Origin of the sequence: Escherichia fergusonii ATCC 35469, assembly GCF_000026225.1 — a bacterium.
Taxonomy (GTDB): domain Bacteria; phylum Pseudomonadota; class Gammaproteobacteria; order Enterobacterales; family Enterobacteriaceae; genus Escherichia; species Escherichia fergusonii.
Genome location: NC_011740.1, coordinates 4,321,177 through 4,377,231 on the forward strand (window position 1 = coordinate 4,321,177; position 56,055 = coordinate 4,377,231).

Below are 56,055 nucleotides of genomic sequence, written 5' to 3' on the forward strand. Positions count from 1 at the left end.
GGCCTGCAAATATGCATCCAGCTGTTGGCTCTCTTTTTCTGCCAGCTCTGAGCGCAAGCGCGCTAATTCTTGCCTGTTATTGGCAGACAGCTGTGCCAGTTCCAGTTCATCAACGAGCGCCTTCAGTCGCGCAGAGTCAGACTGCAAAGCAAAATTTTGCGCCTGATTAAGCGGGGTATTGCCGGTAAGCGTTCCAAGGCGGCGCTCGATTTCATTCAACTGGCGGCGGGCGTCAGTTTGCTGTTGCGGCAGTTGATTCAGCGAATCGGCAATCTCGCGGGCGCGCTCTTGCTCTTGCTGGGCCTGACGGCTCTTATCCAGTAACTGACTGCTGACCTGGAGAATTTCTTGATTCAGCGCGTCGGTAGACATTCCAGGCGATACGCTGCGCGGCTCGTCACGCATGTTGTTTAATTGCGCGCGCAGAGTAGCGGAGAGTTTCGGGTAATTATCAATGACTTCTTGATATTGCTTGATGCGCTCAAGGGAACCTTTTCGTTCCTCAAGCGCATTTAAGGCGGACTGGAGTGCCTCTACGACTTCCGGCTGAGCGGGTTTCGCCGCTTTTGCCTGCTCCAGTTCCTGGGTGATTTGTTTACTATCGGGGGCCGTCGCGGCGTACGCCCCCCAACTGAGGCACCAGGCCATCAGAAAAGTGATAATCAGGCGCACGTCAGCGTTTCCTTTGATGGATTAGACCTGGTCTTTTTTATCGTCAACCAATGGGCTGGCGTCGTGTTCTGCCTCGATCTCTTCAGCAGGAAGCGGGGCAGGTTCAGAGTCTGGCGTAACAAAGGTTTCGGTAGATACTGCCAGCGGCTGGCCAATTTTCGTGACAGACAGGCTTTCCAGTTGCTCAACCAGATTAACTTTACCCGGTGCAAACAGGTTGATAACGGTAGAGCCGAGTTTAAAGCGCCCCATTTCCTGGCCTTTCAGCAGCGCCACAGAACCGTCGTTTTCTCCGGCAGGCCAGGTCCAACGCTTGATGATGCCTTCGCGCGGCGGCGTAATGGTGCCCGCCCAGACAGTTTCAATGCTGCCAACAATCGTCGCCCCGACCAGAATCTGCGCCATCGGGCCAAATTCGGTATCGAACAGGCAGATCACGCGTTCGTTACGGGCAAACAGATTCGGCACGTTCTGAGCGGTGAGATGGTTAACGGAGAAGAGATCGCCCGGCACATAGATCATCTCACGCAGAATACCGTTGCACGGCATGTGTACGCGGTGGTAGTCACGCGGGGAGAGGTAAGTGGTCACAAACGTACCGTTACGGAAAAGATCCGCCATCAGATAGTTACCTGCCAGCAGAGCTTCGAGGCTGTAGTTGTGGCCTTTAGCTTGCAGGATTTTATCTTCTTCGATTTTACCTAACTGGCTGATAACGCCATCGGCAGGCATGACCAGTACATTAGGATCGGTATCGATTGGGCGTACTTCGTCACGCAGCGGACGGACAAAGAATTCGTTAAAGGTGCGGTAGCTGGCGGTGTCCGGCTTTTGCGCCTCTTTCATGTCGACCTTGTAGTATTTAACGAACAGATCGATAACCAGTTTTGTCAGCCATCCTGCCCGCTTGCTTGCGCCCCAACCCGCCAGGCGAGTAAGCCATAATTTCGGCAGAATGTACTGTAGCGAAAGTTTAAATGAATTTAACAAGGTAGCCTCCAGGCCATTGTTTTGTCGTTCCTGATCCGGCCTACATGCCGGATCCTGAAAAAAAGGGGACGATTCTAACGACGGTTAGCTTAATTGTCAGTCATCCGTATCAGAAAAGTTTTTACGCGTTTTTACCTGCGCCATGCTTTCCAGAATACGGTGATAGTTTTCGAAACGGGTTTCCGCGATTTTCCCTTCGTCAACGGCTTCCCGGATAGCGCAGCCCGGATCGGTATCGTGTTTGCAATCGCGATATTTACACAGACCTAAATAGTCATGGAATTCGACAAAGCCCTGAGTGATTTGTTCCGGCTCCAGGTGCCAAAGGCCGAACTCGCGCACACCAGGGGAGTCAATCACATCACCGCCGTGCGGGAAGTGATACAGCCGAGCGGCGGTCGTGGTGTGCTGACCGAGACCCGAGTTGTCAGAGACGTCGTTGGTCAGGATCTCTTTTTGCAGCCCCAGCAACGCGTTCAGCAGGCTGGATTTGCCTACGCCAGACTGCCCAGCAAAAATACTGATGCGCCCGGTCAACGCCTCTTCCAGCGGTTTCAGCCCATCCTGAGTATGGCTGGAAACCATCAATACGCGATAACCGATATTGCGGTAGATATCCATCTGCTCGTTGACGAATGCCATGCCTTCGTCGTCCAGCAGGTCTATCTTGTTGAGCACAATAATCGGCTCAATTTGCAAGGTTTCGCAGGCCACCAGGTAACGGTCGATAATATTGAGCGACAGCTCCGGCAAAATGGCGGAGACAATAACAATCTGGTCGATGTTGGCGGCAATAGGTTTCACGCCGTCGTAGAAATCCGGGCGCGTTAACACCGAGGTGCGCTCATGCACCGCTTCCACGATCCCTTTGACATTTACGCCTTCCGCCGCCAGTTTACCCGGACGCCAGACTACGCGATCGCCGGTCACCAGCGAACGGATGGTACGGCGAATATTGCAGCGGTGAACGTCGCCATCGGCGGATTCCACATCAGCGTGCATACCAAAGCGGCTGATGACGATACCTTCATCAGGCTCGCCAAACAGATTGTCGTCGTAGTCGGGCTTCTCCTTAGACGTTTTAAGACGACGCTGGTGATTGGCGTTCACGCGGCGCTGCTGGCCTTTGGAGAGTTTATTTTTACTCAATCGTACTGACTCCTGGTCGCCCCTGATGGGCAAAACATCTATGATACACGCAATTGTGGATCAATATAGTCACTGTGAATGGGTGGAAAATAGCATGAGTGCCAATGAAAACAACCTGATTTGGATCGATCTTGAGATGACCGGTCTGGATCCCGAGCGCGATCGCATTATTGAGATTGCCACGCTGGTGACCGACGCCAACCTGAATATTCTGGCAGAAGGGCCGACCATTGCAGTACACCAGTCCGATGAACAGCTGGCGATGATGGATGACTGGAACGTGCGCACCCATACCGCCAGCGGGCTGGTGGAGCGCGTGAAAGCGAGCACGATGGGCGATCGGGAAGCTGAACTGGCAACGCTCGAATTTTTAAAACAGTGGGTGCCTGCGGGAAAATCGCCGATTTGCGGTAACAGCATCGGCCAGGATCGTCGCTTTCTGTTTAAATACATGCCGGAGCTGGAAGCCTACTTCCACTACCGTTATCTGGATGTCAGCACACTGAAAGAGCTGGCGCGCCGCTGGAAGCCGGAAATTCTTGATGGTTTTACCAAACAGGGGACGCATCAGGCGATGGATGATATCCGTGAATCGGTGGCGGAGCTGGCTTACTACCGCGAGCATTTTATCAAGCTGTAATACGAAATCGGGGCGTGGTGATTACGCCCCGGCAAATGATTACTGTGTAAACCACTTCTCTTGCATTTGCGCGTATTCGGGCGAGGCTTTGACCTTATCAAGTGCCGCGTTGATTTCTGCCAGCAACGCATCATTGCCTTTGCGTACCGCGATACCTAAACCTTTACCGTAATACTCCGGATCTTTTGCCCGTTCGTCCATGATGGCGTAATCCGGGTTGTTTTTAAGCCATTTGCCAATGGCTGCAACATCACCAAAAACACCATCCAGTCGGTTGCTTTTCAGATCGGTAAATGCATTCAGATAACTGTCATAGGCGACAGCTGTAATCTCTTTTTGCTTATCTTGCAGATATCGCTGATGAGTGGTGCCATTTTCCAGACCGATTTTTTTGCCTTTCAGTTCTGCGAAACTGTTGTAAGCCCCTTTGCGAGTGACAACCACAGCAGATAGCCCTTCATAGTAGGGTTGGCTGAAAGAAACCTGTTGTTCTCGTTTGGCTGTCATATCCATCCCCGCGATGACGGCATCAAACTTTTTGAAGCGTAATCCGGGGATAAGGCTGTCAAAGCTCTGATTTGTAAACTGACACTCTGCCTGCATCTCTTTGCAAACGGCTTTGGCAACATCAATATCGAATCCTACGATTTGATTGTCTGCGTCAACAAATTCATACGGAGCATAGGTTGCAGAAGTGCCGAAATGCAGTGTTTTGGTGTTTGCGGCAGTAGCCTGAAAGGAGAGCCCGGCGAGGAGCATGACAAGTAATTTTTGTTTCATCTGATTCCCTGATATTCCATGTTGTGTTGTGGACTGCCCAAGGCTGTGTGCTACGCTTTTATCTGCCTGGGGCAACAGACAGATTCTGTCCTTTTAGGCGGAGAGTGAAAAGTTTTTTGTTAAGCTGTTCGTTTTTCGCTAGATTTGTCGAATAAATCAGCATTCAAACAATTTTTGCGAAAAAAATCGTTTGGGGGGTTGCAGAGGGAAAGATTTCTCGTATAATGCGCCTCCCGTAACGACGCAGAAATGCGAAATTACGAAAGCAAAAATTAGGTAGTACGCGGGAATAGCTCAGTTGGTAGAGCACGACCTTGCCAAGGTCGGGGTCGCGAGTTCGAGTCTCGTTTCCCGCTCCAAAATTTGCAAAGTGCTGTAAAGCACAGACCACCCAAGCGGGAATAGCTCAGTTGGTAGAGCACGACCTTGCCAAGGTCGGGGTCGCGAGTTCGAGTCTCGTTTCCCGCTCCAAAATTTGAAAAGTGCTATAAGGCACAGACCATCCAAGCGGGAATAGCTCAGTTGGTAGAGCACGACCTTGCCAAGGTCGGGGTCGCGAGTTCGAGTCTCGTTTCCCGCTCCAAATTCTTCTCCAAGTAAAATATCCACAGCGATGCGATGCGTTATTGCTGGTTTTTATTGTCTCTGACAAACTCTTGTAAACAGAGTTATCCACAGGCTCAGGCTGATATCTTAATTTCAAAGAAACTTCGCACGGTGAATAGTATTTTTTTAACTTATTGATATATAAGTTGAAAATTAAGATCTCGTTTTGTCGAGTCGATCACTTGACGATTTTATTCGTCTTGAATTGCAATGCGTTTTTATTTTTATTCACAAGCTGTGGATAAATCAGGCATCTCGTGGTAATCCCTTTTCAATGACCCGAACCAGACGCTGTTTTTTCGGTAGTTGTACCTCCACGACGCACGCATTTCGCCTCTCGATTTGCTGCGCAATCGCCCACGCTATGTGCTCATCAAGAAGTGGGTGCTCACCTTTACGACTTTCCAGCGCTGTCAAAATCGTTTTATCCCAGGGGGCATTGCCTAATGCCACGGCGATATTACGCAGCCAACGCAGGTGACCTATACGGCGAATCGCCGAACCTTCCGTGACTTTTAAAAACTTCTCTTCACTCCAGGCGAATAACTCAATGAGTTCCGGTGCGTGTAGTGGTTTGCGCGGGCTGAAATCGTCTTCTTTAGTGAGTTGCGAATAGCGATTCCACGGGCAGATAAGCTGGCAGTCATCGCAACCGTAAATACGGTTTCCCATCAATGGACGCAGCTCTTCCGGGATCGCCCCTTCCAGTTCAATGGTGAGATAAGAGATACAGCGGCGAGCATCGACGGTATATGGCTCGACGATGGCGCCGGTCGGACAAATCGTCATACAGGCTACGCATTTACCGCATCCTTCCTCGACCGGTTGATCCACGGGCAGCGGAATATCGACCAGTAATTCACCTAAAAAGAAGAACGAACCGGCCTCGCGATTGAGGATAAGTGAGTGCTTACCTGTCCAGCCAAGACCTGCTTTTTCAGCTAACGGGCGCTCGAGAATAGGCGCAGAATCGACAAACGGTCTAAAATTCAGCGAAACACAATGTTGCTGAATCATCTCGCCCAGCTTTTTGAGTCGGTTGCGCAGAAGTTTGTGATAGTCACGGCCCAACGCATAACGACTTACATAGCCGAGTTTGGGGTTTTTCAGCGTGCTGGCAAATGCGGCGTTAGCAGGAAGGTAATTCATCCGCACGCTGATGACGCGCAGCGTACCGGGCAATAACTCGTGGGGGCGGGCGCGCAGCATACCGTGACGCGCCATCCAGTCCATTTCGCCGTGGTATTGTTTGTCCAGCCATGCTTGCAGTTTGGGCTCGGACGCGCTGAGATCGGTATCGGTAATACCTACCTGCTGAAAGCCCAGTTCCAGCCCCCACTGTTTAATTTTTTGCGCTAACTGATTGAGATCGAGGGGCTCTGACATGACGGACCATACAATGAAGAAAAACCCCGTAAGTATACCACACACCGTCTGGCACGCCGACGATATCCGCCGCGGCGAACGCGAGGCGGCAGATGCGCTGGGGCTCACACTCTATGAGCTGATGCTTCGCGCTGGCGAAGCCGCATTCCTGGTGTGTCGTTCGGCTTATCCTGACGCCCGCCACTGGCTGGTGCTGTGCGGTCATGGTAATAACGGCGGCGATGGCTACGTGGTCGCGCGGCTGGCCAAAGCGGTCGGCATTCAGGTTACGCTGCTGGCCCAGGAGAGCGACAAACCGTTGCCGGAAGAGGCCGCGCTGGCACGTGAAGCATGGTTAAACGCGGGAGGCGAGATCCATGCGTCGAATATTGTCTGGCCAGAATCGGCAGATCTGATTGTTGATGCGCTGCTCGGTACTGGCTTGCAGCAAGCGCCCCGCGAATCCATTAGCCAGTTAATCGACCACGCTAATACTCACCCTGCGCCGATTGTGGCGGTTGATATCCCTTCCGGCCTGCTGGCTGAAACTGGCGCTACACCAGGCGCGGTAATCAACGCCGATCACACCATCACTTTTATTGCGCTGAAACCTGGCTTGCTCACCGGGAAAGCCCGGGATGTTACCGGAAAACTGCATTTTGACTCGCTGGGGCTGGACAGTTGGTTGGCAGGTCAGGAGACGAAAATTCAGCGGTTTTCGGCAGAACAACTTTCTCACTGGCTGAAACCGCGTCGCCCGACTTCGCATAAAGGCGATCACGGGCGGCTGGTGATTATTGGTGGCGATTACGGCACGGCGGGGGCTATTCGTATGACGGGGGAAGCGGCACTGCGTGCTGGTGCTGGTTTAGTCCGAGTACTGACCCGCAGTGAGAACATTGCGCCGCTGCTGACTGCACGACCGGAATTGATGGTGCATGAACTGACTATGGACTCTCTTACCGAAAGCCTGGAATGGGCCGATGTGGTGGTGATTGGTCCCGGTCTGGGCCAGCAAGAGTGGGGAAAAAAAGCCCTGCAAAAAGTTGAGAATTTTCGCAAACCGATGTTATGGGATGCCGATGCATTGAACCTGCTGGCAATCAATCCTGATAAGCGTCACAATCGCGTGATCACGCCGCATCCTGGCGAGGCCGCACGGTTGTTGGGCTGTTCCGTAGCAGAAATTGAAAGTGACCGCTTACATTGCGCCCAACGTCTGGTACAACGTTATGGCGGCGTAGCGGTGCTGAAAGGTGCCGGAACCGTAGTTGCCGCGCATCCTGATGCTTTAGGCATTATTGATGCCGGAAATGCAGGCATGGCGAGCGGCGGGATGGGTGATGTGCTCTCTGGTATTATTGGCGCATTGCTTGGGCAAAAACTGTCGCCGTATGATGCAGCGTGCGCGGGCTGTGTCGCACACGGTACGGCAGCTGACGTACTGGCGGCGCGTTTTGGAACGCGCGGAATGCTGGCGACCGATCTCTTTTCCACGCTACAGCGTATTGTTAACCCGGAAGTGACTGATAAAAACCATGATGAATCGAGTAATTCCGCTCCCTGATGAGCAGGCAACATTAGACCTGGGCGAGCGGGTAGCGAAAGCCTGCGATGGCGCGACTGTAATCTATCTGTATGGCGATTTAGGCGCAGGTAAAACCACCTTTAGCCGGGGCTTTTTACAGGCTCTGGGTCATCAGGGTAATGTCAAAAGCCCCACTTATACGCTGGTCGAACCCTATACGCTCGACAACTTAATGGTGTATCACTTTGATTTATACCGCCTTGCCGATCCCGAGGAGCTGGAGTTTATGGGGATCCGCGATTATTTTGCCAACGATGCCATCTGCCTGGTGGAGTGGCCACAACAAGGTACAGGTGTTCTTCCTGACCCGGATGTCGAAATACACATTGATTATCAGGCACAAGGCCGTGAGGCGCGCGTGAGTGCGGTTTCCTCTGCGGGTGAATTGTTGCTGGCGCGTTTAGCCGGTTAACCTTTGAAAGGTGGCGGGATGATGTATCGCATCAGAAATTGGTTGGTAGCGACGTTGCTGCTGCTGTGCGCGCAGGCTGGCGCCGCTACGCTCTCTGATATTCAGGTTTCTAACGGTAATCAACAGGCGCGAATAACATTGAGTTTTACTGGCGATCCTGATTACGCGTTTAGCCATCAAAACAAACGCACCGTGGCGCTCGATATCAAACAAACGGGCGTGATTCAGGGGCTACCGTTGTTGTTCAGCGGTAATAATCTGGTGAAGGCGATTCGCTCTGGAACGCCTAAAGATGCACAAACGCTACGGCTGGTGGTCGATCTCACCGAAAACGGTAAAACCGAAGCGGTGAAGCGGCAGAATGGTAGCAATTACACTGTCGTCTTTACGATTAACGCTGATGCGCCGCCACCGCCTCCACCGCCGCCAGTGGTTGCGAAGCGCGTTGAAACGCCTGCAGTTGTCGCACCGCGCGTCAGCGAACCGGCGCGTAATCCGTTTAAAACCGAAAGTAACCGCACTACGGGTGTTATCAGCAGTAATACGGTAACGCGTCCGGCAGCGCGCGCGACGGCTAACACTGGCGATAAAATTATCATCGCTATTGATGCAGGACACGGTGGTCAGGACCCTGGCGCTATCGGCCCCGGTGGTACGCGGGAGAAAAATGTCACCATCGCCATCGCACGTAAATTGCGTACTTTGCTCAATGACGATCCAATGTTTAAAGGCGTTTTAACCCGTGACGGGGATTACTTTATCTCGGTGATGGGGCGCAGCGATGTGGCACGTAAGCAAAACGCTAATTTCCTCGTGTCGATTCACGCTGATGCCGCACCGAACCGCAGTGCGACTGGCGCTTCCGTATGGGTGCTCTCTAACCGTCGCGCCAACAGCGAAATGGCCAGCTGGCTGGAGCAGCACGAGAAACAGTCGGAGCTGCTGGGCGGAGCGGGCGATGTGCTGGCGAACAGTCAGTCTGATCCGTATTTAAGCCAGGCGGTGCTGGATTTACAGTTCGGTCATTCCCAGCGGGTAGGGTATGATGTGGCGACCAGTATGATCAGCCAGTTGCAACGCATCGGCGAAATTCATAAACGTCGACCAGAACACGCCAGCCTTGGCGTTCTGCGTTCGCCGGATATCCCATCAGTACTGGTCGAAACCGGTTTTATCAGCAACAACAGCGAAGAACGTTTGCTGGCGAGCGACGATTACCAACAACAGCTGGCAGAAGCCATTTACAAAGGCCTGCGCAATTATTTCCTTGCGCATCCGATGCAATCTGCGCCGCAGGGGGCAACGGCACAAACGGCCAGCACGGTGACGACGCCAGATCGCACGCTGCCAAACTAAGGATTATTGATGCCAATTCAGGTCTTACCGCCACAACTGGCGAACCAGATTGCCGCAGGTGAGGTGGTCGAGCGACCTGCGTCGGTAGTCAAAGAACTGGTGGAAAACAGCCTCGATGCGGGTGCGACGCGTATTGATATTGATATCGAACGCGGTGGGGCGAAACTTATCCGCATTCGTGATAACGGCTGCGGTATCAAAAAAGATGAACTGGCGCTGGCGCTGGCGCGTCATGCTACCAGTAAAATCGCCTCTCTGGACGATCTCGAAGCTATTATCAGCCTGGGGTTCCGCGGTGAGGCGCTGGCGAGTATCAGTTCAGTTTCCCGTCTGACGCTCACTTCGCGCACCGTAGATCAGCAGGAAGCCTGGCAGGCATATGCCGAAGGGCGCGATATGGACGTGACGGTTAAACCGGCGGCGCATCCGGTGGGAACGACGCTGGAAGTGCTGGATCTGTTCTACAACACCCCGGCGCGGCGGAAATTCCTGCGTACCGAGAAAACCGAATTTAACCATATTGATGAAATCATCCGCCGCATTGCGCTGGCGCGTTTCGACGTCACTATAAACCTGTCGCATAACGGAAAAATTGTGCGTCAGTATCGTGCAGTGCCGGAAGGCGGGCAAAAAGAACGGCGTTTAGGCGCGATTTGCGGCACCGCTTTTCTCGAACATGCGCTGGCGATTGAATGGCAGCACGGCGATCTCACGCTGCGCGGTTGGGTGGCAGATCCAAACCATACCACGCCCACACTGGCAGAAATTCAGTATTGCTACGTGAATGGTCGCATGATGCGCGATCGCCTGATCAATCATGCGATCCGTCAGGCCTGCGAAAACAAACTGGGGGCCGATCAGCAACCGGCATTTGTGTTGTATCTGGAGATCGACCCACATCAAGTGGACGTCAACGTGCACCCCGCCAAACACGAAGTGCGTTTCCATCAGTCGCGTCTGGTGCACGACTTTATCTATCAGGGCGTGCTGAGTGTGCTACAACAACAGCTGGAAACGCCGCTGCCACTGGACGATGAACCTCAACCTGCACCGCGCACCATTCCGGAGAACCGCGTGGCCGCCGGGCGTAATCATTTTGCTGAACCGGCAGTTCGTGAACCGGTAGCTCCCCGCTACTCTCCTGCGCCCGCCTCTGGTGGTCGTCCAGCAGCTTCCTGGCCGAATGCGCAGCCAGGCTACCAGAAACAGCAAGGTGAAGTGTATCGCCAGCTTTTGCAAACGCCTGCGCCGATGCAAAAACCAAAAGCACCTGAACCGCAGGAGCCAGCGCTTGCGGCGAATAGTCAGAGTTTTGGTCGGGTACTGACTATCGTCCATTCCGACTGTGCGTTGCTGGAGCGCGACGGCAACATTTCACTTTTAGCCCTGCCAGTGGCAGAACGTTGGCTGCGTCAGGCGCAGTTGACGCCGGGTGAAACGCCAGTTTGCGCCCAGCCGTTGCTTATTCCGTTGCGGCTAAAAGTTTCTGGCGAAGAAAAATCGGCATTAGAAAAAGCGCAGTCTGCCCTGGCGGAATTGGGTATTGATTTCCAGTCCGATGCACAGTATGTGACCATCAGGGCCGTGCCTTTACCCTTACGCCAACAAAATTTACAAATCTTGATTCCTGAACTGATAGGCTACCTGGCGAAGCAGTCCGTATTCGAACCTGGCAATATTGCGCAGTGGATTGCACGAAATCTGATGAGCGAACATGCGCAGTGGTCAATGGCACAGGCCATCACCCTGCTGGCGGACGTGGAACGGTTATGTCCGCAACTTGTGAAAACGCCGCCGGGTGGTCTGTTACAATCTGTTGATTTACATCCGGCGATAAAAGCCCTGAAAGATGAGTGATATCAGTAAGGCGAGCCTGCCTAAGGCGATTTTTTTGATGGGGCCGACGGCCTCCGGTAAAACGGCGTTAGCCATTGAGCTGCGTAAAATTTTACCAGTAGAGTTGATAAGCGTTGATTCTGCCCTTATTTACAAAGGGATGGATATCGGGACGGCGAAGCCGAACGCTGAAGAGTTACTCGCCGCGCCGCACCGATTGCTGGATATTCGCGATCCGTCGCAGGCTTATTCGGCCGCTGATTTTCGCCGCGATGCGCTGGCGGAAATGGCCGATATCACCGCGGCGGGGCGGATCCCACTATTAGTGGGCGGTACGATGTTGTATTTCAAGGCATTGCTGGAAGGGTTGTCGCCGCTACCGTCGGCAGACCCCGAAGTGCGGGCCAGAATTGAGCAACAGGCGGCAGAGCAAGGTTGGGAGTCATTGCATCGTCAACTTCAGGAGATCGATCCGGTTGCGGCAGCAAGGATTCATCCAAATGATCCACAAAGGCTTTCCCGGGCACTGGAAGTTTTTTTCATTTCGGGTAAAACTTTAACGGAACTGACGCAAACGTCAGGAGACGCTCTACCGTATCAGGTGCATCAGTTCGCCATCGCCCCGGCGAGCCGTGAACTGCTCCATCAACGAATTGAGCAGCGTTTTCATCAGATGTTGGCTTCAGGTTTTGAAGCAGAAGTCCGGGCGCTTTTTGCCCGAGGAGATTTGCATACGGACTTGCCTTCCATTCGTTGCGTGGGTTATCGCCAGATGTGGTCTTACCTTGAAGGCGAAATCTCATACGATGAAATGGTTTATCGAGGTGTTTGCGCCACGAGACAGTTGGCGAAGCGGCAGATAACCTGGCTGCGTGGTTGGGAAGGGGTTCACTGGCTTGACAGTGAAAAACCAGAACAGGCGCGTGACGAAGTATTACAGGTTGTTGGTGCTATCGCAGGCTGAATGTGTACAATTGAGACGTATCGTGCGCAATTTTTTCAGAATCGAAAGGTTCAAAGTACAAATAAGCATATAAGGAAAAGAGAGAATGGCTAAGGGGCAATCTTTACAAGATCCGTTCCTGAACGCACTGCGTCGGGAACGTGTTCCAGTTTCTATTTATTTGGTGAATGGTATTAAGCTGCAAGGACAAATCGAGTCTTTTGATCAGTTCGTGATCCTGTTGAAAAACACGGTCAGCCAGATGGTTTACAAGCACGCGATTTCTACTGTTGTCCCGTCTCGCCCGGTTTCTCATCACAGTAACAACGCCGGTGGCGGTACCAGCAGTAACTACCATCATGGTAGCAGCGCGCAGAATACTTCCGCGCAACAGGACAGCGAAGAAACCGAATAAGGTTTCATGCTGTTTTTTTACACGGGGAGCCAGCGATCCTGCGTTCCCCGCTGATCTATTTAGAGGGTTATACGCTTGTTTGACCGTTATGATGCTGGTGAGCAGGCGGTACTGGTACACATCTATTTTACGCAAGACAAAGATATGGAAGACCTCCAGGAGTTTGAATCTCTGGTTTCTTCCGCCGGTGTCGAAGCATTGCAGGTGATTACCGGTAGCCGTAAAGCGCCGCACCCAAAGTATTTTGTAGGTGAAGGTAAAGCAGTTGAAATTGCGGAAGCTGTCAAAGCGACGGGTGCTTCGGTCGTTCTTTTTGACCATGCCCTGAGCCCGGCGCAAGAGCGTAACCTGGAGCGTTTGTGCGAGTGTCGTGTTATCGACCGCACCGGCCTTATTTTAGATATTTTCGCCCAACGTGCGCGTACCCATGAGGGTAAGTTGCAGGTTGAGCTGGCGCAGTTGCGCCATCTGGCTACGCGCCTGGTGCGTGGCTGGACCCACCTTGAAAGACAGAAAGGCGGGATCGGTTTGCGTGGTCCGGGTGAAACCCAGCTCGAAACCGACCGTCGTTTGTTGCGTAATCGCATCGTGCAGATACAGTCGCGCCTGGAAAGAGTTGAAAAACAGCGTGAGCAGGGGCGGCAATCGCGTATCAAAGCCGACGTTCCTACTGTTTCGCTGGTGGGATATACCAACGCCGGTAAATCTACCCTTTTCAATCGCATCACCGAAGCGCGGGTCTATGCGGCAGACCAGTTGTTTGCCACCCTCGACCCGACGTTGCGGCGTATTGACGTCGCGGATGTCGGTGAAACCGTGTTGGCAGATACCGTAGGGTTTATTCGCCACCTGCCGCACGATCTGGTGGCGGCATTTAAAGCCACGTTACAAGAGACGCGGCAAGCCACATTGCTGCTGCACGTCATTGACGCGGCAGATGTGCGAGTACAAGAAAACATCGAAGCGGTGAATACGGTTCTTGAAGAGATCGATGCTCACGAGATCCCAACCCTGCTGGTGATGAACAAGATCGATATGCTGGAAGATTTTGAACCGCGTATTGATCGGGACGAAGAGAACAAACCGATCCGTGTCTGGCTTTCTGCGCAGACCGGAGCGGGGATACCACAGCTTTTTCAGGCTTTGACGGAGCGTCTTTCCGGCGAGGTGGCGCAGCATACATTGCGTCTGCCGCCGCAGGAAGGGCGTCTGAGAAGTCGTTTTTATCAGCTTCAGGCAATAGAAAAAGAGTGGATGGAGGAGGACGGCAGCGTAAGTCTGCAAGTTCGTATGCCGATCGTTGACTGGCGTCGCCTCTGCAAACAAGAACCGGCGTTGATCGATTACTTGATCTAACGGCGTAGCGTCTGAAGCGTGGAGTCATATCCTCTGGCGTCGAAAGACAACAGGGATCACCGCATAACAAATATGGAGCACAAACATGGCGTGGAATCAGCCCGGTAATAACGGACAAGACCGCGACCCGTGGGGAAGCAGCAAACCTGGCGGCAACTCTGAGGGAAATGGAAACAAAGGCGGTCGCGATCAAGGGCCACCTGATTTAGATGATATCTTCCGCAAACTGAGCAAAAAGCTCGGTGGTCTGGGCGGCGGTAAAGGCACCGGATCTGGCGGTGGTAATTCATCGCAAGGCCCGCGCCCGCAGCTTGGCGGTCGTGTCGTTACCATCGCAGCGGCAGCGATTGTCATTATTTGGGCGGCCAGTGGTTTCTACACCATTAAAGAAGCCGAACGCGGCGTGGTAACACGCTTTGGTAAATTCAGCCATCTGGTTGAGCCGGGTCTGAACTGGAAACCGACGTTTATCGACGAAGTCAAACCGGTGAACGTGGAAGCCGTGCGTGAACTGGCTGCTTCCGGTGTGATGCTGACGTCGGACGAAAACGTGGTGCGCGTTGAGATGAACGTACAGTACCGCGTCACCAATCCGGAAAAATATCTATATAGCGTGACCAGCCCGGATGACAGCCTGCGTCAGGCTACCGACAGCGCCCTGCGTGGGGTTATCGGTAAATACACCATGGACCGCATTCTGACGGAAGGTCGTACCGTGATTCGTAGCGATACTCAGCGCGAACTGGAAGAGACGATTCGTCCGTATGACATGGGTATCACTCTGCTGGACGTCAACTTCCAGGCAGCTCGTCCGCCGGAAGAAGTAAAAGCGGCGTTTGACGATGCGATTGCCGCGCGTGAAAACGAACAGCAATACATTCGTGAAGCAGAAGCGTATACCAACGAAGTTCAGCCGCGTGCGAACGGTCAGGCGCAACGTATCCTCGAAGAGGCTCGTGCGTACAAGGCTCAGACTATCCTGGAAGCCCAGGGTGAAGTGGCACGCTTTGCTAAACTTCTGCCGGAATATAAAGCTGCGCCGGAAATTACCCGCGAGCGCCTGTATATCGAGACGATGGAAAAAGTGTTGGGCAACACCCGCAAAGTGCTGGTTAACGATAAAGGTGGCAACCTGATGGTTCTGCCGTTAGACCAGATGCTGAAAGGTGGCAATGCCCCTGCGGCGAAGAGCGATAACGGTGCCAGCAATCTGCTGCGTCTGCCGCCAGCCTCTTCCTCCACAACCAGTGGAGCAAGCAACACGTCGTCCACCAGTCAGGGCGATATTATGGACCAACGCCGCGCTAACGCGCAGCGTAACGACTACCAGCGTCAGGGGGAATAACGATGCGTAAGTCAGTTATCGCGATTATCATCATCGTGCTGGTAGTGCTTTACATGTCTGTCTTTGTCGTCAAAGAAGGTGAGCGCGGTATTACGCTGCGTTTTGGTAAGGTACTGCGTGACGATGACAACAAACCTCTGGTTTATGAGCCGGGTCTGCATTTCAAGATACCGTTCATTGAAACGGTGAAAATGCTTGATGCACGTATTCAGACCATGGACAACCAGGCCGACCGCTTTGTGACTAAAGAGAAGAAAGACCTGATCGTCGACTCTTACATCAAATGGCGCATCAGTGATTTCAGCCGTTACTACCTGGCAACGGGCGGTGGCGACATTTCGCAAGCGGAAGTGCTGTTGAAACGTAAGTTCTCTGACCGTCTGCGTTCTGAAATTGGTCGCCTGGACGTGAAAGACATCGTCACCGATTCCCGTGGTCGTCTGACCCTCGAAGTACGTGACGCGCTGAACTCCGGTTCTGCGGGTACAGAAGATGAAGTTACTACCCCGGCGGCAGATAACGCCATTGCCGAAGCGGCAGAGCGCGTAACGGCTGAGACGAAGGGTAAAGTACCGGTCATCAACCCGAACAGTATGGCGGCGCTGGGTATTGAAGTTGTCGATGTGCGTATCAAGCAGATCAACCTGCCGACCGAAGTGTCTGAAGCGATCTACAACCGTATGCGCGCCGAGCGTGAAGCGGTAGCACGTCGTCACCGTTCACAAGGTCAGGAAGAAGCGGAAAAACTGCGCGCGACTGCCGACTATGAAGTGACCAGAACGCTGGCAGAAGCTGAGCGTCAGGGCCGCATCATGCGTGGTGAAGGCGATGCAGAAGCAGCCAAACTGTTTGCTGATGCATTCAGTAAAGATCCGGACTTCTACGCATTCATCCGTAGCCTGCGTGCTTATGAGAACAGCTTCTCCGGCAATCAGGACGTGATGGTCATGAGCCCGGACAGCGATTTCTTCCGCTACATGAAGACGCCGACTTCCGCAACGCGTTAATATAACGACTGCGGTACAGGTCAATAAAGCCACCGCATCCTCAGGGATGCCGGTGGTTTTCTTTTTCTATAAGGATAATGAATGAATTCGACAATCTGGCTGGCGCTTGCTCTGGTTTTGGTGTTGGAAGGTTTAGGGCCGATGCTTTACCCGAAGGCATGGAAGAAGATGATCTCTGCGATGACCAATTTGCCCGATAATATTTTACGTCGTTTTGGCGGTGGACTTGTGGTTGCGGGCGTTGTGGTCTACTACATGTTGAGGAAAACGATTGGCTGAACAAAAAACAGACTGACCGAGGTCATTTTTGAGTGCAAAAAGTGCTGTAACTCTGAAAAAGCGATGGTAGAATCCATTTTTAAGCAAACGGTGATTTTGAAAAATGGGTAACAACGTCGTCGTACTGGGCACCCAATGGGGTGACGAAGGTAAAGGTAAGATCGTCGATCTTCTGACTGAACGGGCTAAATATGTTGTACGCTACCAGGGCGGTCACAACGCAGGCCATACTCTCGTAATCAACGGTGAAAAAACCGTTCTCCATCTTATTCCATCAGGTATTCTCCGCGAGAATGTAACCAGCATCATCGGTAACGGTGTTGTGCTGTCTCCGGCCGCGCTGATGAAAGAGATGAAAGAACTGGAAGACCGTGGCATCCCCGTTCGTGAGCGTCTGCTGCTGTCTGAAGCATGTCCGCTGATCCTTGATTATCACGTTGCGCTGGATAACGCGCGTGAGAAAGCGCGCGGCGCGAAAGCGATCGGCACCACGGGTCGTGGTATCGGGCCTGCTTATGAAGATAAAGTGGCACGTCGTGGTCTGCGTGTTGGCGACCTTTTCGACAAAGAAACCTTCGCTGAAAAACTGAAAGAAGTGATGGAATATCACAACTTCCAGTTGGTTAACTACTACAAAGCTGAAGCGGTTGATTACCAGAAAGTTCTGGATGATACGATGGCTGTTGCCGACATCCTGACTTCTATGGTGGTTGACGTTTCTGACCTGCTCGACCAGGCGCGTCAGCGTGGCGATTTCGTCATGTTCGAAGGTGCGCAGGGTACGCTGCTGGATATCGACCACGGTACTTATCCGTACGTAACTTCTTCCAACACCACTGCAGGTGGCGTGGCGACCGGTTCCGGCCTGGGCCCGCGTTATGTTGATTACGTTCTGGGTATCCTCAAAGCTTACTCCACTCGTGTAGGTGCAGGTCCGTTCCCGACCGAACTGTTTGATGAAACTGGTGAGTTCCTCTGCAAGCAGGGTAACGAATTCGGCGCAACTACGGGTCGTCGTCGTCGTACCGGCTGGCTGGACACCGTTGCCGTTCGTCGTGCGGTACAGCTGAACTCCCTGTCTGGCTTCTGCCTGACCAAACTGGACGTTCTGGATGGCCTGAAAGAGGTGAAACTCTGCGTGGCTTACCGTATGCCGGATGGTCGCGAAGTGACTACCACTCCGCTGGCAGCAGACGACTGGAAAGGTGTAGAGCCGATTTACGAAACCATGCCGGGCTGGTCTGAATCCACCTTCGGCGTGAAAGATCGTAGCGGTCTGCCGCAGGCGGCACTGAACTACATCAAGCGTATTGAAGAACTGACCGGTGTGCCGATCGATATCATCTCTACCGGCCCGGATCGTACTGAAACCATGATTCTGCGCGACCCGTTCGACGCGTAATTCTGGTACGCCTGGCAGATATTTTGCCTGCCGGGCTAACAGTGTGATACATTGCTGTGTCGGGTTAGCCATTATGCTATCCGACACAGTGTTAAATCCTCGCTTTTTTCCTTCCCCGAACTGAAATAAATTAGCGACACAGCTTGTGGCTGGTTTATCATCAATATAAATGTATTTTTTCCCGCTTTCCCTTTTGAGGTTGATGTGCAGTTAACGAGTTTCACTGATTACGGATTACGTGCGCTGATCTACATGGCGTCATTGCCAGAAGGGCGGATGACCAGTATTTCTGAAGTGACTGACGTCTACGGCGTCTCCCGTAATCATATGGTCAAAATAATCAATCAACTTAGTCGTGCCGGCTACGTGACTGCTGTTCGTGGAAAAAATGGCGGCATTCGCCTGGGGAAACCGGCGAGTGCGATACGTATTGGTGATGTGGTGCGCGAGCTGGAGCCCTTATCGCTGGTGAATTGCAGCAGTGAGTTTTGCCACATTACACCTGCCTGTCGGTTGAAACAGGCGCTTTCTAAGGCCGTGCAAAGTTTTCTTATGGAACTGGATAACTACACGCTTGCCGATTTGGTTGAAGAGAATCAACCGCTTTATAAATTATTGCTGGTGGAGTGACGAAAATCTTCATCAGAGATGACAACGGAGGAACCGAGATGTCACAAGATCCTTTCCAGGAACGCGAAGCTGAAAAATACGCGAATCCCATCCCTAGTCGGGAATTTATCCTCGAACATTTAACCAAACGTGAAAAACCGGCCAGCCGTGATGAGCTGGCGGTAGAACTACACATTGAAGGCGAAGAGCAGCTTGAAGGCCTGCGTCGCCGCCTGCGTGCGATGGAGCGCGACGGTCAACTGGTCTTCACTCGCCGTCAGTGCTATGCGCTGCCGGAACGCCTCGACCTGGTGAAAGGTACCGTTATTGGCCACCGTGATGGCTACGGCTTTCTGCGGGTTGAAGGGCGTAAAGATGATTTGTATCTCTCCAGCGAGCAGATGAAAACCTGCATTCATGGCGATCAGGTCCTGGCGCAGCCGCTGGGCGCTGACCGTAAAGGCCGCCGTGAAGCGCGTATTGTCCGCGTGCTGGTGCCAAAAACCAGCCAGATTGTTGGCCGCTACTTTACCGAAGCGGGCGTCGGCTTTGTGGTTCCTGACGACAGCCGTCTGAGCTTCGATATCTTAATCCCGCCCGATCAGATCATGGGCGCGCGGATGGGCTTTGTGGTGGTGGTTGAACTGACTCAACGCCCGACTCGCCGTACCAAAGCGGTGGGTAAAATCGTCGAAGTGCTGGGCGATAATATGGGCACCGGCATGGCGGTTGATATTGCTCTGCGTACCCATGAAATTCCGTACATCTGGCCGCAGGCTGTTGAGCAACAGGTTGCCGGGCTGAAAGAAGAAGTGCCGGAAGAGGCGAAAGCTGGCCGTGTCGATCTGCGCGATTTACCGCTGGTCACCATTGATGGCGAAGACGCCCGTGACTTTGACGATGCAGTTTACTGCGAGAAAAAACGCGGCGGTGGCTGGCGTTTGTGGGTCGCAATTGCCGATGTCAGCTACTATGTGCGTCCGCCAACACCGCTGGACAGAGAAGCGCGTAACCGTGGTACGTCGGTCTACTTCCCTTCGCAGGTTATCCCGATGCTGCCGGAAGTGCTCTCTAACGGCCTGTGTTCGCTCAACCCGCAGGTAGACCGCCTGTGTATGGTTTGCGAGATGACGATTTCGTCGAAAGGCCGCCTGACGGGCTACAAATTCTACGAAGCGGTGATGAGCTCTCACGCGCGTCTGACCTACACCAAAGTCTGGCATATTCTGCAGGGCGATCAGGAGCTGCGCGAGCAGTACGCCCCGCTGGTTAAGCATCTCGAAGAGTTACATAACCTCTATAAAGTGCTGGATAAAGCCCGTGAAGAACGCGGCGGGATCTCATTTGAGAGCGAAGAAGCGAAGTTTATTTTCAACGCTGAACGCCGTATTGAGCGTATCGAACAGACCCAGCGTAACGACGCACACAAGTTAATTGAAGAGTGCATGATTCTGGCGAATATCTCGGCGGCGCGTTTCGTTGAGAAGGCCAAAGAACCGGCACTGTTCCGTATTCACGACAAGCCGAGCACCGAAGCGATAACCTCTTTCCGTTCAGTGCTGGCGGAACTGGGGCTGGAATTGCCTGGCGGTAACAAGCCGGAACCACGTGACTACGCGGAACTGCTGGAATCGGTTGCTGACCGTCCTGACGCAGAAATGTTGCAAACCATGCTGTTGCGCTCGATGAAACAAGCGATTTACGATCCGGAAAACCGTGGTCACTTCGGTCTGGCATTGCAGTCCTATGCGCACTTTACTTCGCCGATTCGTCGTTATCCTGACCTGACGCTACACCGCGCCATTAAGTATCTGCTGGCGAAAGAGCAGGGGCATCAGGGCAACACCACTGAAACCGGCGGCTACCATTATTCGATGGAAGAAATGCTGCAACTGGGTCAGCACTGTTCGATGGCGGAACGTCGTGCCGACGAAGCAACGCGCGATGTGGCTGACTGGCTGAAGTGTGACTTCATGCTCGACCAGGTAGGTAACGTCTTTAAAGGCGTGATTTCCAGTGTCACTGGCTTTGGCTTCTTTGTTCGCCTGGATGACTTGTTCATCGATGGTCTGGTCCACGTCTCTTCGCTGGACAATGACTACTATCGCTTTGACCAGGTGGGACAACGCCTGATGGGTGAATCCAGCGGCCAGACTTATCGCCTGGGCGATCGCGTGGAAGTTCGCGTCGAAGCGGTTAATATGGACGAGCGCAAAATCGACTTTAGCCTGATCTCCAGCGAACGCGCACCGCGCAACGTCGGTAAAACCGCGCGCGAGAAAGCGAAAAAAGGCGATGCAGGCAAAAAAGGCGGCAAGCGTCGCCAGGTCGGTAAAAAGGTAAACTTTGAGCCAGACAGCGCCTTCCGCGGCGAGAAAAAAACGAAGCCGAAAGCGGCGAAGAAAGACGCGAGAAAAGCGAAAAAGCCATCGGCGAAAACGCAGAAAATAGCCGCAGCGACCAAAGCGAAGCGTGCGGCGAAGAAAAAAGTGGCAGAGTGATCATTACCCTCTTCAAACAGAAGAGGGTGAATTATCTGTAGGCCGGGCAAGCGTGGCGCTCCCGGCAAAACGTAAACAACGAGTATATTAATGAGCGAAATGATTTACGGCATCCACGCAGTGCAGGCCCTGCTGGAGCGCGCCCCTGAACGTTTTCAGGAAGTCTTTATTTTAAAAGGCCGTGAAGATAAACGTCTGTTGCCGCTGATTCACGCCCTTGAGTCCCAGGGCGTGGTTATCCAGCTGGCAAACCGCCAATATCTCGACGAGAAAAGCGACGGTGCCGTGCATCAGGGCATTATCGCCCGTGTGAAGCCTGGACGTCAGTATCAGGAAAACGATCTGCCGGATCTGATCGCTTCGCTCGATCAGCCGTTCCTGCTGATCCTTGACGGTGTAACCGATCCGCACAACCTCGGCGCGTGCCTGCGTAGCGCGGACGCCGCAGGTGTTCATGCGGTGATTGTGCCGAAAGATCGCTCCGCACAGCTCAACGCCACGGCGAAAAAAGTGGCCTGCGGTGCAGCAGAAAGCGTTCCGCTGATTCGGGTGACTAACCTGGCGCGCACCATGCGTATGTTGCAGGAAGAGAATATTTGGATCGTCGGTACGGCAGGAGAGGCGGATCATACGCTCTATCAGAGCAAAATGACCGGACGGCTGGCACTGGTGATGGGCGCAGAAGGTGAAGGCATGCGTCGCCTGACCCGTGAACATTGCGATGAGTTGATCAGCATCCCAATGGCAGGAAGTGTTTCTTCGCTGAACGTTTCTGTGGCGACAGGCATTTGCTTATTTGAAGCGGTACGCCAGCGTAGCTAATTTCTCGGAATTGTGAAAAGCCATCCAAAATTGGATGGTTTTTTTTTATCTATAGCTGATAAGATAATTATTGAAATAAAACATTCATTATATTAATCATTAACCTCAATTTATATGGAATAATATATGGCATGGAACCCATTAGCGCTGGCTGATGCGCTACAAACCTGGCCTGATATTGATATTAAAAATAGTGAAAACGCATTAATCATGAAAATGAATGATTATGGCGATTTACAGATCAATATCATATTTACTTCGCGACAAATTATTATAGAAACATTTATTTGCCCTGTAAGTTGTATTAAAAATCGTGAAGAATTTAATCTGTTTCTGTTAAGGAATCAGAAATTAATGCCGCTTTCTTCGGTAGGAATCTCCAGTATTCAGCACGAAGAATATTATGTGGTATTTGGTGCTTTATCACTCAATTCCTCACTCAGCGACATTATGCTTGAGATTACTACGCTGGTCGATAACGCGATGGATCTCGCTGAAATCACAGAAGAATACTCACATTAATTACAAGGACCAGTATTTATGGGGATTTTAAAAAGTTTATTTACGTTGGGTAAATCTGTGATCTCGCAAGCGGAAGAATCCATTGAAGAAGCACAGGGCGTTAGAATGCTCGAACAGCATATACGTGATGCCAAAGCAGAATTGGATAAGGCCGGTAAATCACGCGTCGATCTACTGGCAAGAGTGAAATTGAGCAACGATAAACTGAAAGATTTACGTGAACGTAAAGCCAGCCTGGAAAAGCGTGCTCTTGAAGCCTTAAGCAAAAACATCAACCCGTCTTTGATTAATGAAGTTGCAGAAGAGATCGCCCGTCTGGAAAACCTCATCAATGCTGAAGAACAAGTGTTGGCAAATCTTGAAATCTCACGTGATGGTGTGGAAAAAGCAGTATCTGCTACAGCTCTGCGGATCTCTCAGTTTGAGCAGCAGCTGGAAGTGGTGAAAGCGACAGAAGCAATGCAGCGAGCGCAGCAGGCTGTTACCTCCTCAACGCTGGGTGCATCTTCCAATGTTTCTACGGCGGCAGAGTCATTAAAACGTCTGCAAGTACGTCAGGCTGAACGTCAGGCCCGACTGGATGCTGCGGCAGAGCTGGAAAAAGTTGCAGATGGGCGCGATCTGGACGAAAAACTGGCAGAAGCGGGGATTGGTGGTGCCAATAAAAGCAGTGCCCAGGATGTACTGACAAGATTGCAACGCCAACAGGGTGAGTAATTTATTTGCCAGCCTTTATACCAGGCTGGCAGTTATATATTCGTCATGCTTCAAGTTGCTTATGCTGTGTTTGCGGGTTATTCGCCCTTTCAAGGCTAACACCAGTGTTTTGTTCTGTAATTTTAATTAGTTAGAGTATATTTCATTAGGCTTTGAGGATTAAATATGTCTGGTTTTTTCCAGCGTCTGTTTGGCAAGGATGATAAGCCGGTCATCGTTCGAGGTCCGCTAGGTCTGCATTTGAATAGTGGTTTTACGCTCGATACTCTGGCGTTTCGTCTGCTGCAGGATCTGTTACTGGTGGATCTACCGGGTGAAGAATTCACAGTTGCTGCTATTAGCCGTATCGATCTTGGCGGCGGTAGTCAGATTTTCCGATATTACACTTCTGGTGATGAATTCCTGCAAATTAATACTACTGGCGGAATGGACTTTGATGATATTGAAGATATCAAACTCTTTGTTTATGAAGAGAGTTATGGCATCAGCAAAGAGAGTCATTGGCGTGAAACGATTAGTGCCAAAGCGATGGGGACGAAGACATTGCACTGGCAGGAAAAACAGTGGCAGCGCTTTTTTAACAGTGAAGAACCTGGAATTATTGAGCCTATCTACATGCTGGAAAAAGTAGAAAATCAAAACAATGCTAAATGGGAAGTACATAATTTCACAATGGGTTACCAACGGCAGGTAACAGAAGATACCTTTGAATATTTGTTATTAAATGGTGAGGAGTCATTTAGCGATCACGGGGAGCCAGAATGGATATTTTCTCGCGCCCTGGGCGTTGATATTCCTCTGACGTCTCTTAATATTATTGGCTAATTTCAGGGAAGTTTACGATGCATATACTGGAATCATTACTGGCTTTTTGTTCATACTTTTTTATTGGCATAGCTATGGTGATCTGCTTTCTCTTTATCTATTCCAAAATCACACCACATAATGAGTGGCAATTAATTAAAAATAATAATACGGCAGCAGCACTAGCTTTTGGAGGAACATTGCTGGGCTATGTTATTCCATTATCCAGTGCGGCAATTAATGCAGTAAGTGTCCCGGATTATTTTGCCTGGGGTGGAATTGCATTGGTTGTTCAACTATTGATATATGGCGGTGTCAGGTTATATATGCCGGCACTAAGTGAAAAAATCATTAATCATAATACGGCAGCGGGAATGTTTATGGGCACCGCTGCGTTAGCTGGCGGTATTTTTAATGCTGCCTGCATGACATGGTAATGGATGATCATGGCTAAAAAACGCAAATCTACAAAAGGCAATAATACACTCAAACATGCCACCGCCAGCCGTATCAATCGGCCAGCAGGTGCCACGTCTGCCAAACGAACACGTTATACAGAAAAATATCTGACACTGGCGTTAATGGGTACAGCTGCATTTTTTGTACTTAAAGGTTGTAACGACAGTGGTGACGTTGATAACAATAACGACGGCGACGGTACTTATTATTCCAGTGTGCAGGATTGTATTTATGCAGGTAACGATTCTACCGTTTGTGCTGACGGATGGAACAACGCTAAAACCCTATTTTATGCCGATGTGCCGAAGAATTTGTCGCAACATGGCTGCCTGATGCAGTATCAAAATTGCTATTTCGATAGTGGCAATCAGGCCTGGCTACCGGTTGTGTCCGGGTTTCTGCTTAGCCGGACAATTCGTAAAGATCGCGATGAACAGTACGTTTATAACAGCAGTGGATCGTCATACTCATCCCGCCCGGTCTGGCTTTCTACCTATGGGAAATACACCTGGCGCTCAGGGGCAGGAAATAAAAGTACAGCCAGCACCAGTAGTTTTTCAACGAAAAAGGCGTCGACTGTCTCCCGTGGCGGTTATGGGCGTTCGTCCAGTGCGCGTGGGCATTGGGGAGGCTGATCATGTTAAGACATGATATTTCTGTACGTCGCGATCTGGATCGAATTGCCGCCGATCATGGCTTCGACTTTCATATTATCGACGATGAAATCTATTGGGATGAGAGCAGAGCATACCGTTTCACCCTCAGGCAAATTGAAGAACAGATTGAGAAACCGACCGCAGAGCTGCATCAGATGTGTCTTGACGTTGTGGATCGTGCTGTTAAAGATGAGCAGATTATGCAGCAGCTGGCGATCCCACCACTATATTGGGATGTGATCGCTGAAAGTTGGCGTGCCAGAGATCCTTCGCTGTATGGTCGGATGGATTTTGTCTGGTGCGGTAATGCGCCTGTAAAATTGCTCGAATACAACGCTGACACACCCACCTCATTGTATGAAGCATCTTACTTTCAGTGGTTGTGGCTGGAAGATGCTCGACGTAGTGGTGTAATTCCCCGTGATGCCGATCAGTACAACGCAATTCAGGAGCGTCTGATCTCACGCTTTGCTGAGCTTTATAGTCGCGAGCCTTTTTATTTCTGCTGTTGCCAGGATACCGACGAAGACCGTACCACTGTTCTGTACTTGCAGGATTGCGCACAACAGGCAGGCCAGGAATCCCGGTTTATTTATATCGAAGATCTTGGACTTGGTGTTGGTGGGGTACTGACAGATCTGGATGATAATGTGATTAAACGTGCATTCAAGCTTTATCCGCTGGAGTGGATGATGCGTGATGATAATGGCCCACTATTGCGTTCTCGTCGTGAACAGTGGGTGGAACCGCTATGGAAAAGTATCCTCAGTAACAAAGGGCTGCTACCGCTGCTATGGCGCTTTTTCCCCCATCATCCCAACTTGTTACCTGCCTGGTTTGAAGGTGAAAAATCACAAGTCAATGCAGGTGAAAACTATGTGCGAAAACCTATATTTTCTCGTGAGGGTGGTAATGTCACTATCTTTGACGGTAATAATGCCGTTATAGATCATGCTGAGGGTGATTACGCCGATGAGCCAATGATTTATCAGGCATTTCAGCCTCTGCCGCGTTTTGGTGATAGCTACACACTGATCGGCAGCTGGATTGTTGATGATGAAGCATGTGGCATGGGTATCCGCGAAGATAACACCTTGATCACAAAAGATACTTCACGTTTTGTTCCTCATTACATTTCTGGCTAGGAATGTGTTAGCGATTCCTCTCTGTCATGAATGAATGGCAGTGACCATACTTAAGGTTACTGCCATTGATGGAGGGAGACATAGTGCACTGGCAAACTCACACTATATTCAATCAACCTGCACCGTTGAATAACAGTAATTTGTATTTGTCTGATAGCGCGCTTTGCGAAGCCGTAAACCGTGAAGGTGCAGCCTGGGATAACGAGTTGCTTGCCAGTATTGGCCAGCAACTGGGGACCGCAGAATCTCTGGAGCTTGGGCGGCTGGCGAATATCTATCCGCCAGAGCTGCTGCGCTACGATGCTCAGGGGAGACGGTTAGATGATGTCCGTTTTCACCCTGCCTGGCATTTACTGATGCAGGGATTATGTGCAAATCGGGTACATAATCTTGCATGGGAAGAAGATGCCAGAGTCGGATCATTTGTGGTGCGGGCTGCCCGCTTCATTATTCACGCCCAGGTTGAAGCCGGGACGCTTTGCCCTATTACTATGACCTTTGCCGCCACACCTTTGTTGTTAGAGTTATTACCCGCGCCGTTTCAGGACTGGAAAACACCATTATTAAGTGATCGCTATGATTCTCATCTTTTGCCCGGAGGGCAGAAGCGAGGGCTGCTTATCGGCATGGGAATGACTGAAAAGCAGGGTGGGTCAGATGTATTGAGCAACACAACTCAGGCCGAACGTCTGGAGGATGGCTCGTATCGATTAGTGGGACATAAGTGGTTCTTTTCTGTGCCACAAAGTGATGCACATCTGGTGTTGGCACAGACGAAAGGTGGACTTTCTTGTTTCTTCTTGCCGCGTTTTTTACCTGATGGTCAACGCAATGCCATTCGTCTTGAGCGGCTGAAAGATAAGTTGGGCAATCGTTCTAACGCCAGCTGCGAAGTGGAATTTCAAGATGCGATTGGCTGGCTGGTGGGCAATGAGGGGGAAGGTGTTCGCTATATTCTTAAAATGGGCGGTATGACACGCTTCGATTGTGCATTAGGTAGCCATGCCATGATGCGCCGAGCTTTTTCACTGGCTATTTATCATGCTCATCAGCGACAAGTTTTCGGTAAACCTTTGATTGAACAACCACTCATGCGCAATGTCCTCTGCAGGATGGCATTGCAACTTGAAGGGCAAACTTCTCTGCTCTTCCGTTTGGCGCGGGCGTGGGATCGACGTACCGATGAAAAAGAAGTGCTTTGGGCGCGTTTATTTACTCCAGCGGCAAAATTTGCAGTGTGCAAAGCAGGAATACCTTTTGTGGCAGAAGCAATGGAAGTGTTGGGGGGAATTGGTTATTGCGAAGACAGTGAGTTGCCCCGACTTTATCGGGAAATGCCAGTAAACAGCATCTGGGAAGGGTCTGGTAACATCATGTGCCTGGATGTACTGCGCGTTTTAAGTAAGCAACCAGGCGTCTATGATCTACTAACGGATGCTTTTGCTCAGGTTAAAGGCCAGGACCGGCATTTTGATCGGGCAGTCAGACGTTTCCAGCAGCTGCTGCGCAAACCATCTGAAGAGCAAGGGCGGGAGATCACCCTACAACTTTTCATTTTAGGCTGTGGAGCACAAATGTTACGCCATGCTTCGCCGCCCATTGCTGAAAACTGGTGTCAGTTGATGTTAGGTCATCGTCGGGGTGTTCGGATAAGCGAACAAGTTCAGAATGATTTGTTGCTACGGGCGACGGGAGGCGTTTGCCTGTAGTTTATTGTTCAGCATCGCATCTGGCATTAAGTGCCTGATGCGATGCTGGCAAGGATGTGCAACTATTTGAAAACGTTGCCTTTGTTTGCCGGATAAGGTGCTTTCACCACATCCGGCATTCTTGACCTGGCAATTGTGATGTTCAGGCGTAAAGTATCGCCTGGACACGCCAGTTATCAGGCTGTTGCTCCTCGTACATCTGAATAATTCGGTACCAGGATGCACCTTGCTCATCGGCTTTCAACGCTACGACACGTTCCACATCTTGTGGGTCGCCTGAAATATTTCTGACAGAGATAAGCCCAATTTCATTAAGACCTGTAACGCAATCAGCACTGGCGAATTCGGCAGACTGTGCCGTGGTATCCATCAGGCCGGTTGCTAACCGTGGAGAGGATAAGGCAAGTGATTGTTTCATCGTCAGCTCCATTTTCGTTTCCCCTGAACAGGAGGGGTTATCCATTGTGGAATAAATTTCCGGCTTCCAGCAGGGAATCTATATTGCCCAGATAAACGAATAGAGACGCAAACTAATGTAAAGCTGATAATAATTTCATCTACAACTATACCCGTCATACTTCAAGTCGCATATGCTGCGCTTACGCTCGCTCATCCCAGTCACTTACTTATGTTAGCTCCTGCGGACTCACTCACTTATCGCTTTCCTGTCACTTGAATTATTTAGAGTATTTTGTCGATATAAAATAGCTTGTGAATACCACTGTCCTGTTACGATGGTTTCATCCACCATTATTACGACATAATAATCAGCTTTTGCTGCTGCAGCTTTCGCTCTGATTTCTGCCAGCGCATCATCCGGAGAACCATGTACCATGGCACTCACTGTACCCATCCGTTGTAAGCCTTGGGTCTGATCGCGGCGGATTTCCTGAGGATGGTCTGCGACAGGTGGTGCAGGTTGTGGCGTTCCCTGTAGCGCACTACATCCACTTAACAATAAAACCAGTATCAGAGCGGCAAACCGAAGCATAACTCTCTCTCGTTTCCTGATAGCCATAGTGTAGTACCTAATTAATTTCCCTTAAGAGGGAATGTTCGTGAAGTGTTAGCTGACACGCGATTTTCGAATGAAAATGTTGTGAAAACGTAATCTGCTTCTCAACATTATGCTCCACTCTGCCAGCAATTATTGTTGCGTTAGGTATTTCCTCATGGCATACCAAATTAAAAGGGGGAACACATGATAGAAATAGAAACGCAAAGACTGGCAGATATTCCTGTACTTCACGCTTATCCGGCAAAACAAAATGAAAAGCCGTTACCATGCATTGTTTTTTATCACGGCTTTACTTCCTCCAGCCTGGTTTATAGCTATTTTGCTGTTGCTCTGGCGCAGGCGGGTTTTCGCGTCATTATGCCTGATGCACCTGATCATGGCTTACGCTTTTCTGGCGACGCCGGACGACGGATGTATCATTTCTGGCAAATTCTGCACAAAAACATGGAAGAGTTTTCTGCGATACGCGAGGGGATTATTGCAAAAAACTGGCTGCTTGATGGGCGTCTTGCGGTGAGTGGCGCATCGATGGGCGCAATGACTGCTCTGGGGATTAAGGCCCGCCATACATCGATTCATTGTGCTGCCAGCCTGATGGGGTCAGGATATTTCACCCAACTCGCTCAAACTCTGTTTCCCCCACTCGTACCAGAAACACCTGCTCAGCAGAAAGAGTTCGAGGCGATTCTTGCTCCGTTGGGGCAGTGGGAAGTGACAAAAAAGCTATCACACCTTGCAGACAGCCCCCTGTTGCTATGGCATGGACGGGATGATGATGTCGTTCCGGCCATTGAATCTTATCGCCTGGAGCAGGCGTTAACACAAGCAGGGCTGGCGGATAATCTGACCTGTCAGTGGCAGGAAGGCGTAAGACACCGCATTACACCAGAAGCGCTGGCGGCAACGGTGAACTTTTTCCGCCAGTATCTTTAAACCCGTAAAACGCGGACCCCTTGCGCTTCCAGCTGTTGCAGGATTTCCGGGTTCGCGTTTTTACCTGTGATCAAGGTATCAATTTGGTCGGCACGACTAAACAACATGCCAGCTCGTTCACCCACTTTGCTACTGTCGACCAGTACTACCAGTTTGCCGACTACACTAAGCATCTTTTGCTCTGCCATGGCGGTTAGCATGTCTGTTTTATATAAGCCATCTGCTGTCAGTCCTTTACCGCTGGTAAACATCCAGTGTCCGGCGTACAAACTGTTCTCGCTACCCTGAGGACTTAAGGTAATGGACTGGCTTTTATTATACTGCCCTCCCATGATGATCACGCTTTCATGCTCTTGATCGATAAGATAATTCGCCAGCGGTAAATAATTGGTGATGATTTGAACCGGTTTGCCGCACATTTCACGGCCAAGCAGGAACGCCGTAGAACCGCAGTTAATTACGACACTTTCACCAGGATTCACTAGTTGTGAAGCCGCTTTAGCAATACGCACTTTTTCATCATGATTTTGCGCCTGATGCAAATTCATCGGTGTCCAGCGCGGCCTTTGCTGAGCAATACCCTCAGCACCGTTACGTACTTTTTTTAGCTTGCCACTTTCGTCAAGTTTATTGATATCCCGACGTGCAGTTGCAGGGGAGATTCCCAGGCGTTCGACAACATTCTCTACGGTGACAAAACCCAGCTGGGCCAGCATCTCCAGTAGAATTTGATGCCTTTGTGCTTCTGTCATGAGCTATTCCGATACAATATGATTTATTTAGATGATATTTGAAATAGCCTGAAAATACTACGCCGGATGGCGCGAAGAACGCGACTCCATCCGGCATAGCACGCTGATTACAAGAAAGATTTGAACGGCAGATCAGGTTCAATGGTAAAGCAGTCATCAAAACCGCGTGGATAATGATATTCAAAGTTATCTTTATCCAGAGGCCAGGTAAACTTACCGCCAACCTGCCAGATAAACGGTTTAAAGCCATACTTCAGACGATCTTTTTTCATCTCCCACAACACACGGATCTCTTGTGGATCAGCCTGGAAGTTAGACCAAATGTCGTGGTGGAACGGGATCACAACTTTCGTATTTAGCGCTTCTGCCATGCGCAGGATATCGGCGCTGGTCATTTTGTCAGTAATACCGCGCGGGTTTTCACCGTAGGAGCCCAGAGCTACATCGATCTGATGCTCATTACCATGCTTCGCATAATAGTTGGAGTAGTGGGAATCGCCACTGTGATACAGGGTGCCGCCAGGGGTTTTGAAAAGATAGTTAACCGCACGCTCGTCCATACCATCTGGCAGTACACCAGCTGCTTTTTGCTCGGCAGGAAGGGTGATCAGTGCTGTACGGTCGAAGGCATCAAGCGCATGAATTTCAATGTCTTTCACTTTCACCACGTCGCCTGGTTTAACTACGATGCAACGCTCTTTCGGCACACCCCAGCCAATCCATAAATCCACGCAGGTTTTCGGTCCGATAAATGGTACGTCATCAGCGCAGTTTTGCATCACGGCGGCGGCCACGTTGACGTCGATGTGATCGTTATGATCGTGAGTAGCCAGTACGGCGTCGATCTGGCGAATCGCAAACGGATCAAGAACAAACGGGGTAGTACGCAGGTTCGGCTGCAGTTTTTTCACACCAGCCATGCGCTGCATCTGATGCCCTGCTTTCATCAGTGGATTGCCGTGACTTTGTTTACCCGTTCCGCACCAGAAATCGACGCACACATTGGTGCCACCTTCAGATTTCAGCCAGATCCCGGTGCAGCCTAGCCACCACATCGCAAAGGTGCCCGGCGCAACTTGCTCTTGCTCAATCTCTTCATTCAGCCAGCTTCCCCATTCAGGAAAGGTGCTCAGGATCCATGATTCACGTGTGATGCTTTTCACTTTACTCATCGCCATTTACCTTCTCGAGTGTGCAAATTAAATCAATATGTGATTTGTTTTGATTGATACTGGCACTAATTTTTCAAGATGGCAATGGTGGAATTTTACGGAATGTGATGTAAGTGGAACGATTTGCATTCGTTAATAGAACGTTTTATGACGTGATTTATTTGATATATATATGAATAAAAAGGAATTTATAACTTTTTCACCTATCCCACAAATTTAGTGTGTATTTAATTTGCGTACTACGTCACGTTTAATCAAATTTAATCTTGTTGTGATTTAATTTGAAAACTAGAGTGTGGACACCATCCTGGGCATGGCCTTGCTCAGCAACTCTGATCACTGGAGAGCATCATGGAGATCCTCTACAACATCTTTACCGTGTTTTTTAACCAGGTCATGACCAATGCCCCGTTACTGCTGGGTATTGTGACCTGTCTGGGCTACATCCTGCTGCGCAAAAGTGTCAGCGTGATTATCAAAGGTACGATTAAAACCATTATTGGTTTCATGTTGTTGCAGGCCGGGTCCGGCATCCTGACCAGCACCTTCAAACCGGTGGTGGCGAAAATGTCGGAGGTTTATGGCATCAATGGTGCGATTTCCGATACTTACGCATCCATGATGGCTACCATCGAGCGTATGGGCGATGCCTATAGCTGGGTGGGCTACGCGGTGCTGTTGGCACTGGCGCTGAACATCTGTTACGTGCTGCTACGTCGCATTACCGGTATTCGCACCATCATGCTGACGGGTCACATCATGTTCCAGCAGGCGGGGTTGATTGCCGTTACGCTGTTTATCTTCGGTTACTCCATGTGGACGACCATTATCTGCACCGCGATTCTGGTTTCGCTCTACTGGGGTATTACCTCTAACATGATGTACAAGCCGACTCAGGAAGTGACGGACGGCTGTGGTTTCTCCATCGGTCACCAACAACAGTTTGCATCATGGGTTGCTTATAAAGTCGCGCCGTTCCTCGGCAAAAAAGAGGAAAGCGTTGAAGACCTCAAACTGCCAGGCTGGCTGAACATTTTCCACGACAACATCGTCTCCACGGCGATTGTCATGACCATCTTCTTTGGTGCCATTTTGCTCTCCTTCGGGATCGACACCGTGCAGGCGATGGCAGGTAAAGTAAACTGGATGGTGTACATCCTGCAAACCGGTTTCTCCTTTGCGGTGGCGATCTTCATCATCACTCAGGGCGTGCGCATGTTTGTGGCGGAACTCTCTGAAGCGTTTAACGGTATCTCCCAGCGCCTGATCCCCGGTGCGGTTCTGGCGATTGACTGTGCGGCCATCTATAGCTTCGCGCCGAACGCTGTGGTCTGGGGCTTTATGTGGGGCACCATCGGTCAACTGATTGCAGTTGGCATTCTGGTCGCCTGCGGCTCTTCCATTCTGATTATCCCTGGCTTTATCCCGATGTTCTTCTCTAACGCCACTATTGGCGTGTTTGCTAACCACTTCGGTGGCTGGCGCGCGGCGCTGAAGATTTGTCTGGTGATGGGGATGATTGAAATCTTTGGTTGCGTCTGGGCGGTGAAACTCACCGGTATGAGCGCCTGGATGGGCATGGCGGACTGGTCGATTCTGGCACCGCCGATGATGCAGGGCTTCTTCTCCATCGGTATCGCCTTTATGACTGTCATCATTGTCATTGCACTGGCTTATATGTTCTTCGCTGGCCGCGCGCTGCGCGCAGAAGAAGATGCAGAAAAACAACTGGCAGAACAGTCTGCTTAATAAGGAGTTTTGATTATGACCGTACGTATTCTGGCTGTGTGTGGTAACGGACAAGGCAGTTCCATGATCATGAAGATGAAAGTGGACCAGTTTTTAACCCAGTCGAACATTGACCACACGGTAAACAGCTGCGCGGTTGGCGAATACAAAAGCGAGTTGAGCGGCGCGGATATCATCATCGCTTCTACGCACATCGCGGGCGAGATCACCGTGACGGGCAACAAATATGTCGTTGGCGTGCGCAACATGCTCTCTCCTGCCGACTTTGGCCCGAAACTGCTGGAAGTGATCAAAGAACATTTCCCACAGGACGTGAAGTAAGGGCGCGCTATGAAATTACGTGATTCGCTGGCGGAGAATAAATCTATCCGTCTGCAGGCTGAAGCTGAGACATGGCAGGACGCAGTGAAAATCGGCGTTGACCTGCTGGTGGCGGCGGATGTTGTCGAGCCGCGTTACTACCAGGCGATTCTGGATGCGGTTGAACAACACGGCCCGTACTTTGTGCTCGCACCGGGCCTGGCAATGCCGCATGGTCGCCCGGAAGAGGGCGTTAAGAAAACCGGTTTTGCGCTGGTGACGCTGAAAAAGCCGCTGGAGTTCAACCACGAAGATAACGACCCGGTGGATATCCTCATCACGATGGCGGCGGTCGATGCCAACACGCATCAGGAAGTGGGCATCATGCAGATCGTCAACCTGTTTGAAGATGAAGAGAATTTCGACCGTTTACGCGCCTGCCGTACCGAGCAGGAAGTCCTGGATCTCATTGACCGCACCAACGCGGCTGCTTAAGAAGGAATTGAAAATGTCATTACCGATGTTGCAAGTCGCGCTGGACAACCAGACTATGGCTAGCGCCTACGAAACTACTCGCCTGATTGCCGAAGAAGTCGACATTATCGAAGTGGGCACCATTCTGTGCGTGGGCGAAGGCGTGCGTGCGGTTCGCGATCTGAAAGCGCTTTATCCGCACAAAATCGTGCTGGCAGACGCCAAAATCGCCGATGCGGGCAAAATCCTTTCTCGTATGTGCTTCGAAGCCAACGCTGACTGGGTGACCGTGATTTGTTGTGCAGATATCAACACCGCCAAAGGCGCGCTGGACGTGGCAAAAGAGTTTAATGGCGACGTGCAGATCGAACTGACCGGTTACTGGACCTGGGAACAGGCGCAGCAGTGGCGCGACGCAGGTATCCAGCAGGTGGTTTATCACCGCAGCCGTGACGCGCAGGCCGCAGGCGTGGCGTGGGGCGAAGCGGATATCACCGCGATCAAACGTCTTTCCGATATGGGCTTCAAAGTCACCGTCACCGGTGGCCTGGCGCTGGAAGACCTGCCGCTGTTCAAAGGCATTCCGATTCATGTGTTTATCGCTGGGCGTAGTATCCGTGATGCCGCCTCTCCGGTTGAAGCCGCGCGTCAGTTCAAACGTTCCATCGCCGAACTGTGGGGCTAAGGAGCGGATATGTTGTCCAAACAAATCCCGCTTGGCATCTACGAAAAAGCGCTCCCCGCCGGGGAGTGCTGGCTGGAACGGCTGCAACTGGCAAAAACGTTAGGCTTCGATTTTGTCGAGATGTCGGTAGATGAAACGGACGATCGCCTCTCGCGCCTTGACTGGAGCCGCGAGCAGCGTCTGGCGCTGGTGAACGCGATTGTTGAAACCGGCGTGCGCGTACCATCCATGTGCCTTTCTGCTCATCGTCGTTTCCCGCTGGGCAGCGAAGATGACGCAGTACGGGCGCAGGGGCTGGAGATTATGCGCAAAGCTATCCAGTTCGCCCAGGATGTCGGTATTCGCGTGATCCAACTGGCGGGCTACGACGTTTACTATCAGGAAGCCAATAACGAAACGCGTCGTCGTTTCCGTGACGGCCTGAAAGAGAGCGTTGAGATGGCGAGCCGCGCGCAGGTGACGCTGGCAATGGAGATCATGGATTACCCGTTGATGAACTCCATCAGCAAGGCACTGGGTTACGCGCACTATCTCAACAACCCGTGGTTCCAGCTCTACCCGGACATCGGCAACTTGTCGGCGTGGGACAACGACGTGCAGATGGAGTTGCAGGCCGGGATCGGGCATATCGTCGCGGTGCATGTGAAAGACACTAAACCAGGCGTCTTCAAAAACGTGCCGTTTGGCGAGGGTGTGGTGGATTTCGAACGTTGCTTTGAAACGCTCAAACAGAGTGGCTATTGCGGGCCGTACCTGATTGAGATGTGGAGCGAAACGGCGGAAGACCCGGCGGCAGAAGTGGCGAAAGCGCGTGATTGGGTGAAAGCGCGCATGGCCAAAGCCGGCATGGTGGAGGCGGCATAATGCAAAAGCTGAAACAGCAGGTATTTGAAGCCAACATGGATCTGCCGCGTTACGGGCTGGTGACCTTTACCTGGGGCAACGTCAGCGCCATTGACCGCGAACGCGGGCTGGTGGTGATCAAGCCCAGCGGCATTGCCTACGAAAGCATGAAAGCGAACGATATGGTGGTGGTTGATATGAGTGGCAAGGTGGTGGAAGGGGAGTATCGTCCGTCTTCCGACACCGCGACGCATCTTGAACTCTACCGCCGTTATCCGTCGCTTGGCGGCATTGTCCATACCCATTCCACGCATGCCACCGCATGGGCGCAGGCGGGGCTGGCTATCCCGGCATTAGGCACCACGCACGCTGACTACTTCTTTGGCGATATCCCCTGTACGCGCGGGTTAAGCGAAGAAGAAGTGCAGGGGGAATACGAGCTAAACACTGGCAAAGTGATTATCGAAACGCTGGGTGACGCCGAGCCGCTGCATACGCCGGGAATTGTGGTGTATCAGCACGGGCCATTCGCCTGGGGGAAAGATGCTCACGATGCGGTGCATAACGCGGTGGTGATGGAAGAAGTGGCAAAAATGGCGTGGATTGCCCGCGGCATTAACCCACAACTGAATCACATCGACAGCTATCTCATGAATAAACACTTCATGCGTAAGCACGGTCCTAACGCCTATTACGGGCAGAAGTAAAACACGCGCTGCGGAAATTTCCTTCTTCGGGAGATAACTGGTCTAAGTCCGCAGCCGTTTTTCAAAAAAAGCCCCCTGAGAAGGGGGCAAAGCAAACTATGGCAATGTTTCGTTGGTTATACCTGGTGCTAGCGATAAATATCCGCGCTGGCGTGCATGTTGCCGTTACTCCCCGGTTCCCGCATCAGAATCACGTGGTAGTACGTTGCGCCCTGCGCATTTGTCTCTTCATTTAATGCCTGACGCGCTTCGCTTTCAGTGGCGAAATTATGATTGATATAAATCACGCCTAAGCTTTGCACATCGTCCATATTTCTGGCCTGGTGGTTATTAATTTCAATGGCTGCCCATGTATTTGCACTTAGCAAAAGCACAGCCAGAAGGGCTAAAACACGGCTGAACATAGATACCTCCTCGACGGCTGACTTTGTGTGCTCTCCTCTTGTGGTGATCTTCTGATTTAATTTTAATCAATGATAAAGAAGTGGATGGTGACCATTTCTGATGCAGTTGTTCAAAAAAACACCATGATGAAGTGTGATGAACTTCAAATCAGCGTGTTAGTACGATTTGGTGAAAGATGAGATTTATTTGTCGGCTGGCCTTGAGTTTAGCGGGGTATGTCAGTACTATAACGCGTCATTTTTCAGCCGACCTTTAACACGTTCCTTGCCTCCCCGGGATTCGGCTGACCCAGACAGGAGGCTGAATAATCCGTAAGGAGCAATTCGATGCGTCATTACGAAATCGTTTTTATGGTCCATCCTGACCAGAGCGAACAGGTTCCGGGCATGATCGAGCGCTACACTGCTGCCATCACTGGTGCAGAAGGCAAGATCCACCGTCTGGAAGACTGGGGCCGCCGTCAGCTGGCTTACCCGATCAACAAACTGCACAAAGCACACTACGTTCTGATGAACGTTGAAGCTCCGCAGGAAGTGATCGATGAGCTGGAAACTACCTTCCGCTTCAACGATGCCGTTATCCGCAGCATGGTTATGCGTACCAAGCACGCTGTTACCGAAGCATCTCCGATGGTTAAAGCGAAAGACGAGCGCCGTGAGCGTCGCGATGATTTCGCAAACGAAACCGCTGATGATGCTGAAGCTGGGGATTCTGAAGAGTAATTTCTGATGACCAACCGTCTGGTGTTGTCCGGCACCGTGTGCAGGACTCCCCTTCGAAAGGTCAGTCCATCAGGAATTCCTCACTGCCAGTTCGTGCTTGAGCATCGTTCTGTGCAGGAGGAAGCCGGCTTTCACCGGCAGGCGTGGTGTCAAATGCCCGTTATTGTTAGCGGACACGAAAACCAGGCCATTACTCACAGTATAACGGTCGGCAGTCGCATAACCGTTCAGGGGTTCATTTCATGCCACAAGGCAAAGAACGGACTGAGCAAAATGGTTTTGCATGCCGAGCAGATTGAATTGATAGATTCTGGAGACTAGCCATATGGCACGTTATTTCCGTCGTCGCAAGTTCTGCCGTTTCACCGCGGAAGGCGTTCAAGAGATCGACTATAAAGATATCGCTACGCTGAAAAACTACATCACCGAAAGCGGTAAGATTGTCCCAAGCCGTATCACCGGTACCCGTGCAAAATACCAGCGTCAGCTGGCTCGCGCTATCAAACGCGCTCGCTACCTGTCCCTGCTGCCGTACACTGATCGCCATCAGTAATCGGTCACGGTCCATTAATACGACTTTGAGAGGATAAGGTAATGCAAGTTATTCTGCTTGATAAAGTAGCAAACCTGGGTAGCCTGGGTGATCAGGTAAACGTTAAAGCGGGCTATGCTCGTAACTTCCTGGTACCGCAGGGTAAAGCTGTTCCAGCTACCAAGAAAAACATTGAATTCTTCGAAGCACGTCGCGCTGAACTGGAAGCTAAACTGGCTGAAGTTCTGGCAGCTGCTAATGCTCGCGCTGAGAAAATCAATGCACTGGAAACTGTTACCATCGCGTCTAAAGCTGGCGACGAAGGTAAACTGTTCGGTTCCATCGGTACTCGCGACATCGCTGACGCTGTAACTGCAGCTGGCGTTGAAGTGGCTAAGAGCGAAGTTCGTCTGCCGAACGGCGTTCTGCGTACCACTGGCGAACACGAAGTGAGCTTCCAGGTTCACAGCGAAGTATTCGCGAAAGTGATCGTAAACGTAGTAGCTGAATAATTCGTTATTCAACGAGACGTAAAAACGCCGACCAGTGGTCGGCGTTTTGCTTTTATAGCGAGCACTTGCTGATATCGATAAGGGCCACAATAAGCAGCCCCATGAAGGTAATTACTTAGCCGCCTGAATATCAGCCAGCATTGGGGCAAGGGCAGGGTTATCTTTAGCGAAGTTTGCGTACATCGGTTGTACTTTCTCGATAAACGGTGCTTTATCAACCGGGTAGACTTTTACGCCCATTTTATCCAGTTTTGCAAATTCTTGTTTCTCTTGCTCGCTCCATAACTCCTTCATGTAACTCATCGATTCTTTCGCTGCTTTTAATATAACTGCCTGATTTTCAGGGCTGAGTTTATCAAATGCAGCATTGCTCATCAGAACCACATCGGGAACCATGGTGTGCTCGTCAAGGCTAAAGGATTTTGCCACTTCACCGTGACGCATGGTGGTCAGCGCCATCACGCTGTTTTCTGCCATATCGACCACACCCTGCTGTAAGGCTGTATACAACTCGCCGTAATCCAGTGGCGTCGGGTTACCGCCCATGACTTTGATCATTTCAACTGCGCCAGGACTTGGCTGGACACGGACTTTCATGCCTTTCAGATCGTCTGGTTTCAGTACTGGTTTATTGCCGTAGAAACTGCGGGCGCCTCCATCATAAAAAGTCAGCCCGAAATAACCTTTGCTTTTCGTTGAGTCGAGGATTTTTCTCCCGATATCGCCCTGCATGACCTGATAATAATGATCACGATCGCGGAACAAATAAGGCAGGCTAAATAATTTATAGGAATTTTCAAATGCTTCCATTTCTGCCGCATTGGTTTTTACCAGTGGAATAGCGCCAGAACGAATCAGCTCCATTGTTTCTCGTTGAGTACCCAATGTTCCATTTGGATAAATACGAATAGTAATATCACCGTTAGAGTACTCTTTGCTCTTTTTCGCAAAGAACTCCATCGCTTTATGAACAGGATGAGACTTATCCTGATTATGACTCAGTTTTAATGTCACTGCCCAGGACTGGCTTGCGGATAACATAAGAACAGCACCGATAATGCCAGCGGATACTTTTATTTTCATAGATGTTCCTTTTCTAATAAATATGGCGGCAGGTGCCGCCAGTGAATGCGCATCAGTAGCCCAGTGCTCTTGGCAATGCCATACTGATTTGCGGAATATAGGTCACCATTGCCAGCACCAATACCATCACGGCATAGAATGGCAGCATAGGTTTGATAATTTTATTAATCGGTAATTTAGATACACTACAACCGACAAATAACACACTGCCTACAGGCGGAGTACAAATACCGATACACATGTTCAGTACCATGACAATACCAAAGTGAATCGGGTCCATGCCCAGTTCGGTGACAACCGGTAAAAATATCGGCGTAAAAATCAGTACCGCCGGTGTCATATCCATAAAAGTGCCGATAATCAACAGGATAATATTGATAATAAGCAGGATTATTATTGGGTTGTCAGAAATAGTGTTAAGCAAATCGAGAATCAGGAAGGGAACGTCAGCGTTTGACATTGCCCATGACATACCCATCGAAGAACCAATTAACAACAAGACAATTGCAGTGGTAATAACGGATTCCAGAAATATTTTAGGTAAATCTTTAACTGAGATTTCACGATAAAGAACCAGTGCAAGGAAAAGGGTATAAATTACTGCAATTGCGGAGGCCTCTGTCGGGGTAAAAATACCACTTAATACACCCCCCATAATTAAAATAATCAGGAAAATACTGGGGATAGCCATCCATATCGCAACGCCAGCCTGGCGTAAAGTCGGGCGTTCTGGCTTTGGATAACCCCGGCGTACCGCGATAATACCGGCTATTACCATCAGTGCCAGACCCAGCAAAATTCCCGGAACATAACCCGCCAGGAACAGTGCGGCAATAGAAGTACCACCACTGACCAGTGAATAGACGATTAACGTATTACTTGGGGGAATAAGCAAACCCGTCGGAGCAGAGGCAACGTTAACTGCTGTGCTGAACGCGGGATCGTAGCCCTCTTTCACTTGTTGTGGATGCATTACACCGCCCATCGCTGCGGCAGATGCCACTGCTGAACCAGAAATTGCCCCGAACAGCATATTGGCGAGAATATTACAGTGGGCAAGTGAGCCTGGCAGACGACCACCGAGAATACGGGCAAAGTTGATTAATCGTCGCGCTATTCCTCCATGATTCATAATGTTGCCAGACAAGATAAAAAATGGGATTGCCAACAACGTAAAACTATCTAACCCGGAGGCTAACTTTTGGGAAACCACACTCAATGCTGAGTTGAAATCGAGTTGTGTGGAAATTGATGCCAGTGTCGATAAACCAATGGCATAAACAATAGGTACACCTAATGCCAACATAAAAAAGAAGGCACCAAATAACACAATAATCGGTAACCAGTAATCCATAATTTCTCCATTCCTACTATGGTTGGTTGTTGTTTGTTATCTTTAGAGTGGTTGTTTAAGTTCGGTTAAAACCATATCTATGGTGTATATAATAATAAGTAAACCACTAATCGGGATGCTCATATAGATATATCCCATCTGCCAGCCTAAAGCGGGCGAGGTTTGACCTGAATCGAATGTGTCCATCGTTAATAGCCCACCACCATATACCATAATGATGGTAGCGAAGATAATAACGATAACCTGAATACACAAAAATAAATGACGCCGGGCTTTTCCTTTCAGCATCATAGGAAGCAGATCAATCGCCAGATGCCGGTTCTGCCCCGCGGTATAGGCACCACCAAAAAGGCCAAGGCAAATAAAAAGCAAACGACTGAGTTCATCCGTAAATATGCTGGGGCTTTTAAATATAAATCGTGCTACCACCTGCCATGTCACACATGTCACAATGATCGCCAAAATAGTAATATTCAATGTTGCAAGCAGAGCATTAATAGATCTAATTATATTTCGCATAGTGATTAACCTTTGCAATATCATTCATCCTGTGGCTGGTAAATTGTCCCATTAAGAAAACCAGGCCAGTTTTTTTCAAACCAAATGCCGCGGATAATGGGAAACTCACGAACAGGTGCTTTTCTGACGTGAAAGATACCATTGCAATAATGAATAAGTAGTTTATCTTTTTTATCCTCAGTACGCTCTGAACGAAAGCGCCAGGCATCACAAAAACCATTTCGTGTTTGCGGAATAGAATTTCCATCACTGTCGAGAATAATACGTGCTCCCCGGCTACCACCACCTGCGTCAATATAATGCGTCAATTGCGTTAATACGGCGGTAGACGTCAGTGCCATATGCCGCCACATAAACAGCTCGGCAACTTCGCCCACATGTTTGATTGCCAATCCATGCCGTTGGACAAATTCACTCAATAGCAGGGCATCACGAGTGGCACGTCGAACTTTATCGGCATGGCAAATAAATCCCGCATAGTCAGACATTCGTGCCTGAATTTTTTCTCTCACAATCGACAACGGCATCCCGGTCCCGTTATCGTGCGCCTGAGTAATGATCTCTCTTATAGAAGCCAGTGCCGGAGCTACCAGCTGTGCTATATCTCCATCAATATTACGTTTTTGCGTGCAACCAATAAAACGTGCCAGACGAACAGCAAAAACCTGCCCGGCATTCAATGCCGCACCACCAGGGCGAGTGACGCCGTGTGTGCCAGCAACTTCCCCCACGGCGAAACAGCCGGGCAGGGAGGTTTGCCCCCAGATATCCACTTCAATGCCGCCATTCATATGCTGATTATTCATGGCAAACTGCAATGGCTGCGTGGTGAGATCGTAACCGTGCATCTTATACAGCGAGATAGACAGCGGATTCATTCGTTGCAGTCGTTCGATGGGCGATGGTGCCAGAGCGTCGTTATTTTCCAGATACGCGCGAACGTCGTCGTCCAGTCGATCTAATGAGAACGGCATGTCACCCGGCACAGGTTCAGGATTGCGATTGAAATCCATAAATACCTGACGCCCTGATTGCTGCTCTTGCGCTACTGCCATATCTAACAAGCTGGAGCCAAAATCCATCACTCGTGTGGCGTGAAACGGCCACTGATAGCCTTTACGGAAGATGTTTGAAGCCAGCTCCTGGGTGGTGCGATAGTAATCTGCGAGGAAGTTATACTCGTTGCCCCCGGCATCCACGGAATAGATATATGGGATCACCTGTACATAGGTGCCGGACAAATTCCACGGAAACGTGCTGCGCGGCGTGCCTATACCAAACTGGCTTTCGGTCAGATTGGTTAGCGTCAGACCTTCTTCCAGCGCCAGCCCCAGCGAGCCGAAGCATTTATGTGGGTACACACTGTCTCGATAAAGCTCGCCAGGCCCTCCTGTTGCCAGCACCACATTGGGCGCAGTCACAATTGCCAGCCCCCATGGGTTATGGGCGCGATGACCGGTCGCGAGGATTGCCCCCGCCACGCAGTCTTCGCCGTTTTCGTCACGCTGATGCAGCAGTTTAATCACTGTTGCACTGGTCAACACTGGAATGGCGAGGCGCTGCACTTCTTCCAACAGCACTTTCACCATTAACCTTGAGGTACGCGGCCCACACGAGGTTGCACGCCCGGCTTCGTCATGGTCGGTTTGATAACGAAGAATCGCGCCATAGCGATCTTCCGGTAATTCCAGACCAAGATATTGCAACCCGCCAAGAGTGTGCAGAGAACCTACCGCTTCGACATAAGCGGTGTCGTGATCCATCGCCCCACCGCTCGCCAGTGCCTCTGCCAGTTTGGTGAAGTTGTCGCCATTGCCCGCGGTAGCGGCGGTAAACAGTGTCTGTTTATCGGAACCAGAACATGCCGACGTCCCCATATATAACCCGACAGTGGCGATCAACACATTTTGCTGGCGGCGTTTAAGTTCCACAGCTGCACGCAGCCCGGCTGCACCACTGCCGACTACCAGGGCATCTGTTTGCCAGAGTGGGTAATCAACACCGTCTACCGTGACAACCCATGCGGGTTCTGCCTGTGCAAAACCCTTCGGGAAAGTGACGTGCGTCAGCGCATCAAGGATGGTGTCATCAAGCTGACTCATGCATCCTCCATCGGCGTAAACAGGCTACTTTCCATCAGGCGTGGCTGATTGATAATTGGACGGAAAGCCATATATGGCAGAATGTCGCGCTCAATCTCCACACCTGGTGCGATTTCAATTAATTCAACGCCTTCTGCCGTTAACTGGAATACTGCACGTTCAGTGATATACAACACTTCCTGACCGCTTTGCTGTGCGTAGGCGGCGCTAAAAGTGATTTTTTCCACCTGGGTAACCAGTTTAGGGATTTGACCTGACTGGGCGATATGCAAGCCATCTGGTGTTACATCAATCTTGCTACCTTTGGCGTCGAACGTGCCACAGAACACCACTTTACGGGCGTTTTGCGCAATTTCGAGAAATCCGCCGGGGCCAATGAGATTGCCATTGAGATGGGAGACGTTGACGTTACCGTACTCATCCATCTCACCCATACCGAGGAAAGTAATGTCGATGCCGCCGCCGCTGTAGAACTCGAACTGATCGAGTGACGGAATAATGGCATCGGCGTTGCGGGCGCAGCCGAACAGAGCATCATCCAGCATCATGCCGTTATGTACGCCCTGTTCTACGCTCAGCCATAAACTTTGATAAGGCACGCCTTCGCGCAGCGCTACTCCTGGAATACCGCCCGGAATACCAAAGCCAAAGTTGGTTGAAGCGCCAGCCACCAGTTCGCGTGCTGCCCGACGGGCAATCAGGCGGCGCACCGGATGACTAACCAGTTCAATTGCGTCGTTAGAACTTAGACGGCGATGCTGACCGCTAATGGTCAGATCGTAACCGCCAAGATAGGTTTGTGGTTGTTCGCGGTGTTCAACGATGCCATCAACCAGAATGCCCGGTAATTTGACCCGGCGTGGTTCAATGGCACCAGCTTCCAGCACATCGCGCACCTGTACGAACACTTTGCCGCCGCTGTTGTGTGCTGCCAGCGCCATGGAATAGCTATCCATATCAATCGCCTCTTCTTCAAGGCTGACGTTGCCTCGAGGATCGGCATAAGTGCCACGCAAAATCGCGTAATCCACTTTGAAAGGGCGATAACGAAGTTTGGTTTCACCGTCGATTTTAATCAGTTCTACCAGATCCTCAGTGGTGCTGGCGTTCGACTTACCGCCGCCGTTGCGCGGATCAACAAACGATCCCAGCCCAACGTGGGTAAAAAGCCCTGGACGTCCGGCACCGATCTCCCGCAGCAGTGCCTGAATTACGCCACCAGGGAAGCAGTAGGCTTCAATAGCATTGTTTTTCACCAGATCCTGCATCTTGGGCGACCAGGTAAAATGTCCGGCAATGATGCGTTTGAGCATATCTGCATGAGCGAAGCGGTTAGTGCCTTTGCAGTCGCGATCGCCAATGCCCAGCGAGTGGATTAATGTCAGATCGCGCGGGTGTCCGGTTTGCAGGAAACGCGCTTCAATAGCAGCCAGAATATGGTCCGCTTCCACCATGCCGCCGCCATTACCGCTAATGGCAATGGTTGCGCCATCCTGAATTTGCGCCGCCAGTGTCTCGGCGGTTGTTATCTTACGCATACAATTTCCTTATTGATTTTGGAAGCTCACGCTACTTTTTTCGGCAAATGCGCGCGTCGCCTGCTGGCAATCCTGAGTGGCGGACATTAATCCAGCCAGTAACTGGTGCGGGTAATCGGCGTGTTTATTTTCCAGCGCCAGAATCAGTTGCTTAATATGTGCCAGCGCTACCGGACCACATTTTTCCAGTTGCGCTAACTGATTCATCATCCAGCTTTCTACCTGGTCTTTTTCCACCACTTCATCAATTAAATTTGCCGCCTGAGCTTCCTGCGCCGTCAGGCGTTTACCCAGCATCAGCATCTGGCGACCGACCACCGGACCGACCTGATTAAGCACGCGTTCAATGCCCATCCAGCCAGGTACCATGCCGAGCATCACTTCCGGGTTAGAGAATTTCGCGCCGGGGCGGGCAATACGAATATCGCAGCACAAGGCAAGTTCAATACCGCCGCCGATGGTATGACCGTTGAGATTCGCAACGGTTAATTGGGGTAAGTTGCGCAGGCGATTAAAAACGTCATTACCGCGTTTAATCCATTTTCTGCCCATATCTAATGGCGAATAGGCCGACCACGATTTAATATCGCCGCCCGCACAAAAGAATTTATCGCCGGTTGCCGTTAATTCGACTAATCGTAATGTGGTGTCGTTTTCAATTTCATTTAAATAATGGTCGAGAGATTCGATCATTTCTTCATTAATAGCATGACATTTATCTTCACGGTTCAATGTCAGGCGGCAGGAAGCCGCCGCTCTGCTGAACAGAACGGGTTGGTCATTCATGATTATTCCTTAGCAATAATGCGCGATGCGATCGACGCTAATATCCAGTGTGCTGTTAATATCTTTTTGCCACCAGTACGGTGAGAATATTTCCAGTTCAATAGCGCCATTAAATCCGGCATTTTCAACCAGCCGACGAATTGACGGAATATTGATGACGCCATCTCCCGGCATTCCCCGGTCATTGACCAGATCGGTGGTCGGTACCAGCCAGTCGGAAACATGAAACGCGAGTATCCGTTTTCCGGCACGCCGGATCTGACTGGCGAGCTCCGGATCCCACCAAACGTGGTAGACATCTACCGCCACGCCGAGGCCAAATTCACCATCGGGATCGAGTTCATCACACCAGTCCAGCGCCTGACGTAATGTGCACAGACAAGAACGATCGGCAGCAGTCATCGGGTGCAGTGGCTCCAGTGCAATTGGCACGCCGACCTCTTTCGAATGTGGCAGCAACTGGCGAATCCCTTGTTTCACCTGTTCCCGCGCTTCGTACAGATCTTTTGTTCCCATTGGCAGACCGCCAACCACCTGCATATAACAGGCGGCGTTCAGTACAGCGGCGTCGTCCAGCGCCCGGCGGTTATCGTCAATCGCCAGTTTGCGCTCCGCCAGCGTCGGTGCGGTGTAGTAGGTGCTACGGCACAAACCGGAAACGTTCATGTTACTGGCAGCAAGCTGGCGGGCGATTTGCTGGAGATCTTCACCCTGCAACTCCCTGCGCCAGGGGGCAATGGCGCCAATACCGCGTGCGGCGCAGGCATCAATAATGGCAGGTAGCGGTGTTTTATAGCCCAGTGTCGCAGTATTGATACTGAATAAATCCGGGCGTTGTAACAGATCTCTCATGATTCAGCCTCAGAAGCGCGGCATACTTAAGCCGCCGTCGATGGCGACCGCCTGACCACAGGTGTAAATCAGTTTGCCTTCCGCCATCGCGCGGACCGTTGAGGCAATATCAGCCGGATAACCCCAACGTCCCCACGGCACTAACCCCTTAGCAATCAGTTCGTCGTAATAAGCCGTTGCCGGAATGGTCATATCGGTTTTGATTAGGCCAGGGCGCACTTCATAAACGCCAATTTGTTCATTGCAAAGGCGAGCGGCAAACAGACGAGCTGCGGCGGAGACGGCAGTTTTGGCAATGGTATATTCGCCGCGATTCATCGCCAGCATGATGGCATTAATGGAACTGACAAAAATAATCGAGCGGTGTGGTAGCTCCTCTTCCGGCTTTGGTTGTGCCAGTAAGCGTTTACTGAATGCCTGAGCGAGGAAAAACGGCGCGCGGGTGTTAATGGCAATGTTTTGGTCGAAGCTGTCTGGTTCGAGGTCGAGGAGGTCACCGCGTTTTTTCACTGAAATTCCCGCGTTATTGAGCAGACAGTCCAGACGCCCCCACTGGTTTTGCGCCGCGTCGAGCATCTCTTCATGCAGGGAGAGATCACCAACATCAGCAGGGAAGCAAATCACTTCCACGCCTTCTGCCAGACATTCCTGTTGTGTGGCATGTAATTTTTCTATGCTGTCGGCATCTGGACGATCATTAATCAGCAGATTAAATCCGCCACGCGCAAGCTCCAGGGCACAGCCTTTGCCGATACCACGGGCAGCTCCGGTGATCACGGCTACAGGACGAGTGGACTTCATACAATAACCCTCTTTTTAATATTGTTTCCTTAAGTGATGATTAGCTTGCGACTGGCAGGTAAAAATATCAACCATCTAGTTGGTTGATCTGCGAGAGCGATCACAGGTAATTTGATAACTCAATGAAATTACGACTTTTATCCTTTTTGCTGTCGCTGAGATCAAATCCGGTTATGATAGCCATCACGAAGAGGAAGTGGGGAAGTGGAATGTATCTTGATACCAGTCACGCACAAAACCTGAAGGAAAAATTGCTGCTATGCGCGGTTAATGAATTTGCCGAATATGGTTATGAAGGGGCCAGAGTAGATAATATTGTAAAGGCAGCAGGGTGCAGTAAACAGACGGTTTATCACCACTTTGGTAATAAAGAAAATTTGTTTATTGAAGTACTGGAGTATACTTGGAACGATATTCGCGAAAAAGAGAGAGAGCTTGACATTTCAGGGCTGTCTCCGATTGTTGCGATCGAGAAAATAATTGATTTTACTTGGGATTATTACATCAATAACCCGTGGTTTTTAAAAATAGTCCATAGTGAAAACCAAAGTAAGGGCGTGCATTATAAAAAATCAAAACGCCTTGCTGAAATTAACCATGCACATTTGCAGTCAATGGCTTCATTATTAGAAGAGGGGCAGCGGCAGAAAACCTTTAAGAAAGATATTGATCCCTTACAAATCAATATTAATATCGCCGCACTGGGTGCATATTATTTAATAAACCAGTACACACTGGGGATGGTATATCACATTAGCATGGTTTCACCTGAGGCTTTGGAAGCCAGACGCAGGGTGATCAAAGAGACCATCCTGAGCTGGCTTTTGGTGAACCCGGCACGTGGGTAATCAGCGCGCGCGGATGAAATTACCATCAGGTTGGCGGGTGAACAGGACTTGCTGATTATTTCCTGTATCAATGGTTAAGCCGGTAACCACCCCATTCGCATTTTGACGGATTTTAACAATCTGACCATTTTGCAGGTTACTGAGCGGTTTATCCGCGCCCTCGACCTGGGCCATAGCGTACACGTCTGTAGGCGGCAAATTGTGGTCGCGGAACAGCTGGGCAAGGGTTTTGCCTGGCTCTACGCGATATGTCCGCCACTGTTGATCAATACCACTTTCCGGTTGGAAAGATTGTGTCTCTGCAACAGGTGGCTCTTCAGGTTGACCTTCCTGAATAGGTTCCGGCGCGACCGGGGCGACCTGATCCGGATCGTTTTGCGGCGTCACTAAATGTGCCTGTAGCTGTGCTTCACCTGGGGAAGGGGATTGCATATCTAACTGCGCTTCGCGGGTGACAACAGGCATCTGGCGTGTTTCATCTCCAGGCAGAAGAATACCGATAACCAGCACTATTGCCGCAATAATGATCCCGCGGCGATGCATCGGCGGCAACGGGTCCATGAGGCGAAAGTTATCTGGTGCGTGCCAGATTTTCACCAGAGTTGGTTTTAGTTCAAAGCGCCCAGGCATGGTTTTCCTCCTGCTCCGCGTCGTGTTCCTCAATCATAGCGCAGTAATAAGCTAACGCTATGATGTCCGTGGTATTACCGCTGTTTTTGTATTCATGCGGATTATCCCTATTGTTTCTGTTTCCCTGGGATTTGTCACTCATCCCGCGACAAAGTTTTACCGGAAGAAGTGTGGCTGATATCCTGCCCGCTACTTTATACCCGAAGAAAGGAAATACGATGACCACCCCAACTTTTGACACCATCGAAGCGCAAGCAAGTTACGGCATTGGTTTACAGGTAGGCCAACAACTGAGTGAATCTGGACTGCAAGGGCTGCTGCCGGAGGCGCTGGTGGCTGGTATTGCAGACGCGCTGGAAGGCAAACATCCGGCTGTTCCGGTTGATGTGGTACACCGTGCACTGCGTGAAATTCACGAACGTGCCGATGCCGTTCGTCGCCAGCGTTTCCAGGCGATGGCTGCCGAAGGTGTGAAATATCTTGAAGAAAATGCCAAAAAAGAAGGTGTGAACAGCACCGAATCTGGCCTGCAATTCCGCGTGATCAACCAGGGCGAAGGCGCAATTCCGGCACGTACCGACCGCGTTCGTGTTCATTACACCGGAAAACTGATCGACGGCACTGTGTTTGACAGCTCCGTTGCTCGTGGCGAACCGGCTGAATTCCCGGTTAACGGCGTGATCCCTGGCTGGATTGAAGCACTGACTCTGATGCCGGTAGGTTCTAAATGGGAACTGACCATCCCGCAGGAACTGGCCTATGGCGAGCGCGGCGCTGGCGCGTCCATCCCGCCGTTCAGCACTTTGGTGTTTGAAGTCGAACTGCTGGAAATCCTCTAAGCAGTGCATTCTGTTCCCCTCAGATTTGAGGGGAATGGATAATAGAGCGTAAAAACTAGAATTTGCTTACTGTCGATATTTTATGTTGCAAATGGCTCTGTTGCGGTTATTTTTGTGAGCTGTTTCGCGTTACCAGAGTGATATGACCCTCAAATTAAACATATAATTAACATTATATTTAAATCTTAGTATTCATCCCGCTTATTCTTACCTAATATCGATGAGTCCCGATACAGATTCGTCGTATCATAGACGTACAAAAGGCCGCAGAGCCTGAACAACACAGACAGGTACAGGAAGAAAAAACATGGTAGATCAGGTAAAAGTCGTTGCCGAAGAACAGGCTCCGGCTGAACAGTCGCTACGGCGCAATCTCACAAACCGACATATCCAGCTTATTGCCATTGGTGGGGCCATTGGTACGGGGCTGTTTATGGGTTCCGGTAAAACAATCAGTCTTGCCGGACCGTCGATCATCTTCGTTTATATGATCATCGGTTTTATGCTCTTTTTCGTGATGCGGGCAATGGGGGAATTGCTGCTTTCGAATCTGGAATACAAATCTTTTAGTGACTTCGCTTCCGATCTACTGGGGCCGTGGGCAGGGTATTTTACTGGCTGGACCTACTGGTTCTGTTGGGTAGTAACCGGGATGGCAGATGTCGTTGCCATTACCGCATATGCGCAATTCTGGTTCCCTGGGCTTTCTGACTGGGTTGCTTCGTTATCCGTGATCATTCTATTACTGGTTCTAAACCTCGCCACGGTAAAAATGTTCGGTGAGATGGAGTTCTGGTTTGCGATGATCAAAATTGTCGCCATCGTGTCACTGATTGTTGTCGGTTTGATCATGGTGATGATGCACTTCCAGTCACCGACTGGCGTGGAAGCATCATTCACGCATTTGTGGAATGATGGCGGCTGGTTCCCGAAAGGCTTAAGCGGCTTCTTTGCTGGATTCCAGATAGCGGTTTTCGCTTTCGTGGGAATTGAGCTGGTCGGTACAACAGCTGCGGAAACCAAAGATCCGGAGAAATCACTGCCGCGCGCAATTAACTCCATTCCAATTCGCATCATTATGTTCTATGTGTTTGCGCTGATTGTGATCATGTCTGTAACACCGTGGAGCTCCGTTGTTGCTGAGAAAAGCCCGTTCGTTGAACTGTTTGTATTGGTGGGGCTGCCTGCTGCCGCAAGCGTGATTAACTTTGTGGTGCTGACGTCTGCGGCCTCTTCCGCTAACAGCGGCGTCTTCTCTACCAGTCGTATGCTGTTTGGTCTGGCACAGGAAGGTGTGGCGCCGAAAGCGTTTGCTAAACTCTCTAAGCGCGCCGTACCAGCGAAAGGGCTGACCTTCTCTTGTATCTGTCTGCTTGGCGGCGTGGTGATGTTGTATGTGAATCCAAGTGTAATTGGCGCGTTCACGATGATCACGACTGTTTCCGCGATTCTGTTTATGTTCGTCTGGACGATTATCCTTTGCTCGTACCTGGTGTATCGCAAACAGCGTCCGCACCTGCATGAGAAATCAATCTACAAGATGCCGCTCGGTAAGCTGATGTGCTGGGTATGTATGGCGTTCTTTGTGTTCGTGATCGTGCTGCTGACACTGGAAGATGACACTCGCCAGGCGCTGATAGTTACCCCGTTATGGTTTATCTTGTTGGGGCTGGGCTGGTTATTTATTGGTAAGAAGCGGACTGCTGAACTGCGGAAGTAACGGCTTTCTCATGCTGGATGGCGCAATGCCATCCAGCTTTTAGATCACTCACCCGCCAGCGCGCGCGGGAATAGTACATTGTTTTCCAGACTGATGTGCTCCATCAGGTCATCAATCAGTTCATTAATGCCGTTATACATCGCTTTCCAGGTGGTGCAGGCTTCCGGCGGCGGTGTGACGTTATTGGTGGTGTGTTTGATCACTTCCAGCAGTTCGCCCGCTTCATCGTGCTCGCTTTCCATCACGCTAATTGGCCCCATTGCCTGGCTGCCCATGCCTTGTTTGATCATCGGGAAGAGGATCTGCTCTTCTTTCATCATGTGGCTGGAAAGCTCTTCATGCAGCATAGTCAGGTATTTTGTCAGCCCTTTTGGCACGCTCGGTTTGTCGGCGTGAACGCGCTCGACTTTGGTAGCTTGCAGGATCAGCTCCGGCAACTGCTCGCGGTGACGATCGTGGTAGCGCACGATGATATGGTCGATGATTTCTGCCAGTGGGGCGCTACGCCAGTCTTTCTCAATCGGTTGTTCAGCAAGCTTTGCCAGTTCGGCTTCAATGACGTCAACATCCAGTTCTTTACGTGCCGCCGCGCGCGCCAGCGTTTGCTTACCGCCACAGCAGTAATCCATATCATATTTACGAAACAGAGCCGAAGCGCGAGGAATAGAGAGCGCCAGTTCACCTAAAGGTTGGTCGCGATAAGCCATAGCTGATACCTCATTCTTAATAATATAAGATGTATTTTAAATGCATCTTTAAGGCAAATGCTATAACCCTTACGTAGCAGAGGCTTATTTAACTCACCGCTAGCGTGTCAACTTTCAGAGACAGGTTCAATTAAGGGTTTTTCCGGTTTTGCTCTGACCGCAATGACTACGCCAACCACTAACAGCGCGATACCGCTCAGTGTCATCAGCGGCGGCATTTGCTGGCGGAGTAAAAAGGTGTACAGCAAACCTGCCAACGTTTCGAAAACAATCAACGGTCCGAGAATCACCGTTGGTAATCGCTGGCTGGCGACGTTCCAGCAAAGTGCGCCGACCCATGAGCAAAGCACAGCTATCGCAATCATCAGGCTAATAAACACCAGCGGACGGGGGCCAAAAGGTAGGGAGAAGTCCGGCGTTTGCGTATTCAGCCAGTAACAGGCGACGAGATAACCGATGAGCGAAACCGGCAGCGTGACCAGCGCCTGCGCCGTCGCCCACATCATCGGATGTTTGTCTGGGTTTTCCCGCAGCCAACGGGCGTTGCGCAAGGCATACCACGCCCAGCAGACCACGGAAACTAACGCCAGCACGATGCCAGAGGTATAACGTGCCCAGTCAAAATCGGGGAGTCCGTGGTCTAACTCAGCAATATTTACACATGCCAGGCCGATGCCAATACAAACCAGCGCCGGGGCTAGTTTCCCCCACGCGAGTTTACCGTCACGCTGGCTATAAAGCAGATTGGCGAAGACAGGAATCACCACCGGCAGGGTGCCGATAATCATCGTGGAGACAGGCGCGCCAGTACGTTGAATGGCACTGGCAAGACAGAAGTAATAGATAAGGTTGCCCATCATAGTGAGCATCAAGGCGGTAAGCCAGTCGCGACGCGCCAACTGACGCAGACGCACGCGCCCCAGCCAGGCAATGGGTAGCGCAATTAACCCTAACGCCAGATAACGGCCCATCGACTGCAACATCGCCGGGTATTCCGGCACGATCAACGGCCCGACAAATATAAGCCCCCACATCAACCCTGCTAACAGGGCGTACAGCACGCCACTAATCATTACTGGCATCCATTGATCTGTCAGAAGAAATATTCAGGGAACAACCGTAGTCGTTCCCCGCATCCCGTCATTATCAGAGAGGATACGGGAGGATGCCACTTTAATTAACTAGTTATTAACATTAAAAAGATGGCTTACGCTCTCGGCTAATGTTGTCGTTGGGCGGCCAATCAATTTGCTAAGCGTTTTGCTGTCATCAAACAGGCCGCCTTTCGATGCGCCAATGTCAGAATCTGCCAGCATATCCGCCAGCCCGTCAGGCAGACCGACGCTTTTCAGCGCCGCGGCGAAATCAGCTTCGCTCAGGTTTTGATAGGTAACCTGTTTGCCGCTCTGTTTGGTGAGTTCCGCCGCTAATTGTGTCAGTGTCCAGGCGCTATCACCTGCCAGTTCATAAACCTTGCCTTCGTGACCTGCTTCGCTAATTACGCGCGCCGCAGCTACCGCATAATCAGCTCGCGTAGCTGAGGCAATTTTGCCATCGCCCGCGGCACCGATAAATACGCCGTGCTCCAGTGCTGCAGGGGCGCTGGCGAGATAGTTTTCGGTGTACCAGCCGTTGCGCAGCAGGGTGTAAGCAATGCCAGAATCAGCCAGCATTTTCTCCGTCTCGATGTGCTCATCGGCGAGGCCGAGCGGGGAGGTATCGGCATGTAGCAGGCTGGTATAAGCGATAAATTTCACGCCCGCCGCCTTAGCAGCATTAATAACATTTCGATGCTGCGGGGCACGTTGCCCCACTTCGCTGGAAGAGATCAGCAGCAGTTTTTCCACTCCCTGAAGCGCAGATGTCAGTGCGGCTTCATCGCCGTAGTCAGCCTGACGTACAGTAATGCCTTGCGCGCTCAATGCCTGTGCTTTTGCCGGGTTACGTGCGATAGCCACTATTTGGCTGGCAGGAACGGTTTTCAGTAAGGAGTTAATAACATGGTGACCAAGTTGGCCGGTTGCGCCGGTAATTGCGATCATGGGAAGCCTCCATCGGTTTGTCTTGTGTTTAAATACGCTACCACCTAAACTTACTTTTAGTAAGTACGTACAAAAAGGTAAGTATGAAATGAGTCAGGTTAGCCTGTCGCAACAACTGAAAGAGGGTAACCTCTTCGCCGAACAGTGCCCGTCGCGCGAGGTGTTGAAACACGTCACCAGCCGTTGGGGGGTATTGATTCTGGTCGCGCTTCGCGAAGGTACGCACCGTTTTAGCGACCTGCGCCGCAAGATGGGTGGGGTGAGTGAAAAGATGCTTGCGCAGTCGTTACAGGCGTTAGAGCAGGATGGGTTTCTTAACCGTATCTCTTATCCGGTGGTGCCGCCGCATGTGGAATACAGCCTCACGCCGCTGGGCGAGCAGGTGAGCGAAAAGGTTGCTGCACTGGCGGACTGGATTGAGTTGAATTTGCCTGAGGTGCTGGCAGTGCGGGATGAACGTGCGGCATAACAGCCGGATGCGCTGCGCTTATCCGGCCTACGGTTCATGACTTGTAGGGCGGATAAGATGCGACAGCATCGCATCCGCCAATAAATGCCGGATGCGGTTGATGATTTGTAGGCCGAAAAAGAAGTGTTTTACTTACTCAAATCCACCTGATAAATCGCAAAGCCGATATCATCGGTCGCGACTTTCTTCATCGGATATTGTCCTTTCTCTTTAATAAACGCCGCGGCTTTGTCTGACGGAGAGGTTTCGAAACGGATATCCAGTTTCTTATCGCCGGGAATCGGTGCTAAATGCCAGTTGTTATCTGCCGCCGGGTGAATTTCCCCCGCACGCTTCGACTCATCTGCAATCCACGCTGCCAGCACCGAGCGGTTCTCATCCGGTGAAGCAAAAGCGATATGGCTATCGCCCGTACCTGCAAATTTGCCGCCGTAAGCGCGATAGTTATTGGTGGCAACGAGGAACATCGCGTTCGGATCAATCGGCTTGCCGTTAAAGGTCAGGTTTTTAATCCTTTCCGCATTGGCATTAACCACCTGGCACTCGCCGTCATAGCGGGCGGGCTGAGTAACATCAATCTGATAATTCACACCATCAATGACGTCAAAGTTATAGGTGCGGAAACTATCCCAGTTGATGAGTGACTGCGGTTTCGTGCTGTTAGGATCAATCTGGTTAAACTGTCCGGCGGAGCACTCCAGCCACTCTTTCACCTCTTTACCGCTGGCTTTCACCACAATCAGCGTATTGGGATAGAGGTAAAGATCGGCAGCATTACGGAAAGTCAGCTGACCTTTTTCCACTTCCACATAGCTGGCCGGGTCGTTTTTGCGACCACCGACTTTAAACGGTGCGGCAGCTGAAAGCACCGGCAGT

The 56,055-nt window shown here is 50.9% G+C and carries 61 protein-coding genes and 3 tRNA genes (2 of these 64 cut by a window edge); 41 read left to right on the forward strand and 23 right to left on the reverse strand.

Annotated features, from left to right (window positions below; all coding sequences use genetic code 11):
* From mscM to rsgA, 3 genes are all read right to left on the reverse strand, one after another.
* Window positions 1–672, reverse strand: partial view of a miniconductance mechanosensitive channel MscM gene (gene mscM, locus EFER_RS21010; RefSeq protein WP_001236836.1) — the 5' portion only. Its footprint begins 2,652 nt before the window's first position; only the first 672 of its 3,324 coding nucleotides appear in the window; the start codon lies at window positions 670–672; its stop codon lies beyond the left edge, outside the window.
* A gap of 21 nt (window positions 673–693) precedes the next feature.
* The gene (gene asd, locus EFER_RS21015) at window positions 694–1,662 is read right to left on the reverse strand and encodes an archaetidylserine decarboxylase (RefSeq protein ID WP_000934929.1); all 969 of its coding nucleotides are present in this window, start codon (window positions 1,660–1,662) and stop codon (window positions 694–696) included.
* A gap of 96 nt (window positions 1,663–1,758) precedes the next feature.
* Window positions 1,759–2,811: a small ribosomal subunit biogenesis GTPase RsgA gene (gene rsgA, locus EFER_RS21020; RefSeq protein ID WP_000041956.1), complete on the reverse strand. Its 1,053-nt coding sequence runs from the start codon at window positions 2,809–2,811 to the stop codon at window positions 1,759–1,761.
* Between the two features lie 94 nt (window positions 2,812–2,905).
* On the opposite strand from rsgA, the gene orn reads away from it, so the two are divergent.
* Window positions 2,906–3,451 (forward strand): oligoribonuclease, encoded by a 546-nt coding sequence (gene orn, locus EFER_RS21025; protein WP_002431739.1) that lies wholly within the window; start codon window positions 2,906–2,908, stop codon window positions 3,449–3,451.
* Window positions 3,452–3,490: 39 nt separating this feature from the next.
* Here orn and EFER_RS21030 read toward each other — a convergent pair whose 3' ends face one another.
* Window positions 3,491–4,231, reverse strand: coding sequence for an arginine ABC transporter substrate-binding protein (locus EFER_RS21030; RefSeq protein ID WP_000810815.1), 741 nt, complete (start codon window positions 4,229–4,231; stop codon window positions 3,491–3,493).
* A gap of 283 nt (window positions 4,232–4,514) precedes the next feature.
* Between EFER_RS21030 and EFER_RS21035 the strand changes: the two genes are divergently transcribed.
* The 4 genes from EFER_RS21035 (at window position 4,515) to EFER_RS24340 (ending at window position 5,101) form a co-directional block, all read left to right on the forward strand.
* A tRNA-Gly gene (locus tag EFER_RS21035) sits at window positions 4,515–4,590 on the forward strand.
* Window positions 4,591–4,626: 36 nt separating this feature from the next.
* Window positions 4,627–4,702 (forward strand) — tRNA-Gly (locus tag EFER_RS21040).
* A 36-nt stretch (window positions 4,703–4,738) separates the two neighbouring features.
* Window positions 4,739–4,814: transfer RNA gene (locus EFER_RS21045), tRNA-Gly, on the forward strand.
* Window positions 4,815–5,047: 233 nt separating this feature from the next.
* Complete coding sequence (locus EFER_RS24340; protein ID WP_134895679.1) at window positions 5,048–5,101, forward strand: hypothetical protein; 54 nt, start codon at window positions 5,048–5,050, stop codon at window positions 5,099–5,101.
* Here EFER_RS24340 and queG read toward each other — a convergent pair.
* Window positions 5,084–6,223 (reverse strand): tRNA epoxyqueuosine(34) reductase QueG, encoded by a 1,140-nt coding sequence (gene queG / locus EFER_RS21050; protein WP_001294196.1) that lies wholly within the window; start codon window positions 6,221–6,223, stop codon window positions 5,084–5,086. The genes EFER_RS24340 and queG overlap by 18 nt on opposite strands.
* Between queG and nnr the strand changes: the two genes are divergently transcribed.
* The 21 genes from nnr to EFER_RS21155 all read left to right on the forward strand — a co-directional run bounded on the left by nnr (window position 6,222) and on the right by EFER_RS21155 (window position 28,085).
* A complete protein-coding gene (gene nnr / locus EFER_RS21055; protein ID WP_015953938.1) occupies window positions 6,222–7,769 on the forward strand; it encodes a bifunctional ADP-dependent NAD(P)H-hydrate dehydratase/NAD(P)H-hydrate epimerase in 1,548 nt (515 codons plus the stop codon). The genes queG and nnr overlap by 2 nt on opposite strands.
* The gene (gene tsaE, locus EFER_RS21060; RefSeq protein WP_000981977.1) at window positions 7,741–8,202 is read left to right on the forward strand and encodes a tRNA (adenosine(37)-N6)-threonylcarbamoyltransferase complex ATPase subunit type 1 TsaE; all 462 of its coding nucleotides are present in this window, start codon (window positions 7,741–7,743) and stop codon (window positions 8,200–8,202) included. Before nnr ends, tsaE begins: the two co-directional genes overlap by 29 nt.
* 18 nt (window positions 8,203–8,220) lie before the next feature.
* Window positions 8,221–9,558 carry an N-acetylmuramoyl-L-alanine amidase AmiB gene (gene amiB / locus EFER_RS21065; RefSeq protein ID WP_000990284.1) on the forward strand — a complete coding sequence of 446 codons (1,338 nt, stop codon included), beginning with the start codon at window positions 8,221–8,223 and terminating at the stop codon, window positions 9,556–9,558.
* 9 nt (window positions 9,559–9,567) lie between these two features.
* A complete protein-coding gene (mutL, locus tag EFER_RS21070) occupies window positions 9,568–11,415 on the forward strand; it encodes a DNA mismatch repair endonuclease MutL (protein WP_015953939.1) in 1,848 nt (615 codons plus the stop codon).
* Window positions 11,408–12,358 (forward strand): tRNA (adenosine(37)-N6)-dimethylallyltransferase MiaA, encoded by a 951-nt coding sequence (miaA, locus tag EFER_RS21075; RefSeq protein ID WP_001280339.1) that lies wholly within the window; start codon window positions 11,408–11,410, stop codon window positions 12,356–12,358. Before mutL ends, miaA begins: the two co-directional genes overlap by 8 nt.
* Before the next feature lie 85 nt (window positions 12,359–12,443).
* Complete coding sequence (gene hfq, locus EFER_RS21080; RefSeq protein WP_001051883.1) at window positions 12,444–12,752, forward strand: RNA chaperone Hfq; 309 nt, start codon at window positions 12,444–12,446, stop codon at window positions 12,750–12,752.
* Between the two features lie 75 nt (window positions 12,753–12,827).
* Window positions 12,828–14,108, forward strand: coding sequence for a ribosome rescue GTPase HflX (hflX, locus tag EFER_RS21085; protein WP_000460360.1), 1,281 nt, complete (start codon window positions 12,828–12,830; stop codon window positions 14,106–14,108).
* Window positions 14,109–14,193: 85 nt separating this feature from the next.
* Window positions 14,194–15,453, forward strand: coding sequence for an FtsH protease activity modulator HflK (gene hflK, locus EFER_RS21090; RefSeq protein WP_000312477.1), 1,260 nt, complete (start codon window positions 14,194–14,196; stop codon window positions 15,451–15,453).
* A gap of 2 nt (window positions 15,454–15,455) precedes the next feature.
* Complete coding sequence (hflC, locus tag EFER_RS21095; RefSeq protein WP_001232412.1) at window positions 15,456–16,460, forward strand: protease modulator HflC; 1,005 nt, start codon at window positions 15,456–15,458, stop codon at window positions 16,458–16,460.
* A gap of 81 nt (window positions 16,461–16,541) precedes the next feature.
* A complete protein-coding gene (locus EFER_RS21100; protein WP_001089295.1) occupies window positions 16,542–16,739 on the forward strand; it encodes a DUF2065 domain-containing protein in 198 nt (65 codons plus the stop codon).
* A gap of 103 nt (window positions 16,740–16,842) precedes the next feature.
* Window positions 16,843–18,141: an adenylosuccinate synthase gene (gene purA / locus EFER_RS21105; RefSeq protein ID WP_000527955.1), complete on the forward strand. Its 1,299-nt coding sequence runs from the start codon at window positions 16,843–16,845 to the stop codon at window positions 18,139–18,141.
* A gap of 204 nt (window positions 18,142–18,345) precedes the next feature.
* Window positions 18,346–18,771, forward strand: a complete 426-nt coding sequence (gene nsrR, locus EFER_RS21110; RefSeq protein WP_001177637.1) for a nitric oxide-sensing transcriptional repressor NsrR — start codon at window positions 18,346–18,348, stop codon at window positions 18,769–18,771.
* 38 nt (window positions 18,772–18,809) lie between these two features.
* Window positions 18,810–21,251 (forward strand): ribonuclease R, encoded by a 2,442-nt coding sequence (gene rnr / locus EFER_RS21115; RefSeq protein WP_000076294.1) that lies wholly within the window; start codon window positions 18,810–18,812, stop codon window positions 21,249–21,251.
* A gap of 90 nt (window positions 21,252–21,341) precedes the next feature.
* Complete coding sequence (gene rlmB / locus EFER_RS21120) at window positions 21,342–22,073, forward strand: 23S rRNA (guanosine(2251)-2'-O)-methyltransferase RlmB (protein WP_001293282.1); 732 nt, start codon at window positions 21,342–21,344, stop codon at window positions 22,071–22,073.
* Window positions 22,074–22,199: 126 nt separating this feature from the next.
* Complete coding sequence (locus tag EFER_RS21125) at window positions 22,200–22,595, forward strand: YjfI family protein (protein ID WP_000312474.1); 396 nt, start codon at window positions 22,200–22,202, stop codon at window positions 22,593–22,595.
* A gap of 18 nt (window positions 22,596–22,613) precedes the next feature.
* The gene (locus EFER_RS21130; protein ID WP_000511990.1) at window positions 22,614–23,312 is read left to right on the forward strand and encodes a PspA/IM30 family protein; all 699 of its coding nucleotides are present in this window, start codon (window positions 22,614–22,616) and stop codon (window positions 23,310–23,312) included.
* A gap of 165 nt (window positions 23,313–23,477) precedes the next feature.
* The gene (locus EFER_RS21135; RefSeq protein WP_000012527.1) at window positions 23,478–24,137 is read left to right on the forward strand and encodes a YjfK family protein; all 660 of its coding nucleotides are present in this window, start codon (window positions 23,478–23,480) and stop codon (window positions 24,135–24,137) included.
* A 17-nt stretch (window positions 24,138–24,154) separates the two neighbouring features.
* Window positions 24,155–24,553 (forward strand): DUF350 domain-containing protein, encoded by a 399-nt coding sequence (locus EFER_RS21140; RefSeq protein WP_000547766.1) that lies wholly within the window; start codon window positions 24,155–24,157, stop codon window positions 24,551–24,553.
* Window positions 24,554–24,562: 9 nt separating this feature from the next.
* On the forward strand, window positions 24,563–25,210 hold the full coding sequence (locus EFER_RS21145) for a DUF1190 domain-containing protein (RefSeq protein ID WP_001085610.1): 648 nt from the start codon (window positions 24,563–24,565) through the stop codon (window positions 25,208–25,210).
* Between the two features lie 2 nt (window positions 25,211–25,212).
* Window positions 25,213–26,376: a glutathionylspermidine synthase family protein gene (locus EFER_RS21150; protein ID WP_000943883.1), complete on the forward strand. Its 1,164-nt coding sequence runs from the start codon at window positions 25,213–25,215 to the stop codon at window positions 26,374–26,376.
* A gap of 83 nt (window positions 26,377–26,459) precedes the next feature.
* Window positions 26,460–28,085 (forward strand): isovaleryl-CoA dehydrogenase, encoded by a 1,626-nt coding sequence (locus EFER_RS21155; protein ID WP_000558718.1) that lies wholly within the window; start codon window positions 26,460–26,462, stop codon window positions 28,083–28,085.
* A gap of 142 nt (window positions 28,086–28,227) precedes the next feature.
* Here the strand turns inward: EFER_RS21155 and yjfN are convergent, their stop codons facing one another.
* Entirely contained in the window at window positions 28,228–28,503 is a 276-nt protein-coding gene (yjfN, locus tag EFER_RS21160; protein WP_024256572.1) for a DUF1471 family protease activator YjfN, read from the reverse strand.
* A 228-nt stretch (window positions 28,504–28,731) separates the two neighbouring features.
* Window positions 28,732–29,103, reverse strand: coding sequence for a biofilm peroxide resistance protein BsmA (bsmA, locus tag EFER_RS21165; protein ID WP_001007725.1), 372 nt, complete (start codon window positions 29,101–29,103; stop codon window positions 28,732–28,734).
* Between the two features lie 183 nt (window positions 29,104–29,286).
* On the opposite strand from bsmA, the gene yjfP reads away from it, so the two are divergent.
* Window positions 29,287–30,036: an esterase gene (yjfP, locus tag EFER_RS21170; protein WP_000569738.1), complete on the forward strand. Its 750-nt coding sequence runs from the start codon at window positions 29,287–29,289 to the stop codon at window positions 30,034–30,036.
* Here yjfP and ulaR read toward each other — a convergent pair.
* Both ulaR and ulaG read right to left on the reverse strand, forming a co-directional pair.
* Window positions 30,033–30,788, reverse strand: a complete 756-nt coding sequence (gene ulaR / locus EFER_RS21175; RefSeq protein ID WP_000133647.1) for an HTH-type transcriptional regulator UlaR — start codon at window positions 30,786–30,788, stop codon at window positions 30,033–30,035. The genes yjfP and ulaR overlap by 4 nt on opposite strands.
* Window positions 30,789–30,895: 107 nt before the next feature.
* Window positions 30,896–31,960 (reverse strand): L-ascorbate 6-phosphate lactonase, encoded by a 1,065-nt coding sequence (ulaG, locus tag EFER_RS21180; RefSeq protein ID WP_002431733.1) that lies wholly within the window; start codon window positions 31,958–31,960, stop codon window positions 30,896–30,898.
* A 351-nt stretch (window positions 31,961–32,311) separates the two neighbouring features.
* Between ulaG and ulaA the strand changes: the two genes are divergently transcribed.
* From ulaA to ulaF, 6 genes are read left to right on the forward strand one after another with little or no spacing between them, the layout of a single operon-like run.
* Window positions 32,312–33,709, forward strand: coding sequence for a PTS ascorbate transporter subunit IIC (gene ulaA, locus EFER_RS21185; RefSeq protein ID WP_000404889.1), 1,398 nt, complete (start codon window positions 32,312–32,314; stop codon window positions 33,707–33,709).
* 15 nt (window positions 33,710–33,724) lie between these two features.
* Window positions 33,725–34,030, forward strand: a complete 306-nt coding sequence (gene ulaB, locus EFER_RS21190) for a PTS ascorbate transporter subunit IIB (protein WP_000218362.1) — start codon at window positions 33,725–33,727, stop codon at window positions 34,028–34,030.
* A gap of 9 nt (window positions 34,031–34,039) precedes the next feature.
* Window positions 34,040–34,504 (forward strand): PTS ascorbate transporter subunit IIA, encoded by a 465-nt coding sequence (gene ulaC / locus EFER_RS21195; protein ID WP_000776505.1) that lies wholly within the window; start codon window positions 34,040–34,042, stop codon window positions 34,502–34,504.
* Between the two features lie 13 nt (window positions 34,505–34,517).
* Entirely contained in the window at window positions 34,518–35,168 is a 651-nt protein-coding gene (ulaD, locus tag EFER_RS21200; RefSeq protein ID WP_000056740.1) for a 3-keto-L-gulonate-6-phosphate decarboxylase UlaD, read from the forward strand.
* Window positions 35,169–35,177: 9 nt separating this feature from the next.
* Entirely contained in the window at window positions 35,178–36,032 is an 855-nt protein-coding gene (gene ulaE / locus EFER_RS21205) for an L-ribulose-5-phosphate 3-epimerase UlaE (protein ID WP_000949498.1), read from the forward strand.
* On the forward strand, window positions 36,032–36,718 hold the full coding sequence (gene ulaF / locus EFER_RS21210; protein WP_001170786.1) for an L-ribulose-5-phosphate 4-epimerase UlaF: 687 nt from the start codon (window positions 36,032–36,034) through the stop codon (window positions 36,716–36,718). Before ulaE ends, ulaF begins: the two co-directional genes overlap by 1 nt.
* Window positions 36,719–36,846: 128 nt before the next feature.
* On the opposite strand, the gene yjfY is transcribed toward ulaF, so the two are convergent.
* Window positions 36,847–37,122: a DUF1471 family protein YjfY gene (gene yjfY, locus EFER_RS21215; RefSeq protein WP_000492917.1), complete on the reverse strand. Its 276-nt coding sequence runs from the start codon at window positions 37,120–37,122 to the stop codon at window positions 36,847–36,849.
* Between the two features lie 327 nt (window positions 37,123–37,449).
* On the opposite strand from yjfY, the gene rpsF reads away from it, so the two are divergent.
* Genes rpsF through rplI form a run of 4 tightly spaced genes read left to right on the forward strand, consistent with a single transcriptional unit; the run spans window position 37,450 to window position 38,889 of the window.
* Window positions 37,450–37,845 carry a 30S ribosomal protein S6 gene (gene rpsF / locus EFER_RS21220; RefSeq protein ID WP_001216676.1) on the forward strand — a complete coding sequence of 132 codons (396 nt, stop codon included), beginning with the start codon at window positions 37,450–37,452 and terminating at the stop codon, window positions 37,843–37,845.
* A gap of 6 nt (window positions 37,846–37,851) precedes the next feature.
* Window positions 37,852–38,166 carry a primosomal replication protein N gene (priB, locus tag EFER_RS21225; RefSeq protein ID WP_001296681.1) on the forward strand — a complete coding sequence of 105 codons (315 nt, stop codon included), beginning with the start codon at window positions 37,852–37,854 and terminating at the stop codon, window positions 38,164–38,166.
* A 4-nt stretch (window positions 38,167–38,170) separates the two neighbouring features.
* Window positions 38,171–38,398 carry a 30S ribosomal protein S18 gene (gene rpsR, locus EFER_RS21230; RefSeq protein WP_000135199.1) on the forward strand — a complete coding sequence of 76 codons (228 nt, stop codon included), beginning with the start codon at window positions 38,171–38,173 and terminating at the stop codon, window positions 38,396–38,398.
* Window positions 38,399–38,439: 41 nt separating this feature from the next.
* Complete coding sequence (gene rplI, locus EFER_RS21235; RefSeq protein ID WP_001196062.1) at window positions 38,440–38,889, forward strand: 50S ribosomal protein L9; 450 nt, start codon at window positions 38,440–38,442, stop codon at window positions 38,887–38,889.
* A 111-nt stretch (window positions 38,890–39,000) separates the two neighbouring features.
* On the opposite strand, the gene EFER_RS21240 is transcribed toward rplI, so the two are convergent.
* From EFER_RS21240 to EFER_RS21275, 8 genes are read right to left on the reverse strand one after another with little or no spacing between them, the layout of a single operon-like run.
* Window positions 39,001–39,972: a TRAP transporter substrate-binding protein gene (locus EFER_RS21240; RefSeq protein WP_000695887.1), complete on the reverse strand. Its 972-nt coding sequence runs from the start codon at window positions 39,970–39,972 to the stop codon at window positions 39,001–39,003.
* 52 nt (window positions 39,973–40,024) lie between these two features.
* Complete coding sequence (locus tag EFER_RS21245; protein WP_000386846.1) at window positions 40,025–41,326, reverse strand: TRAP transporter large permease; 1,302 nt, start codon at window positions 41,324–41,326, stop codon at window positions 40,025–40,027.
* Between the two features lie 42 nt (window positions 41,327–41,368).
* Window positions 41,369–41,845, reverse strand: coding sequence for a TRAP transporter small permease (locus EFER_RS21250; protein ID WP_001244359.1), 477 nt, complete (start codon window positions 41,843–41,845; stop codon window positions 41,369–41,371).
* A 20-nt stretch (window positions 41,846–41,865) separates the two neighbouring features.
* Complete coding sequence (locus tag EFER_RS21255) at window positions 41,866–43,947, reverse strand: FAD-dependent oxidoreductase (RefSeq protein ID WP_000080354.1); 2,082 nt, start codon at window positions 43,945–43,947, stop codon at window positions 41,866–41,868.
* Entirely contained in the window at window positions 43,944–45,485 is a 1,542-nt protein-coding gene (locus EFER_RS21260) for an acyl CoA:acetate/3-ketoacid CoA transferase (RefSeq protein ID WP_001226982.1), read from the reverse strand. The genes EFER_RS21255 and EFER_RS21260 overlap by 4 nt, the downstream gene beginning before the upstream one ends.
* A gap of 9 nt (window positions 45,486–45,494) precedes the next feature.
* On the reverse strand, window positions 45,495–46,271 hold the full coding sequence (locus EFER_RS21265; protein WP_000999665.1) for an enoyl-CoA hydratase/isomerase family protein: 777 nt from the start codon (window positions 46,269–46,271) through the stop codon (window positions 45,495–45,497).
* A 9-nt stretch (window positions 46,272–46,280) separates the two neighbouring features.
* Window positions 46,281–47,123, reverse strand: coding sequence for a sugar phosphate isomerase/epimerase family protein (locus EFER_RS21270; protein ID WP_001205232.1), 843 nt, complete (start codon window positions 47,121–47,123; stop codon window positions 46,281–46,283).
* A 9-nt stretch (window positions 47,124–47,132) separates the two neighbouring features.
* A complete protein-coding gene (locus EFER_RS21275) occupies window positions 47,133–47,924 on the reverse strand; it encodes a 3-ketoacyl-ACP reductase (RefSeq protein WP_000843391.1) in 792 nt (263 codons plus the stop codon).
* Between the two features lie 209 nt (window positions 47,925–48,133).
* On the opposite strand from EFER_RS21275, the gene EFER_RS21280 reads away from it, so the two are divergent.
* Window positions 48,134–48,772, forward strand: a complete 639-nt coding sequence (locus EFER_RS21280) for a TetR/AcrR family transcriptional regulator (protein ID WP_002431731.1) — start codon at window positions 48,134–48,136, stop codon at window positions 48,770–48,772.
* Here the strand turns inward: EFER_RS21280 and EFER_RS21285 are convergent, their stop codons facing one another.
* Window positions 48,773–49,402, reverse strand: a complete 630-nt coding sequence (locus EFER_RS21285) for a LysM-like peptidoglycan-binding domain-containing protein (RefSeq protein ID WP_001119493.1) — start codon at window positions 49,400–49,402, stop codon at window positions 48,773–48,775. It abuts the gene before it with no gap.
* A 218-nt stretch (window positions 49,403–49,620) separates the two neighbouring features.
* On the opposite strand from EFER_RS21285, the gene fklB reads away from it, so the two are divergent.
* Together fklB and cycA are read left to right on the forward strand one after the other, a co-directional pair.
* Entirely contained in the window at window positions 49,621–50,241 is a 621-nt protein-coding gene (fklB, locus tag EFER_RS21295; RefSeq protein WP_000211237.1) for an FKBP-type peptidyl-prolyl cis-trans isomerase, read from the forward strand.
* Window positions 50,242–50,548: 307 nt separating this feature from the next.
* The gene (cycA, locus tag EFER_RS21300) at window positions 50,549–51,961 is read left to right on the forward strand and encodes a D-serine/D-alanine/glycine transporter (RefSeq protein ID WP_000228377.1); all 1,413 of its coding nucleotides are present in this window, start codon (window positions 50,549–50,551) and stop codon (window positions 51,959–51,961) included.
* Between the two features lie 44 nt (window positions 51,962–52,005).
* On the opposite strand, the gene ytfE is transcribed toward cycA, so the two are convergent.
* The 3 genes from ytfE to qorB all read right to left on the reverse strand — a co-directional run bounded on the left by ytfE (window position 52,006) and on the right by qorB (window position 54,710).
* Window positions 52,006–52,668, reverse strand: coding sequence for an iron-sulfur cluster repair protein YtfE (gene ytfE, locus EFER_RS21305; protein WP_000331451.1), 663 nt, complete (start codon window positions 52,666–52,668; stop codon window positions 52,006–52,008).
* A 107-nt stretch (window positions 52,669–52,775) separates the two neighbouring features.
* Window positions 52,776–53,741 (reverse strand): DMT family transporter, encoded by a 966-nt coding sequence (locus EFER_RS21310; protein WP_024256573.1) that lies wholly within the window; start codon window positions 53,739–53,741, stop codon window positions 52,776–52,778.
* Window positions 53,742–53,849: 108 nt separating this feature from the next.
* A complete protein-coding gene (gene qorB, locus EFER_RS21315; protein ID WP_000560539.1) occupies window positions 53,850–54,710 on the reverse strand; it encodes an NAD(P)H:quinone oxidoreductase in 861 nt (286 codons plus the stop codon).
* 88 nt (window positions 54,711–54,798) lie between these two features.
* Here qorB and EFER_RS21320 point away from each other — a divergent pair, with 88 nt between their 5' ends.
* On the forward strand, window positions 54,799–55,179 hold the full coding sequence (locus EFER_RS21320) for a winged helix-turn-helix transcriptional regulator (protein ID WP_000084623.1): 381 nt from the start codon (window positions 54,799–54,801) through the stop codon (window positions 55,177–55,179).
* A gap of 128 nt (window positions 55,180–55,307) precedes the next feature.
* Here the strand turns inward: EFER_RS21320 and cpdB are convergent, their stop codons facing one another.
* Window positions 55,308–56,055, reverse strand: the end of a protein-coding gene (gene cpdB / locus EFER_RS21325; protein WP_000589417.1) for a 2',3'-cyclic-nucleotide 2'-phosphodiesterase. 1,196 nt of this gene lie beyond the right edge of the window; the window shows 748 of its 1,944 coding nt (coding positions 1,197–1,944); its start codon lies off the right edge, out of view; its stop codon occupies window positions 55,308–55,310.

Excerpts from the sequence above, each read along its gene's own strand:
- nnr (WP_015953938.1), top strand. The coding sequence starts at position 6,222 with ATGACGGACCATACAATGAAGAAAAACCCCGTAAGTATACCACACACC.
- rlmB (WP_001293282.1), top strand. The coding sequence starts at position 21,342 with ATGAGCGAAATGATTTACGGCATCCACGCAGTGCAGGCCCTGCTGGAG.
- EFER_RS21320 (WP_000084623.1), top strand. The coding sequence starts at position 54,799 with ATGAGTCAGGTTAGCCTGTCGCAACAACTGAAAGAGGGTAACCTCTTC.
- EFER_RS21255 (WP_000080354.1), bottom strand. The coding sequence starts at position 43,947 with ATGAGTCAGCTTGATGACACCATCCTTGATGCGCTGACGCACGTCACT.
- priB (WP_001296681.1), top strand. The coding sequence starts at position 37,852 with ATGACCAACCGTCTGGTGTTGTCCGGCACCGTGTGCAGGACTCCCCTT.
- fklB (WP_000211237.1), top strand. The coding sequence starts at position 49,621 with ATGACCACCCCAACTTTTGACACCATCGAAGCGCAAGCAAGTTACGGC.
- EFER_RS21030 (WP_000810815.1), bottom strand. The coding sequence starts at position 4,231 with ATGAAACAAAAATTACTTGTCATGCTCCTCGCCGGGCTCTCCTTTCAG.
- EFER_RS21140 (WP_000547766.1), top strand. The coding sequence starts at position 24,155 with ATGCATATACTGGAATCATTACTGGCTTTTTGTTCATACTTTTTTATT.
- hflK (WP_000312477.1), top strand. The coding sequence starts at position 14,194 with ATGGCGTGGAATCAGCCCGGTAATAACGGACAAGACCGCGACCCGTGG.
- tsaE (WP_000981977.1), top strand. The coding sequence starts at position 7,741 with ATGATGAATCGAGTAATTCCGCTCCCTGATGAGCAGGCAACATTAGAC.
- EFER_RS21250 (WP_001244359.1), bottom strand. The coding sequence starts at position 41,845 with ATGCGAAATATAATTAGATCTATTAATGCTCTGCTTGCAACATTGAAT.
- yjfY (WP_000492917.1), bottom strand. The coding sequence starts at position 37,122 with ATGTTCAGCCGTGTTTTAGCCCTTCTGGCTGTGCTTTTGCTAAGTGCA.
- queG (WP_001294196.1), bottom strand. The coding sequence starts at position 6,223 with ATGTCAGAGCCCCTCGATCTCAATCAGTTAGCGCAAAAAATTAAACAG.
- amiB (WP_000990284.1), top strand. The coding sequence starts at position 8,221 with ATGATGTATCGCATCAGAAATTGGTTGGTAGCGACGTTGCTGCTGCTG.
- qorB (WP_000560539.1), bottom strand. The coding sequence starts at position 54,710 with ATGATCGCAATTACCGGCGCAACCGGCCAACTTGGTCACCATGTTATT.
- ulaF (WP_001170786.1), top strand. The coding sequence starts at position 36,032 with ATGCAAAAGCTGAAACAGCAGGTATTTGAAGCCAACATGGATCTGCCG.
- ulaD (WP_000056740.1), top strand. The coding sequence starts at position 34,518 with ATGTCATTACCGATGTTGCAAGTCGCGCTGGACAACCAGACTATGGCT.
- ulaE (WP_000949498.1), top strand. The coding sequence starts at position 35,178 with ATGTTGTCCAAACAAATCCCGCTTGGCATCTACGAAAAAGCGCTCCCC.
- rplI (WP_001196062.1), top strand. The coding sequence starts at position 38,440 with ATGCAAGTTATTCTGCTTGATAAAGTAGCAAACCTGGGTAGCCTGGGT.
- EFER_RS21280 (WP_002431731.1), top strand. The coding sequence starts at position 48,134 with ATGTATCTTGATACCAGTCACGCACAAAACCTGAAGGAAAAATTGCTG.
- EFER_RS21135 (WP_000012527.1), top strand. The coding sequence starts at position 23,478 with ATGTCTGGTTTTTTCCAGCGTCTGTTTGGCAAGGATGATAAGCCGGTC.
- cycA (WP_000228377.1), top strand. The coding sequence starts at position 50,549 with ATGGTAGATCAGGTAAAAGTCGTTGCCGAAGAACAGGCTCCGGCTGAA.
- rpsR (WP_000135199.1), top strand. The coding sequence starts at position 38,171 with ATGGCACGTTATTTCCGTCGTCGCAAGTTCTGCCGTTTCACCGCGGAA.
- hfq (WP_001051883.1), top strand. The coding sequence starts at position 12,444 with ATGGCTAAGGGGCAATCTTTACAAGATCCGTTCCTGAACGCACTGCGT.
- ulaC (WP_000776505.1), top strand. The coding sequence starts at position 34,040 with ATGAAATTACGTGATTCGCTGGCGGAGAATAAATCTATCCGTCTGCAG.
- rpsF (WP_001216676.1), top strand. The coding sequence starts at position 37,450 with ATGCGTCATTACGAAATCGTTTTTATGGTCCATCCTGACCAGAGCGAA.
- ytfE (WP_000331451.1), bottom strand. The coding sequence starts at position 52,668 with ATGGCTTATCGCGACCAACCTTTAGGTGAACTGGCGCTCTCTATTCCT.
- EFER_RS21130 (WP_000511990.1), top strand. The coding sequence starts at position 22,614 with ATGGGGATTTTAAAAAGTTTATTTACGTTGGGTAAATCTGTGATCTCG.
- EFER_RS21270 (WP_001205232.1), bottom strand. The coding sequence starts at position 47,123 with ATGAGAGATCTGTTACAACGCCCGGATTTATTCAGTATCAATACTGCG.
- ulaG (WP_002431733.1), bottom strand. The coding sequence starts at position 31,960 with ATGAGTAAAGTGAAAAGCATCACACGTGAATCATGGATCCTGAGCACC.
- ulaB (WP_000218362.1), top strand. The coding sequence starts at position 33,725 with ATGACCGTACGTATTCTGGCTGTGTGTGGTAACGGACAAGGCAGTTCC.
- mutL (WP_015953939.1), top strand. The coding sequence starts at position 9,568 with ATGCCAATTCAGGTCTTACCGCCACAACTGGCGAACCAGATTGCCGCA.
- EFER_RS21285 (WP_001119493.1), bottom strand. The coding sequence starts at position 49,402 with ATGCCTGGGCGCTTTGAACTAAAACCAACTCTGGTGAAAATCTGGCAC.
- hflC (WP_001232412.1), top strand. The coding sequence starts at position 15,456 with ATGCGTAAGTCAGTTATCGCGATTATCATCATCGTGCTGGTAGTGCTT.
- bsmA (WP_001007725.1), bottom strand. The coding sequence starts at position 29,103 with ATGGCTATCAGGAAACGAGAGAGAGTTATGCTTCGGTTTGCCGCTCTG.
- EFER_RS21150 (WP_000943883.1), top strand. The coding sequence starts at position 25,213 with ATGTTAAGACATGATATTTCTGTACGTCGCGATCTGGATCGAATTGCC.
- ulaR (WP_000133647.1), bottom strand. The coding sequence starts at position 30,788 with ATGACAGAAGCACAAAGGCATCAAATTCTACTGGAGATGCTGGCCCAG.
- EFER_RS21265 (WP_000999665.1), bottom strand. The coding sequence starts at position 46,271 with ATGAATGACCAACCCGTTCTGTTCAGCAGAGCGGCGGCTTCCTGCCGC.
- EFER_RS21260 (WP_001226982.1), bottom strand. The coding sequence starts at position 45,485 with ATGCGTAAGATAACAACCGCCGAGACACTGGCGGCGCAAATTCAGGAT.
- yjfN (WP_024256572.1), bottom strand. The coding sequence starts at position 28,503 with ATGAAACAATCACTTGCCTTATCCTCTCCACGGTTAGCAACCGGCCTG.
- EFER_RS21100 (WP_001089295.1), top strand. The coding sequence starts at position 16,542 with ATGAATTCGACAATCTGGCTGGCGCTTGCTCTGGTTTTGGTGTTGGAA.
- ulaA (WP_000404889.1), top strand. The coding sequence starts at position 32,312 with ATGGAGATCCTCTACAACATCTTTACCGTGTTTTTTAACCAGGTCATG.
- EFER_RS21145 (WP_001085610.1), top strand. The coding sequence starts at position 24,563 with ATGGCTAAAAAACGCAAATCTACAAAAGGCAATAATACACTCAAACAT.
- rnr (WP_000076294.1), top strand. The coding sequence starts at position 18,810 with ATGTCACAAGATCCTTTCCAGGAACGCGAAGCTGAAAAATACGCGAAT.
- EFER_RS21240 (WP_000695887.1), bottom strand. The coding sequence starts at position 39,972 with ATGAAAATAAAAGTATCCGCTGGCATTATCGGTGCTGTTCTTATGTTA.
- EFER_RS21245 (WP_000386846.1), bottom strand. The coding sequence starts at position 41,326 with ATGGATTACTGGTTACCGATTATTGTGTTATTTGGTGCCTTCTTTTTT.
- EFER_RS21310 (WP_024256573.1), bottom strand. The coding sequence starts at position 53,741 with ATGATTAGTGGCGTGCTGTACGCCCTGTTAGCAGGGTTGATGTGGGGG.
- EFER_RS21125 (WP_000312474.1), top strand. The coding sequence starts at position 22,200 with ATGGCATGGAACCCATTAGCGCTGGCTGATGCGCTACAAACCTGGCCT.
- miaA (WP_001280339.1), top strand. The coding sequence starts at position 11,408 with ATGAGTGATATCAGTAAGGCGAGCCTGCCTAAGGCGATTTTTTTGATG.
- orn (WP_002431739.1), top strand. The coding sequence starts at position 2,906 with ATGAGTGCCAATGAAAACAACCTGATTTGGATCGATCTTGAGATGACC.
- yjfP (WP_000569738.1), top strand. The coding sequence starts at position 29,287 with ATGATAGAAATAGAAACGCAAAGACTGGCAGATATTCCTGTACTTCAC.
- EFER_RS21275 (WP_000843391.1), bottom strand. The coding sequence starts at position 47,924 with ATGAAGTCCACTCGTCCTGTAGCCGTGATCACCGGAGCTGCCCGTGGT.
- purA (WP_000527955.1), top strand. The coding sequence starts at position 16,843 with ATGGGTAACAACGTCGTCGTACTGGGCACCCAATGGGGTGACGAAGGT.